Raw genomic sequence first — 57,671 nt, 5'->3', positions numbered from 1 at the left:
ACGTGCTGCGACCGCTCGTGCTCGGTACTTGTAACTGTTCGATGGCGACATGGTGAATCGGTGAGGTGAAGCGCTGATGAGCACCACCCGGCAGCATCCGCCGGGCGACCTCGGCCGCGAGCCGGAGGGCGCCGGCGTGGACGCGGACGCGGGCGCCGGAGTGGCTTCCTCCGATCCGGCCGGACGGCAGTGGCGCACGTTGTCGCTGCGGGGGGTGGCCGGCGTCGTGCCGACGGCTCGCGACTTCGCCCGCCAGGCGCTCCACGAATGGGGCTGGCTGCCCGCGTCGAGCGCGGACGGACGGGCCGCCGCCGAGGACGTCCTGCTGGTCGTCTCCGAACTCGTCACCAACGCCTGCCTGCACGCGGACGGCCCGGAGGAGATCCGTATCGCCTGCGCGGCGAAGGTGCTGCGGGTGGAGGTCGTCGACGCGGGCGCCGGACAGCCCGCGCCGCGAACTCCGCACCGGGCCGGACGGCCTGGCGGGCACGGCATGTTCATCGTTCAGCGGCTCTGTCTGGACTGGGGCGTGCTGCGGGTGCCGGGGCGGCCAGGCAAGACGGTCTGGGCGGAACTGGCCGCCCCCGCCTGAGGCCGTGACGAGGCGGAAGCCGCCGGGTCGTCAGGTCTCCGCGGCGTTACGGGCCCCGCATCCGCACGACGAGAGCGCGCCGGATCGGCGCGCTCTTTGTCTTCCCTCCACAAGGCCCCCGGCGTACCTTGAGCGCCAATCTGATGTGTCGTCAGTAACTTGCGTCGAGTCGGAGACGACGCGCGGCGACTTCCGGCATGAGGGGAAGACAAGGTGTCCTACCAGAAGCGAGCAGCTCTCGCGCTGGCGTCCGCGCTGGCGGGCACGGTGGTGCTGATGGCCGCACCCGCCGCCCACGCCACGGTCGTCGACGTCGACTACCGGTGCAAGACCCCGATCGGTGACAAGGGGGCCGTGTCTCCCATCGACATCAAGGGCGTCAGGAGCGCCGGTGGTTACCGGCTCACGATGTCCTTCCAGAAGGGCGTGTCGTCCAGCCCCGTCGAACTCGGCAAGGGCGCGATGAACCCCAGCGCGGTGATCAAGGTGAGCGGGGCCGACCAGGGAGAGGTCCAGATGTCCGGGCCGCCGAACGCCGCGGCCATCCCCGCCAACTCCCCCATCAAGATCGGCGACTTGTCGGGCACGTACACCCCGAAGAAGAGCGGCAAGGTCGACTTCACCGCCGGTGTGCTCACCATCAAGGCGCTCGGTACGACCACGACCTGCACACCTTCCAACAGCCCGGGGCCCTCGCTCAGACTCGATGTGACGGCTGCGGGAAACGCGGGGAACTCCCCTGACAACGGTGGCCAGTTGCCGAAGACCGGGCCGCTCGACTCGGCGACGGCGCTCGGCATGCTCGGCGGCACCGTGCTGCTGACCGGTGCGGCCGGGGTGCTCTGGCTGACCCGGCGCGGGCAGGGAGCCGTCGGCCGCTAGGGCCGGGAGCGGCACTAGCGCCGTGACCGGCAAGGTTTGCCTGGAAGGGGCGTCGTCCGGCAGTTCGCTCACCGGTCCTGGCGCCGTGACCAGCGAACGTGGCCGGGAAGGCACCAGCGCCTCACCCGGTCGAGCCAGTCGCCCCGAGGGCTGCTCCGTCATCCGTGGCGGGCGCCCGACGACAGCCGCGGCACTTCGCCGCGTTGTCGGAACACCCGCATACATCCAGTACGCGGGCGCCCCTTCGCCTTGCGACGCACCACGTCCGACGCCGCGCGCTGATCCGCCACGGATGACGGGACAGCCCTTCGGCACCAGGGAGCCGCCATGCCGTCGTCGACCGGCCACGCCGCCCGACTCGCCCTCGCCGTACTGCTGTTCACCCTCGCCACGGTCCCGGCGGCCGGTGCGCAACCGCGCACACCGGCCGCGCCGCCGACCACGCCGGCGGGCGCCACCGCCTGGACGGCGCGGCCCGTGGCGGGCGGGTCCGGGGCGGGCGGCACAGGGAAGGGCGCGGGCAGGTCGTACTTCTACCTGGAGGGGCAGCCCGGAGCCGTCCTCCAGGACCGGCTCTCCGTCACCAACCCCGGCACGGCCCCGGTCACGGTACGGCTGCGCGGCGTCGACACCTACCGCGCCGAGGACGGCGGCCGTGCGGTACGCGACGGGGGCAAGCCCACCGCCGGAAGCGGGACCGGGCCCGGAGGCAGGGCCGGGAACGGCGCGCACGTCGGCGTGGGCGCCTGGCTGCGGACCGCCGCCGCGAAGGTGGTCGTGCCCGCCCGCACCCGCGCCGAGGTGCCGTTCTCCGTCACGGTGCCGACGGGCTCGGCGCCCGGTGAACGCTCCGGTGCGATCGTCGCGGAGAACGGGGGCCGTTCGGTGGGCGTACCGGTGCGACTGCGCGTCGGCGGGCCGACGTTGGCGGCGCTCACCGTCGAGGACGTCACCGTGTCCGGGAAAGCCGTCCACTACACGCTGGTCAACCGCGGCAACACCCTTCTGGTCCCGCGGATCACCGTGAGCGCCGACGGGGTGTTCGGGCCGCTGCTGCGGCGCGGCACCCGCACGCTGCCGGTGGAGCTGGCGCCCGGACGGAGCGTCACGCTCACCGAACCGTGGCGGGACGCCCCGGCCCTCGACTCGGTGACGGTACGGCTGCGCGTCACGGCGGCCGGCGGCGCGCACGACGAGGCATCGGCGCGCGCCCGCTTCGTCTCCTGGGCACCGCTGACGGGCGGGGCGCTGCCGCTCCTGGCCGCCGCGGCGGCGTACACGTACCGGCGGCGACGCGGGCAACGGCGTCCGTGGGGCGGGCGGCAGCGCACAGGCGCACCGGCCCCGGCCCCGTACGAGGCCGGTTCGCCCGGACGGCCTCCGGGCGGCCGACGGGCTTGTGACACACGCCGATTGACGAAGACGGGAACGGGAGGGGAATCGTGACCGGACGGGCCGGACCGGCGACACCTGGGGATCACCGGAGGGGCGGGCACCGGTGGGGTGGCGTGGCGCTCCTCGCGCTGCTTCCCTTCCTGCTGGTGCTCCCCACGGCTTCCGCGGCGACCGGGGCGGGCGGCAGCGCGGAGGCGAAACCCGCGGTCACCCTCTCCGAGCGGCAGGCGGGCAAGGGCGGGGACATCACCGTCAAGGGCAGCGGATGGCGTCCCGGCGCACTGCTGATGATGCTGGTCTGCGGCCGGTCCGCACCGGAACGCGGCGTGATCGGCGGCACCAACTCCTGTGCCAACGCCGAGGGCCGTGCCGTCACCACCGGGGCCGACGGCGGCTTCACCAAGAAGTTGCCGGTGGCCGAGCCGCCCGTGCCGTGTCCGTGCGTGGTGCACGTCGCCACCGTGACCGGTGAACAGGAGGCCGCCGACGCCGTGTTCGTGGTGGCCGGGCATCCGGTCGCCGCGCTGCCGAAGGAGACCGGCGGCAGGCTCGCGGTGCTGGCCGCCACCCGGCTGGAGGGTGACAGCGGAATCCTCACGTGGTTCGGCGCGCCGCCCGCCCGGCGCCTGGTCTTCACCGTGGGCAACCTCGGCACCGCCCCGGTCGAGGACCCGGTCTTCCGGATCGGCACCGCACACGGCGTGTTCGCCCCCCAGTGGGAGGAACGGGAGTGGCGCGGCACCGTCGGGCCCGGCCGCAAGGCGCGGATCGAGCTGCCGGTCGAACTGGCGGCGGGTGCCCACGGCGACTACCAGATCTCGCTGGAGTACGGCGGCAAGGTGCTGGCGGAGCAGCCGTGGGGGGTCGGCCGCCCCTGGGGTGTCACCCTCTTCTGGGTCCTGCTCTGCGTGGTGGTGCCGGCCGCCGTGTTCCGGATCGGCATGGCGGTCGTCGACAAGGTACGGCCCCGCCCCTCGCGCGCCCCGGCCCGCTCCCGGCGCCGCCGCCCGGCGCGTACGACCGGCCCGGCCAAGGGCGCACGAGCGCCGCGCCGCGTGCCGGGTCCCGGGCCGGACTCCGCGGACGCGCCCGCATCCGAGCCCGCGGCGGAGCACGCGTCCGCCTCCGGGCCCTCGCCCACCACCACGGCGGCGCTGCCGTGGTTCGCACCGGATTCCGCACCGTCGGACAACACATCGACGACGAAGGGACATTCGTGAGTACGCAACGGAGAACGGTCGCGGCGGGAGTCGCGATGATGCTCGGCGGCGCGGGCATGCTGATGGCCGCGAGTCCGGCCCGGGCCGCCGACATCTCGTACCGGACGGAGTGCATGCCCCCGCCCATCTCCGGCCTGCCGCCCGTGCAGGGCACCACCGTGGTGCAACTGACGGCGCCCGCGGAGGCCAAGGTCGGGGACACCGTCGAGGTGGTGTGGAAGACGGTCCAGGCCGCCTCCAAGAACCCCGACATACTCGACCTGGACAAGGACACGGTCAAACCGACCGGCACCGTCAAGGTGGGCGGCGCGGCCACCGGCACCCTGACCATGGAGGGGCCGCGTCAGAACCCGCCGATCCCGAAGAACAGCGCCATGATCCTGCCCGACATGAAGGGCACGCTGAAGCTGGAGAAGGCCGGTGAGATCACGCTCACCCCGGACGCGTACGCCATCAACGTCTCCAAGCCGCTCTCCACGGACACCAAGTGCACCCCCGAGGAGACGGTGCGGCCGGGCGCGACCATCAAGGTCACGGACGGCGGCTCGGGCACCACGGCGGGCGGCACGACCAGCGGTTCCACGAGCGGGACCACCGGTGGCACGACGAGCGGCACGACGAGTGGTTCCACCTCCGGCTCCACCACGGCGGGCGGTACGACCTCGTCCGGGACGTCCTCCGGCACCGCCTCCGGCACCTCCGCCGGGACGTCCACCGCGGGCGGCTCCACCTCGGGCTCCGGGGGCGGCGGCGGACAGACGGACTTCCCCGGCAAGGAGGTCGCCGTCCAGTTCGCCTGTACGTCCCCCGGCCCCGCCGCCATCTCCTCCAAGGTGACGATCGACGCCAGGAAGAACGGCGGCGGCTACGCGCTGACGGTCAGGACCGCCAAGGGCGTGATGGACAGTCCGGCCGCGTTGCCCGCCGGTGCGCTCAAGCCCTCGATGGACGTCGTCGTCGCGGGCGCGGACAAGGGTTCGGTGAAGGTCACGGGACCCGCCAACGCCGAACCGCTGGAGCAGGGAAAGCCGGTCGACCTGCCGAACATGACCGGTACGTACAAGCCGGGTGCCACCGGGAAGTCCACGCTCGGCCCCGGCACCCTGACCATCGACGTCACCCTGGGAGCCTCGAAGATCAGCATCCCGTGCAAGGTCAAGGGGGCGGCGACCCCGTCGCTGGAACTCGACACCACGGCTCAGGAGGGCGGGGTCTCCGGCTCGACCACCTCGGGTTCCTCGGGGTCCGGGAGCTCCGCCGGCACCACGTCCGGCGCCGCGGGTTCCGGCGGCGGGCTGGCGGCCACCGGGGCCGAGGACCAGGGCACGCTGCGGGCGCTCGGTCTGGTCGCGGGGACGGCGATCCTGCTGGGCGGCGCCGTGTTCACCTTCACCCCGTGGCGCAGGCTGCGCGGCACCAGGTGAGCCGCCCCGCACGGCACGGGGTGTGACCGCGCGCCGGACATGACCCGGCCCGTCGGCCACGACCTTCCGGCGGGCGGACACGACCGTGTCGTACGTCGTACGCGCACCGCGGCGGCGTACGACGCGAGGGCCGTCGCACCGGCATCGGCGGTGCGACGGCCCTCGTCGTGGAGCCGTGCGGTCGTCGGACGGTGCTCACCCTCCGACGACCCGCGGTCGCGGTGTCAGCGCACGTCGCCCATGAGCTGCGAGACCTTCTTGCGGTACATCCAGATGGAGATTCCCGCGACGAGCGCGAGGGTCGCCTCCAGACCCACGATGCCGGTCTTGTTCAGGTTGACGCCCGCCAGGGACAGCAGGCTGGTGGTGCAGTCGCCCGCGGTGACGGCGAGGAACCAGACACCCATCATCTGGCTGCCGTACTTCGCCGGGGCCATCTTCGTGGTGACCGACAGGCCGACCGGGGAGAGGCAGAGCTCACCGACGGTCTGCAGGAAGTAGATCGACACCAGCCACATCGGGCTGACCTTGTCGCCGTCCGACGTCATGGTCAGCGGCAGCATGAAGACGAGGAAGGAGACGCCGACCAGGAAGAGACCCGAGCCGAACTTGACGACCGTGCTCGGCTCCTTGCCCCGCCGGTTCAGCGCCAGCCATATCCAGGCGACGACCGGGGCCAGCGCCATGATGATGACGGGGTTGATCGTCTGGTACCAGGACGTCGGGAAGTGCAGCCCCAGCACGCTGTTGGTCGTGGACGACTCACCGAAGAGCGAGAGGGTGGAACCGCCCTGGTCGTAGATCATCCAGAACACGGCCGCGGCGACGAAGAACCAGATGTACCCGGACATCTTCGACTGCTCGGTCTTCGTCAGCTCCCGGTCGCGCTTGATCCGCACCAGCACGGCGACCGGGATGATCAGACCGGCGACAGTGATCGGGACGAGCGCCCAGTTCAGCGTGTACACATCGGTGGCGACCAGCACGCCGTAGAAGACGACGGCGGCGACCAGCCACAGCAGGCCCTTGCGCAGCGTCGAGGCCCGCTCCGCGGCCGACAGCGGCTCCGGCACGACGCTGCTGCGGGGGCTCAGGTGGCGCGTACCGATGAGGAACTGGATCAGGCCCAGCCCCATGCCGGCCGCGGCGAGGGCGAACCCGAGGTGCCAGTTCACCTTCTCGCCGATCGTGCCGATGACCAGCGGCGCGGCGAAGGCACCGAGGTTGATGCCCATGTAGAAGACGGTGAAGCCGCCGTCTCGGCGCGGGTCGTCGGGGCCGTCGTAGAGGTGGCCGACCATCGTCGAGATGTTGGCCTTCAGCAGACCGGAGCCGAGCGCCACCAGCGCCAGACCGGCGAAGAACGAACCGGAACCCGGCAGGGCCAGGGTGAGATGTCCCACCATGATGACCGAGGCCGCGACGGTCACCGTCCTGCGCGGGCCCCAGACCCGGTCGCCGAACCAGCCGCCGGGCATGGCGAGCAGGTACACCATCGCCATGTAGATGGAGTAGATCGCGGTGGCCGTGGTCACGTTCATGTCCAGGCCGGAGCCGGAGACCAGATACAGCGGAAGCAGGGCCCGCATGCCGTAGAAGCTGAAGCGCTCCCACATCTCGGTCATGAAGAGAGTGGCCAGGCCGCGGGGGTGGCCGAAGAAGGTCTTCTCGGATCCAGGAGTACTGGCCGGGTCCTTCGTCAGGCTGGACGCCATGGTCGATCCTTGCGTGCTCGGGACGCGACGCCTCGTGAGCGTGACGCGCCCGGTGGGGGGAGGCCGGCACCGACCCGGCCGAGAGTCCCACCCCACGCCTGACAGGGATTCGTCCCGGCGCCGGACTCACCGAGGAGCCGACCCACGGGGACGGGGACCGACCGCATCGGGATCCACGCCCGGTGCGCATGTGTCGCTCCGGGCCCGGCCACAGGTCGTTCACTGCAGTCACGACTGGCGGGGTACCAGCCGGCAGAACAAAAGAGACCCTCGGCGCTAAAAGCTGCCCAAGGGTCCTTGAGTCGTGCAACAGGCGTCGAGCCACCATACGCCACGACAGAGTCCGAAATGAATGGACTTGAGAGATGGATCACAGGCGAAGGCGGGATTACGCTCTCACATTCGAAGGTTCGCGCTCGCTTTCCGGACCGGCCCGCAGGGCTTTTCGATCACCTCACGACAGCCGTCCCGCGCGGACTACCATCACTGCATGACCCGTGTACTGCTCGCCGAGGACGACGCGTCCATCTCGGAGCCACTGGCCCGCGCTCTGCGTCGGGAGGGTTACGAGGTCGAGGTCCGTGAGGACGGTCCGACCGCATTCGACGCCGGTCTCCAGGGCGGGATCGACCTGGTCGTACTCGACCTGGGCCTGCCCGGGATGGACGGCCTCGAAGTCGCCCGCAGACTCCGTGCCGAGGGCCACACCGTGCCGATCCTGGTGCTGACCGCACGCGCCGACGAGGTGGACACCGTCGTCGGACTGGACGCCGGCGCCGACGACTACGTGACCAAGCCCTTCCGCCTGGCCGAACTGCTCGCCCGCGTCCGGGCCCTGCTGCGCCGCGGCGCGGCCGAGTCCGCGCCGCAGCCCGCCACCCACGGCGTCCGGATCGACGTCGAGTCGCACCGGGCGTGGATGGGCGACGAGGAACTCCAGCTCACGGCCAAGGAGTTCGACCTGTTGCGGGTCCTGGTCCGCGACGCCGGCCGGGTCGTCACCCGCGACCAGCTGATGCGCGAGGTCTGGGACACCACCTGGTGGTCGTCGACCAAGACCCTCGACATGCACATCTCCTGGCTCCGCAAGAAGCTCGGCGACGACGCGGCCAACCCCCGCTACATCGCGACCGTACGGGGCGTCGGCTTCCGCTTCGAGAAGAGCTGACGCGGGGCGGGGCTGACGCGGGCCGAGCCGACCCGCGACCAGCCGACCCACGACGAGCCGAACCACAGAGGCCCCCATGCGCCGAAGACTCATCAACTCCACACTCGCCGTGGTGCTCGTGGTGATCGCCGTCTTCGGCGTCTCCCTCGTCATCGTCGAGAGCCGCACCATCAGCAACAGCGCCCAGGAGAGCGTCGACTCCGAGGCACTGCGGCTGATCAGCGTCGTCGAGAGCCGGATACTGGGGGCCGAGCGGATCAACCCCGAGCTGCTGGGCCAGCAGCTCTCCGGCAACCGCTACGCACTGGTCGACATTCCCGGCCGTGCCCCGATCGAAGTGGGCACCCGCCCGGCGGGCAGCGTGATCAGCGGCAAGGCCGAGGGGGTGCACGGCGAGCGCGTCGTCGTCGAGGAGTCCAGCTCCGCCGTCACCCGTGAGGTCGGCCGCACCCTGGTGATCATCGGGGCGGTGGCGCTGCTGGCCATCGTGTCGGCCGTGCTCCTCGCCGTACGCCAGGCCAACAGGCTGGCCTCACCGCTGACCGACCTCGCGGAGACCGCCGAGCGCCTGGGCTCCGGCGACCCGCGCCCGCGCCACAAGCGGTACGGGGTGCCGGAGCTGGACCGGGTCGCCGACGTCCTGGACGCCTCGGCCGAGCGGATCGCCCGGATGCTGACGGCGGAACGCCGGCTGGCGGCGGACGCCTCGCACCAGCTCCGTACGCCGCTGACCGCGCTCTCCATGCGGATCGAGGAGATCTCCGTCACCGACGACCCGGAGACGGTGAAGGAGGAGGCGAACATCGCCCTCACCCAGGTCGAGCGGCTCACCGACGTGGTGGAACGGCTGCTGACCAACGCCCGCGACCCGCGTACCGGCTCCGCCGTCGTCTTCGACCTCGACGAGGTCGTCAAGCAGCAGATCGAGGAGTGGCGCCCGGCCTACCGGGGCGAGGGCCGGGCCATCGTCCGGTCCGGGAAACAGGGGCTGCGGGCCGTCGGCACCCCCGGCGCGGTCGCCCAGGTGCTGGCCGCGCTGATCGAGAACTCGCTGATGCACGGCGGCGGCACGGTCGCGCTGCGCACCCGCGTCACCGGCAACCAGGTGGTCATCGAGGTCACGGACGAGGGTCCGGGCGTACCGCCCGACCTGGGCGCCCGGATCTTCGAGCGGACGATCAGCGGCCGCAACTCCACCGGGATCGGCCTCGCCGTGGCACGGGACCTCGCGGAGGCGGACGGGGGCCGGCTCGAACTGCTCCAGCAGCAGCCGCCGGTCTTCGCGCTGTTCCTCAGCCGGGTGGCCCTGAAGCGGCAGGAGCCGGAACGCCCGGTGCGCTGAACCGTACGGCGGGGCTGGACCGTACGACGGGGGCCGAGTCGTACGCGGAGGGCGGTGACGTAGGAAGAGGCCGGTGGGTACCGGCTCCGTGACGTCAGCGGCGTGCTGATTCGGCCTCGACGCGCGACGCCCGCTCGCTGCGTCGTTCCTGCTTCAGGAAACCCTCCAGGGCCTCCGCCGCCGCGGGCTCGGCGGGCCCGGCGGGCTCCGGTGCGGGGAGCGCCTTGAAGACCCACGTCCGGTAGGACCAGAAGCGGAACAGCGTCGCGATGCCGATGCCGAGGATCTTGAAGACATTGCTCTGGAGCGGGGTGTCCCAGCCGAAGCCGTACGTCGCCACGTACAGCACGCCGTTCTCGATGACCGCGCCCACGCCACTGAACAGCAGGAACAGCGTCAGCTCCCGGGTCCGGCCGGTCTTGTCGCGGTCGCGGTACGTCCAGTAGCGGAAGCCGACGTAGTTGAAGAGGATGGCGATGAACGTGGCCAGCAGTCCGGCCCGCACCACCTGGAGTTCCGTGGTGCGCCAGAGCAGGTTCGACACCGCGATGTTGACCACCAGGCCGAGTGCGCCGACCGTGCCGAACTTGGCGACTTCCCGGGCCAGCTGATCCAGCCGGGTTCGCAGTGCGCCCCGTTCGCTCATGGTGATCGCTCAGCCTGTCTGTCGGTTACGTCAACCCGGTCATGCTAGCGACCCCTTTCGCGGGGCGCCCGGGGATGTCCGGACAGAAGCGGCCGGACGGGGACGGGGGGCGACGGGCAGGAAGAGGAGTGGTGACGGACGGGCGGACGGACGGTGCCGAGCGCGGGGACGGGTGTGGGGACGGACACACCGGACGGGGACGGGGACGAGTTCGACGAGGAGCGGCTCGCCCCGGCCGACAGGGCGCGCGGAGGCCGTCGTCGGGCGACCACCGGGGCGCCGGATACCCTGGACGGGTGACGTTCCCGGTAGTCGGCATGGTCGGCGGCGGTCAGCTCGCCCGTATGACCCACGAGGCGGGCATCCCCCTCGGCATCAAGTTCAAGCTCCTCAGCGACACCCCTCAGGACTCGGCGGCCCAGGTGGTGAACGAAGTCGTCGTCGGCGACTATCGCGACCTGGACACGCTGCGTGCCTTCGCGCGCGGTTGTGACGTGATCACCTTCGATCACGAGCACGTACCGACCGAACACCTGCGGGCCCTGGAGGCGGACGGCATACCCGTGCGTCCCGGCCCCGACGCGCTGGTGCACGCCCAGGACAAGGGGGTGATGCGCGCGAAGCTCGACGCGATCGGCGCGCCCTGCCCCCGCCACCGCATCGTGACGGACCCGGCGGACGCCGCGGTGTTCGCGGCCGAGGCCGGAGGCTTCCCCATCGTCCTCAAGACCGTGCGCGGCGGCTACGACGGCAAGGGCGTCTGGGTGGTCCGCTCCGAGGCCGACGCGGCCGAGCCCTTCCGGGCCGGGGTCCCGGTCCTCGCCGAGGAGAAGGTCGACTTCGTACGGGAACTGGCGGCCAACATCGTCCGCTCGCCGCACGGCCAGGCCGTCGCCTACCCGGTCGTCGAGTCGATCCAGGTCGACGGGGTCTGTGACACGGTCATCGCCCCGGCGCCCGAGCTGGACGAGCGGCTGGCCGGCGAGGCCCAGCAGCTCGCGCTCCGGATCGCCGCCGAACTCGGCGTCGTCGGTCATCTGGCCGTCGAACTCTTCGAGACGCGCGACGGCCGCATCCTCGTCAACGAGCTCGCGATGCGCCCGCACAACTCCGGCCACTGGACCCAGGACGGCGCGATCACCTCGCAGTTCGCCAACCACGTGCGGGCCGTTCTCGACCTGCCGCTCGGCGATCCGCGCCCCCGCGCCCCCTGGACGGTCATGTGCAACGTCCTCGGCGGTGACTATCCGGACATGTACCAGGGCTACCTGCACTGCATGGCCCGCGACCCGGAGCTCAAGATCCACATGTACGGCAAGGACGTGAAGCCCGGCCGCAAGGTCGGACACGTCAACACCTACGGCGACGACCTGGCGGACGTGCGCGAGCGCGCCCGGCACGCGGCCGACTACCTGCGAGGAACGATCACCGAATGACCCCTCCCGCCACCGCCGCGCCGGTCGTCGGCATCGTCATGGGCTCGGACTCCGACTGGCCCGTCATGGAGGCCGCGGCCAAGGCCCTCGACGAGTTCGAGATCCCCTACGAGGTCGACGTCGTCTCCGCCCACCGCATGCCGCGCGAGATGGTCGCGTACGGCGAGGAGGCGGCCGACCGGGGCCTCAAGGCGATCATCGCGGGCGCGGGCGGCGCCGCCCACCTGCCCGGAATGCTCGCCTCCGTCACCCCGCTGCCGGTGATCGGGGTGCCGGTCCCGCTGAAGTACCTGGACGGCATGGACAGCCTGCTCTCCATCGTCCAGATGCCCGCCGGTGTCCCCGTCGCGACCGTCTCCGTCGGCGGCGCGCGCAACGCGGGCCTGCTCGCCGCGCGCATCCTCGCCGCCCACGACGCCGACCTGCTGGCCCGCATGCGCGAGTTCCAGCAGGAGCTGAACGACCAGGCGACGGAGAAGGGCAAGCGGCTGCGCGCCAAGGTCGAGGGCTCCGACTCCTTCGGCTTCGGGAAGTAGCCTGCCGCGGAGCGGTGGCAGGGCGTGGAGGAACCGCGGAGCACAGAGGAACCGCGGAGCACAGAGGAACAGCAGAGTGCGGAGGAGCGGCGGCTCGTGGAGCGGCGGCTCGGGGAGGAGCTGATGGTGGAGGAGCTGATCGTGGCGGAGCGTCGGTCCGACGAACGGCAGCTGGAACGAGCGAGGGAACTCCTCGCCGAGCACCCCGTCGTCGACGGACACAACGACCTGCCGTGGGCGCTGCGCGAGCAGGTCCGTTACGACCTGGATGCCCGGGATATCGCCACCGACCAGTCCGCCCACCTGCACACCGACATCCCCCGGCTGCGCGCCGGGGGCGTCGGCGCCCAGTTCTGGTCGGTCTACGTACAGTCCGACATGGCGGGCGACGAGGCCGTCAGCGCCACCCTCGAACAGATCGACGTCGTCGCCGAGCTGCTGGCCCGCCACCCCGCCGACCTGCGGCGCGCCCTGACCGCCGACGAGATGGAGGCGGCCCGGACCGAGGGCCGCATCGCCTCCCTGATGGGTGCGGAGGGCGGCCACTCCATCAACAACTCGCTCGGCACCCTGCGGGGGCTGTACGCGCTCGGCGTCCGGTACATGACGCTCACCCACAACGACAACATCGCGTGGGCGGACTCGGCGACCGACGAACCGGGCGTAGGCGGTCTCTCGCCGTTCGGCCACGAAGTCGTACGGGAGATGAACCGCACCGGCATGCTCGTCGATCTCTCGCACGTGGCGGCCACGACCATGCGCGACGCGCTCGACACCTCCGTGGCGCCGGTGATGTTCTCGCACTCCTCCTCGCGCGCGATCTGCGACCACCCGCGCAACATCCCCGACGACGTGCTCGAACGGCTCCCGGCCAACGGCGGCATCGCCATGGCCACCTTCGTGCCGAAGTTCGTCCTCCCAGAGGCCGTCGCCTGGACCGAGGCCGCGGACGCGAACCTGCGCGCCCACGGTCTGCACCACCTCGACACCAGTGCGCGGGCCATGGAGCTCCACGCCGCGTTCGAGGCGGCCAACCCGCGCCCGGTGGCCACCGCGGCGACCATCGCCGACCACCTCGACCACATGCGCGAGGTCGCCGGGATCGACCACATCGGCATCGGCGGCGACTACGACGGCACGGCCTTCCTCCCGGACGGCCTCCAGGACGTCTCCGGCTACCCGAACCTGATCGCGGAACTGCTCGGCCGCGGCTGGTCCACCGCCGACCTCGCCAAGCTCACCTGGCGGAACGCGGTGCGGGTCCTGCGCGACGCCGAGGCCGTGGCGCGCGACCTGAGCGCCCGCCGGGGCCCGTCGCACGCGACCATCGAGCAGCTGGACACACCGGCCCAGGCCGGCTGAGCGGCCGGAACCGGCGAGTGCGGGGCGCCCCGGGGGGCACCCCGCACTTCGTCGTTCAGGCCCCGGGCCGTCGTTCATGCCCAGGGCCTTCGCCCGCGTACCTCGCGCGGGCGGTGCGCCGAGCGGACGGTCAGCCCCTGCACAGACAGAACGGGTGCCCCACGGGATCCGCGTAAACGCGGAAGCTCCGATTCCGGTCCTCCGCGTCCAGCGCGGTCGCGCCCAGGGCGAGCACCTCACGCTCCGCCGCGTCCAGATCCGGCACGGTCAGGTCCAGGTGGAACTGCTGCGCACCGTCCTCGCCCGGCCACTGCGGCGGCACGTGACCCGGTGCCGCCTGGAACGCGAGCAGCGTGCCCCCGGTCCCGGTCAGCTCCACCCAGCCGTCGCCGTCGTCCTCGACCGTTCCGCCGAGCAGCCCGGCGTAGAAGCCCGCGAGTGCGGCGGGGTCGGGGCAGTCCAGAACGACGGCACCCAGAGTGGCGACAGCCATGACACTTCCTCCTCGTAAGCGGTTCGGCACCGCTGAAAGCGGCTGGTCACCATCGGTCGTTACCGCTAAAGCGGGTCAACCGGTAACCGTTACTGCATGCTGCCGCAACGGAGGTAACGTCGCAACCATGAAAGCGAAGGATTCCGCACCATGAGCGCGAGGAACGCCGCGCCCGGCGGACTCGCGCTGATCGAGGCCCTGGTCAACACTCTGGACATCGAGACCGGTGCGGACACGCTCGACACGGCGGAAGGGCGCGCCGCCTTCGGCCTCGTGGAAGCGCACGTCCCGGACGCCCGTGCCCTGCGCGAGGCGCTTCGCGCCGCCTGTCTCGCCCATGCGGGCCATCGCCCGGCCGAGGAGGCGGAAGTCCCCGGCCTCGACCACCTCCTCGCCGCCGCGCCCCTGCGCGTGACGGTGGACGCGGCGGGCACGGCGGCGCTGCGGCCCGTCGAGGAACCGGCCGGGCTGACCGCCCGGGTCGCGCGGGCCATCGCGGAGGCGGCGGCCGACGGCACCTGGGCCCGGCTCAAGGTGTGCGAGGCCGATGACTGCCGGTGGGCGTACTACGACCGCAGCCCGGCGGGGCGGCGGCGCTGGTGTTCCATGTCGGTGTGCGGCGCCCGCGCCAAGATGCGCGCCTACCGCGCCAGACAGGGCTGAGCCCGGCCCGGTCCGGCGGCCCGGACACCGTCGTCGGACGGCGGCCTGGCGTCATGCGGCACGGGGCCGTGCGGGGGAGAGGCCGTGGCCGTGAAAGGGAGAAGCCGAAAGGGAGAAGCCGTACGGGGAGAAGCCGTACGGCCCGGCGGTCAGGCCGTCGGGCGTCCCATCGCCCGGTAGGTCCAGCCCGCGTCGCGCCACAGCTCGCCGTCGAGCGCGTTGCGGCCGTCCAGGATGATCCGGCGCGACGCGACCTCGCCGAGTGCCGCCGGGTCCAGCTCGCGGAACTCCCGCCACTCCGTCAGGTGCAGCACCACGTCCGCGCCGCGCACCGCGTCCAGCGCCGAGTCCGCGTAACCGAGGGTGGGGAAGAGCCGCCGGGCGTTCTCCATGCCCTTCGGGTCGAAGACCGTGACCTGGCCGCCCTGGAGGTGGATCTGCCCGGCCACGTTCAGCGCCGGCGAGTCCCGTACGTCGTCCGAGTCCGGCTTGAACGTCGCGCCCAGCACCGCCACCCGCTTGCCGAGGAACGAGTCGCCGCCCGCCGCCTCCCGGGCCAGCTCCACCATGTGACCGCGGCGGCGCATGTTGATCGAGTCGACCTCGCGCAGGAAGGTCAGCGCCTGGTCCGCGCCCAGCTCACCGGCGCGCGCCATGAACGCGCGGATGTCCTTGGGCAGACAGCCGCCGCCGAAGCCGATGCCGGCCCGCAGGAACTTGGACCCGATCCGCTCGTCGTGCCCGATCGCCTCGGCCAGCTTCTTCACGTCGCCGTCGGCGGCCTCGCAGACCTCCGCCATGGCATTGATGAACGAGATCTTCGTGGCCAGGAAGGAGTTGGCCGCGGTCTTCACGAGCTCCGCGGTCGGGAAGTCCGTCACCACGAACGGCGAGCCCTCGGCGAGCGGCACCGCGTACACCTCGCGCAACAGCTTCTCGGACCGCTCGCTCGCCACGCCGACGACGATCCGGTCCGGGTGCAGGGTGTCCTGCACGGCGAAGCCCTCACGCAGGAACTCCGGGTTCCAGGCCAGTTCGGCGTCCGCGCCCGCCGGGGCCAGCTCCGCCAGCCGGACCGCCAGCCGGGCGGCGGAGCCCACGGGCACGGTCGACTTGCCGACGACCAGGGCGGGCCGGGTCAGATGCGGGGCCAGCGACTCGAAGGCGCTGTCCACGTAGCTCATGTCGCAGGCGTACTCGCCGTGCTTCTGCGGAGTGTTCACACAGACGAAGTGCACATCGCCGAACTCCGCCACGTCCTGCCACGAGGTGGTGAACCGCAGCCGTCCCGTGGACCCCTCGATGCCCGCGACGTGCTTGCGGAGCAGCTCCTCCAGCCCCGGCTCGTACATCGGGACCCGGCCGGCGCCCAGCATCTCGATCTTCTCGGGCACGACGTCGAGGCCGAGGACCTCGAAGCCCAGTTCCGCCATGGCCGCGGCGTGGGTGGCGCCGAGATATCCGGTGCCGATCACAGTGATCCTGAGGGCCATGCGGTGCTCCTGGGAGGTGCGGGCAGACGTGCGGTCGGGACATGCGGTGGAACGTGCGGTGAACGAGCATAGTCGTGCCCCCACAGGCCCTGATTCCGGCCATCCGCGCAGGTCCCGGGACCCCTGTCACCAAGCTCACGCACGCATTGCATAGGCCAGGGCGGGCGGCTCGCTCTAAAATTGGGTTACTTAACGGTAGTTAGCTTCTTTGGGGAGTGAGCGCTTTGGCGGGTTCGACCGATTTCGACCTGTACCGTCCGGCCGAGGAGCACGAGATGCTCCGCGAGACGGTGCGTGCGCTCGCCGAGGCGAAGATCGCCCCGCACGCGGCGGCGGTCGACGAGGAGGCGCGTTTCCCGCAGGAGGCGCTGGACGCGCTGACCGGCGCGGACCTGCACGCCGTGCACGTACCGGAGGAGTACGGCGGCGCGGGTGCCGACGCCCTCGCCACGGTCATCGTGATCGAGGAGGTGGCCCGCGTCTGCGCCTCCTCCTCCCTCATCCCGGCCGTGAACAAGCTGGGTTCGCTCCCGGTGATCCTCTCCGGCTCCGAGGACCTGAAGAAGAAGTACCTGGGCCCGCTCGCCAAGGGCGACGCGATGTTCTCGTACTGCCTCTCCGAGCCCGACGCGGGTTCGGACGCGGCCGGCATGAAGACCCGCGCCGTGCGCGACGGCGACTCCTGGGTACTCAACGGCGTGAAGCGCTGGATCACCAACGCGGGCGTCTCCGATTACTACACGGTCATGGCCGTCACCGACCCGACCAAGCGCTCCAAGGGCATCTCCGCCTTCGTCGTCGAGAAGTCGGACGAGGGCGTCTCCTTCGGCGCCCCGGAGAAGAAGCTCGGCATCAAGGGCTCCCCGACCCGCGAGGTCTACTTCGACAACGTCCGTATCCCCGCCGACCGTATGATCGGCGAGGAGGGCACGGGCTTCGCCACCGCGATGAAGACCCTGGACCACACCCGCATCACCATCGCGGCCCAGGCCCTCGGCATCGCCCAGGGCGCCCTCGACTACGCCAAGGGCTACGTCCAGGAGCGCAAGCAGTTCGGCAAGCCGATCGCCGACTTCCAGGGCGTCCAGTTCATGCTCGCCGACATGGCCATGAAGCTGGAGGCGGCCCGCCAGCTCACCTACTCGGCCGCCGCCAAGTCCGAGCGCGTCGACGGCGACCTCACCTTCTTCGGCGCCGCGGCCAAGTGCTTCGCCTCCGATGTCGCCATGGAGATCACCACGGACGCGGTCCAGCTCCTCGGCGGCTACGGCTACACGCGGGACTACCCGGTGGAGCGGATGATGCGCGACGCGAAGATCACCCAGATTTATGAAGGCACGAACCAAGTTCAGCGGATCGTGATGGCGCGGAATCTGCCGTAGCAGGATTTTCGCAGGTCAGGACAGCCCCCGGCGTGATGCCGGGGGCTGTTGCCGTCTGTGGGTCACGCGCCCCCCGACGCCTCCGCGGGGCGTCGGCACCGGGCGCCGGCCCCGCGGCCGGGCCTCGGGCGCGGGTGGCGGATCCGGGTGGTCGGTTCTTCTGTTTCGCCCACCCCACAGCGACGAACTCGGCACACTGAGTGCATGGTTGATCACTATCAGGAGCATCCGGAGCACCTCGTCATCAACGTGGAGCACCGCGACGATCCGGTGTCCCTGGTCACCGAGGCGGATGCCTTCGCCGCGTCCCGGGAGTACGCGAAGATCGTGGTCCGCGGGCCGCTTTTCGGTGTCGCCGAGCAGCGTCGCGGCGAGCGGCCGCAGTGGCGGCTGCTGACGGACATGGACACCGGCTACCCGCAGGACGCCCGTGACGAGCTGAACTCCTATCTCTGGTTCAAGGCCAAGGACGAGACGGACGATCCTCGTGAGCGGCGGCTGCTGCTGGACGCGGTGGCGCGGCTGGAGACCGAGCCGGTGAACGAACTGACCGCGGGCGACACGCGTTACCGCGTCGTGCGTGCCGATGAGTTCGCCAGGATCGGCGGCGGGCGCCTGGAGCCGCCCAGGCCCACGGACGTGGACTGCGAGGGCTGGGACTTCCGGACGCGCACCCCCTCCACCACCAAGGGCTTCGTCGTCGACCACGCGGCGGCGGTGGGGCTGACGGAGGGGCTGGACCGGATGGGGCTGTTGCCGTACCAGTACACCTCGGACCGCTTCCCGCCCGATGTGCTGGCCGATTCGCGGCGGGCGCTGCGGACCCATCCGGGGCTGGTGCTGCTGCCGGTCGCCTTCCGGGTGATGGAGAAGAAGGATCATTCCTGGTCGATGGCGTCGGGCCAGCACCCGACCCCGCAGGACGCGCGGCGCTCCTTCGCCCACTACCTCAAGGAAGTCCGGCCGCTGATCGAGGAGTCGGACGAGCGGGAGACCGCCGCGTACGCGCGGGCCGCGGAGGCGTTCATGCGGCAGGTGCGGCCCAATGAGCTGAACGTGCACGGGCGTTGCTTCCAGATCGTCCGGATCGAGCGGATGATGCGGATCGGTCCCGCGGGGCCGGAGGGGCCCCGGCGTTCGGACATCGACATCCAGGAGCCCACTCAGATCCATCCCCGCATGGATGAGTCGGGCGACATCGACTACTCGAAATAGGCCCCGGGCCGGGCGTGACGTGGCCCCCCAGGCGGGAAGACGGCCGGGCGGGAAGACGGCCGGGCCCCGGCGGCGAACCGGTGAACCGGTGTGCCGCCGGGGCCCGTTCGCGTGCCGCCCGATGGTCCCGGGGCGCCGCTCGGCCGTGACCGTTCGCCCGGTCCCGCCGGCTCCCCGCCTTCTTACTTCTCGGAGACGGTGACCTTCTCGTCGTTGTTGAGCTGGTCCACGAGCTGCTTGACCTTGGCCTTGTCCCAGACCAGGTTGCCGCCGCTGGAGCCGGAGATCGGCATGTTCATCGACGTGCCGTCGCCGCCCGTGACGCCCTTCATGGCGAAGAACATCTGTCCCAGGGACCAGATCGACATGTCCTCGTCCACGATCAGGGTGTCCAGGCCGGCGCTCATCGTCGGGTACAGCTTGAACGGGTTGAGGATCGTGGAGGGCGTGGCCGTCTGGCTGGCGAGGGCCGCGAGGAACTTCTGCTGGTTCTTCGTACGGGCCAGGTCCGACTCGGCGAACGCGTACCGGGTGCGGACGAAGGCCAGCGACTGCTCGCCGTTCAACGTCTGCTTGCCCGCCTTGAAGTCGGCGCCGGACTTCTTGTCCTTGAACGCCTTGGGGATGTCCAGTTCCACGCCGCCGATCGCGTCCACGATGTTGGCGAAGCCGCCGAAGCCGATCTCGACGTAGTGGTCGATGTGCAGGCCGGTGTTGAACTCGACGGTGCGGACGAGGAGTTCGGGGCCGTCCTCGGCGTACGCGGCGTTCAGCTTGGTGAAACGGCCGCGGGCCGGATAGAGCTTGCCGGAGTCGGAGCCCTTGTACGAGGGGATCTCGACGTTCGAGTCGCGCGGCAGCGAGATCAGTGTCGGCCCGTTGGACCCGTCGTGCAGGATCATCATCGAGTCGGTCCGCTTGCCCTCGGCGGAGCCGGTGTGGAGGCGCTTCTTGTCCTCGTCCGTCATGCCCGCGCGACTGTCGGAGCCGACGATCAGGTAGTTGGTGCCGTCGCCCTCCTTCGGCCGCTCGATGACCTTGGAGAGGTCCACCTCGCGGTTGAGCTTGGAGTCGGCCCAGAAGTACGTGCCTATGGAGACCGCGAGCACCACGACGACCAGCGACAGCGCGCCCACCTTGATGCGGCGGCCCCAGTCGGGCGCCGGGCGCCCGTAGGCCGGTCCGCCGTCGCCCCGGCCGCCACCGGGGCCGTTGCTCCCGCCGCCGCCCCGGCCGCCACCGCCGTAGACCTGGCCCGTGTTGTAACCGCTGTCGTACCCCGCGCCGTCGGCGTACTGCGGCGGTGCCTGGCGGGGCCGGGGCGGGGCCGGGCGCTGCTGCGGCGGGGCGGGGTGCCGCTGGACGTGGCGCATCACACGGGCGCCTTCGGGCTGGTCGCTTCCGCTTCCCTGCCCGTAGCGGTTGCCGCGGTCACCGCCGCGGTTGTCGTCGGTCCAGCCCTCGGGCCAATCACTCATGCGGTCCAGTGTGCAGGCCGGGTGTGCTCCTCTTACAGGGTGTACGGAAAATCGCATCGGTGCTGTTGCGAAGCTGATGCATTGCCGTCGGCCGGAAGTCCCCGCATAAGGTGGACGGTATGACAGATCAGTCCCCGCGTCCGGAGGGCGACATTCCCGGTAAGTCGACCGCCGCATCCCGGACCACCCTCAGCCACATCATGACCGGCAGCGACACCAACCTGCTGGGCACGGTGCACGGTGGCGTGATCATGAAGCTGGTCGACGACGCGGCGGGCGCCGTGGCCGGACGGCACTCCGGCGGACCCGCGGTGACGGCGTCGATGGACGAGATGGTCTTCCTGGAGCCGGTTCGCGTGGGTGACCTTGTTCACGTCCGTGCCCAGGTGAACTGGACGGGCCGTTCCTCGATGGAGGTCGGCGTCCGGGTCATGGCCGAGCGGTGGAACGAATCCACCCCCGCCCAGCAGGTCGGCAGTGCGTACCTGGTGTTCGCCGCGGTGGACGCGGACGGCAGGCCGCGCCCCGTGCCGCCGGTCATACCGGAGACCGAGCGGGACAGAAGGCGTTACCAGGAGGCGCAGATCCGGCGCACCCACCGTCTGGCACGGCGTCGCGCGATCAAGGAGCTGCGCGAGAAGCGCGCCGCGGACGGCATCGACGACTGAGCCGTCGACGGCGGGCGCCCTGTGGGCCGGGTCATCGGCGGTGCGGCCTCCTGTCGGCCGGGTCGACGGGCGGGCCCCCGGGGCGTTCTCGGTTCCCGGTGTACTCGACCCGCCCCGGGCGGCGTCGGTCCCTCGGAGCGTTCTCGTACCGGCCCCGGTGCCGACCGGCCACGGACGTCACGGGCAGGTCACCTGGTCGCCCGTGACCGTGCCGAACTCCCCCCGCTCCTTCTTTTCGGCCCGTACCGGTCGCACCGCGTCGAAGTCCGTGCCCGCCGTCACCTTCAGCGTGGGGCCCTGCCCGGTCACCTCCCGCAGTTCGGCCCCGGGCAGTGCCTCGGCCAGGGACTTCGCGGACCGGTCCCAGCGCGGGTCGTAGGTGATCAGGGTGCGCCGCAGGTCGCGCGAGTCCGCGTTCAGCGGGGTGCGCGAGGTGTCGAAACCGGTGGCGTGCAGCGCGTCGTCGACCGTTCTGCCGAGCCCGTTCTTCGTCGTCCCGTTGTAGACCTGGACCCGGATCCGCTCCGGCGCGACGTCGACCGGCACGGCCTTCGGCCGGGGCGAGTCCGGGCGCTCGGGCGCGAGCGGCTTGTCGTCGCGCAGTGCCTGGAACAGCTTGTTCGCCTTCCGCTCGTCCCACTTCACCGTGGAGCCGATCCCCTTGACCGGGTGGGCGACGTCCGCCAGCGGCACGGAGGCGAACTCGGACGAGGCGGGGGAGAAGCCGCGCATCGCGCCTCCGAGCTCCAGCATCTGCTCCGTACCGAACCCCTCGTCGGCCCGGACCGAGCCCAGCATCGTCGAGGCGGCGTCGCGGAACCTCACCGGGTTCAGCAGCACGCCGCTGCTGGTCGCCCGCTCGATCAGCGAGGCGAGGAACTTCTGCTGGCGCTGCATCCGGCCCAGATCGGAGGCGCCGTCGACATGGCGGGACCGTACGAACTGGAGCGCCTGCCCGCCGTCGAGGTCGTGGGTGCCCGCCGCGAGGTCGAGACCGGTGTACGAGTCCTTCAGTGGCCGGGGCGTGCAGATCCGTACCCCGCCCAGGGTGTCCACGGTCTTCATGAAGCTGGTGAAGTCGACCTCCAGATAGTGGTCGATCTTGACGCCCGTCATGTGCTCCACGGTCCGCACGGTCAGCCCGGGGCCTCCCTCGGCGTAGGCGGCGTTCAGCTTCATCGGATGCGGGGAGTGGGTCCGTCCCGTGGTGAGGTCCTTGTGCTCGGGGACCTCGGCGTAGCTGTCGCGGGGCAGCGAGACGACGCTCGCGCGCTTCTTGTCCGCCGAGAGGTGGACCAGCATCAGGGTGTCGGTGCAGTTGCACGGGGCGCCGCCCAGCCGGTACTTCTCCTTCTCCTCCGGGGTGATCCGGTCACGGCCGTCGGTGCCGACCAGCAGCAGGTTCGTGCCGTAGCCGGCCCGGGGCCGGTTCTTCATGTCCTTGAACGGGTCGATCCGGTCGATCCCGGTTTCCAGACCGGTCACCATCGCGTGGCCGATGCCTCCGGCGCCGAGGACGAGGACCGAGAGACCGGTCACCATCCGCATGCCCCAGCGCGGTCGCCCGGTCCGTCCTCTCGGCCTGCGTGGCGGCGGGACGGCGCGGGGGCGCGGGGAACGGCGGGGGGAGGGGTGCGGCGTGGGCACGGGGGGACCTCCGCGGTGCGAGGGGGACCGTTCGCACAGTAGGCCCATATGATCGACTGCCCGCGAAGCGACCCGGTGGCGCGCGTCCGTGTCCCCCATTAGCGGTAACGTGGCGGCCGAATACCGTTGCCTGATGGGGTGCGAACCCCTCGCGCCCCCGAGGACCACCCGCCCACCCGAGGACCACCATGTCTGCCGCGCAGCACCCCGCCGTCTCCGTGATCATGCCGGTGCTCAATGAGGAACGTCATCTCAGGAACTCCGTCCGGCACATCCTGGAGCAGGAGTACGCCGGTGAGATGGAGGTGGTGATCGCGTTGGGCCCCTCCACCGACCGGACGGACGAGATCGCCGCGGAGCTGGTGCGTGAGGACCCCCGGGTCCACACCGTTCCGAACCCGTCCGGCCGCACCCCGGCCGCCCTGAACGCCGCGATCGAGGCGTCCAGCCACCCCGTGGTCGTACGGGTCGACGGTCACGGGATGCTGTCGCCGAACTACATCGCGACGGCCGTCCGGCTGCTGGAGGAGACGGGCGCGCAGAACGTCGGCGGCATCATGCACGCCGAGGGCGAGAACGCCTGGGAGGACGCGGTCGCCGCGGCCATGACGTCGAGGATCGGCGTCGGCAACGCGGCCTTCCACACCGGGGGTCAGGCCGGCCCGGCCGAGACCGTGTACCTCGGGGTCTTCCGCCGCGAGGCGCTGGAGAAGGCGGGCGGCTACAACGTGGAGTTCATCCGCGCCCAGGACTGGGAGCTGAACTTCCGCATCCGCGAGTCGGGCGGCCTGATCTGGTTCTCGCCCGAGCTGAAGGTGCAGTACCGGCCCCGGCCCTCGGTCCGGGCGCTCGCCAAGCAGTACAAGGACTACGGCCGCTGGCGGCACGTCGTCGCCCGCTTCCACTCCGGCTCGATCAACCTGCGCTACCTGGCGCCGCCCACCGCCGTCTGCGCGATCGCCGCGGGCATCGTGGCCGGTGTGGCCGTCACCCCGTGGGCCTTCGTCGTTCCCGCCGGGTACGTCGCCGCGATCGTCGCCGGGTCCGTGCCGGCGGGCAAGGGTCTGCCGCTGAAGGCGCGGGTCCGGATCCCGGTGGCGCTGGCGACCATGCACATGTCGTGGGGGTACGGCTTCCTGACCAGCCCGCGTTCGCTGGCGAAGAAGGTCATCGCCAGCCGCCGCCCGGCCGTCGCCGCGTAGCGCCGCACAGCTCGTCGGGGCCTTGTGCCCTCCGGCTCGCCGGAGGGCACAAGGCCCCGACGGTCTTCTTCCGCTACCAGCCGAAGCCCGGCTGGATGTCCATGCAGGCCCCCTCGTCCTCGCCGTTCAGGGCGCGGGCGCTCTCCGGGGTCTTCTCCTTCGCGGCGGGCGCGGCGTACTCCTTGTCGTCGCGCCAGTCGGCCCCCACGGTCAGCGTGATGCCCGTGACATCGGTCGATCGCTTCACCGAGGCCAGTGGGATGCCGAGCGCCTTGGCGACGGCCTGGGCGTTGCCCTCCATGTCCACGCTGGGGAAGAGCACCCCGGTCCGGGCTGCGGCCTGCGTGTTCTGCGAGTCGACGGTGGTCGAGGTGAAGCCCTTGTCCGTCAGCAGCTTCTGGACCGCCGAGGCGCGGCCCCTGGCCGGGTACTGGGTGTCGGTGCGCGTCCCGTTGCGGACGGTGACCGGGATCTCGGCGACGGGCGCCGTGGGCTCCTTGGCGACCGGGGCCTTGCGCTTGGACGCCTTGCCGTCCAGCGGGACGTCGTCGCGGACCATCTGGAAGAGCTGGTCGGCGTCGCCGGGCTTCGGGAGCACCCGTTCCCGGTTCACGCCCGTGCCGTACACGTTCGGCATCGTCGTCATGGTGATCCGGTCGGTGGGTATGCTCTTGAACTCCTCCGCCAGGTCGTACAGCTTCTTGACCGTGTCGATGCCCTTGTCGACGGTCAGCGCGTCGATCGCCGCGTCGGCGAGGTCCATCAGCTTGCCGGGATCGGTGAGCTTGGTGCCCTTGCGCAGCTCACGGACCATCGAGTTCATGTACATGTGCTGGGCGTGGGTACGGCCGAGGTCCGTGCCGTCCTCGAAGCCGTAGCGGGTGCGCAGCCACTGAAGGGCCTGCTTCCCCTTGATTTTGGTGGTGCCCTTCTCCAGCTTGAGTCCGGAGCCCTTGCCGGTGCTCGTGTGGGAGTAGACGTTGCCCTTGACGCAGACCGGGACGCCGCCTATCGCGTCGGCCATCGAGACCACACCCGCGAAGTCGATCATCATGAAGTGGTCGATGGTGATGCCGGTGAGCTCGTACCAGGTGGCCACGGTGCAGCCGGGGCCACCGCGGTCGAGCGTCTCGTTGGTCATCTCCAGGCGGGTGGAGGCGGGGTAGACCTTCCCCGACTTCGGGTCGGTGCACTTCGGGATCTTCAGCAGGGTGTCGCGCGGCATGCTGATCACCGACATGTTGCTGCGGTCCGCGGAGAGATGGACCAGCATCTGCACGTCCGCGAGGGGCGGGGCGCCGAAGGTGTTCTTGGCCCCGCCGAGCTTCTGGTTCTTCTTGGAGTCCCGCGCGTCCGAGCCGATGAGCAGGATGTTCAACGGGGTCTGCCCGGCGGCGTTGGCCTTGTGGTCGGCCATCTTCTTGTCGCCGAGCGTCAGGTCCTCCTTCTTGAGGTTCCCGTTGAGATGCTCGTAGTAGAAGTATCCGGCGCCCGCGCCGCCGAGTATGAGCACCGCGAGCACCGTGGCGCTCCAGCGCAGTACCCGGCGCTTGCCCTTCTTGTTCCGGCCCTTGCCCTTGCCGCCGCGCCGCTTCGCCCCGCCGCCCCGGTGACCGGCGCCCTCGGGCGCGCGCTGCCGGGCGCCGGGGCCCTGGCCCGGCCCTTGTTTCGGCTCCTCCGGCGCGTCCTCGTAGAGGCCCTCGTTCCAGCCGAGTTGGCCCGCGTCGCGGACGCGTGGTCGCGTCTCCCCACCGGGTGTGCTGCTCCGTCCCACCGGGACCCCCCTGCTGTTCAGACTCGTGGTGTGGCGCGGTGACCCGGTGTCACTTGGCGCATTCTGCCTTGGCGGCGTTGGCCTGCTGGACACCTTCCGGCGCCTTCGCCGGTGCCGCTATGGGAATGCCCGCGCCCTTGAAATCGGCGCCCAGGGTCAGGACCATCGCCTGAAGCCCCTCGGCGTCCGTGGTGCCTTGCTTCATCGCGGAGGAGGGCAGGCCCATCATGTCGGCGAGGGCACGGGCCTGGTCCGCCTGGTTCGGCGCGTACTCCAGCGTCGTCTTCGAGGTCTTCGCCGGGGCGTTGGCCTTGTTGGTGGACTTGAGCACGCCCTTGTTGTTCTGCAGCCAGACGACGGTCTGCTGGGCGGCGCCGCCGATTTCGCCGCCGTTGTACACGTCGACGCGTACGTCGGCCGCGTTCGCCCTGGGCCCCTTGAGGAGCGCGTCCTGCTTGCTCTTCGCGGCCTTGTTCTTCGACTTCACCTCGGTCAGCGAGGTGTCGTCGCGCATCATGGCGAACAGCGGTTCGGCCTTGGCCTCGTTCAGTATGACGGTGGCCTTGATCTTCTCGGCCGGGTTGTCGAGCACCGGCACCGTGGTGAAGGTGATGTTCTTGGTGTTGACCTTGCTGAGCTCCTGGGCCAGCGAGGCCAGCTTCGTCCCCGTGCCGATGCCGGTGTCGACGGTGAGCGCCTTGGTCGCGGCGTCCGCGAGCTTGTACAGCTTGGTCGGGCTGGTCAGGGTGTCGTCCGACTGCATCTGCCGGATCATCGAGGCGATGAACTGCTGCTGGATCTTGATCCGGTCCAGGTCGCCATGGTTGCCGAAGCTGTGCCGGGTCCGTACGAACGCCAGGGCGTCCTCGCCCTGGATGCGGTGCTCACCGGCCGGCAGGTCCAGGTGCGAGTCCGGGTCCTTGACCGGCTTGGCCAGGCAGATCTCGACCCCGCCGACCGCCGTGGACAGCTCCTTCACCGCGTTGAAGTCGACCATCATGAAGTGGTCGACCTTCAGGCCGGTGATCTCCCTGACCGTCTCCATGGTGCAGCCGGGGTTGCGGCCCTCCTGGCCGAGGCTCTGGTTGAAGCGGACGTTCGGCGTGCCCGGGATGACCTTCTCCGAGCCGTCCGGCTGCTTGGTCGTGCAGTCCGGGATGTCGGTGATCATGTCGCGCGGGATGCTGAGCGCCGTCGCGTTGGTGCGGTCCTCGGAGACGTGGAAGAGGATGTTGGTGTCTGCGTGGCCCACGCTGCCCTTGTCGCCGTAGCCCTCGTTGCCCTTACCGGTGCGCTTGTCGGTACCGATGATCAGGATGTTGATCGGGGCGTCGTTGTCGAAGACGTTCTTGTTGCCGGCCCCGCCCACGTCGACCGTGTTCAGGTTGCCGTTGAAGTGCTGGTACAGCGCGTACCCGCCCACCGACAGGCCGACCAGCACGAACGCCATCGTGCCGCCCGTCCACAGCAGGGCCTTCTTGCGGCGTGCCTTGGGCGCCTTGCGGCTGCGCCGGCCCGCCGCCTCGGCTTGGCCGGAACCCCCCTTGCCACGCGCGCCGCCCGTCGAACGGCGACCACGCTGTTCGGGTACCTCGTGGCGCGTGGAGGAGCCGCGCCGCTGCCCGTCACGGACCGATTCCCCGCGCTCGCCGCCGCGCGCCGATTCCTCGCGCCGGCCGCCGGTGTCACGAACGTCTTCCGCTTCTCTGCGACGGGGGACGCGCGGTCCCGGCGCCTGGGAAGCGGCGGCCGAATCCCCTCCGGAATTGTTCAGTCGCAGTTCGTAATCGCCGGTGTTCGGGTTGAGTACCCACTGGTCTGCGGGGTCGAATTCATCCGCCCGCCCACGGCTTTGCGCATCCACGGTTGTTTGAGTCCTCCGTCGGTGCCACGCGAGGCGCCTGCCCCGGTCGGGCGCCCGATCTTTCGCTCCAGAAGTGCGCGGCCTGACGGCCGGAAGCACCGGATCGCGTCACACTATCGGCCCAGTTCGGCGTCGAGCGACGTGCGTGACAAATTCCACGGTCCTTACAACTGGTCATTCTGGTCATTACACGCCGATCACCGGCTTCTGCTTGGGAATTGCTTTACCGCCGACACGGGTCCACCGCCGCGTTGTTGCCCGAATAGGTGGGGGTGGGGTTCGGGCTCGCGGCGCCCGGAGTATCGGCAGAGGCATTGTTTTTCCCGCTGTTCTTCCGGTTGTCACCGTTGAGGTTCTTCCGGTCGTCACGCTCGATCTGGTCCGTGGGGACCACGGTGACCGGGGCGTCCGCGCGCAGCCGGTCGAAGAGCCGTTTCGCATCGGGCTGGATGAGTTCGTCCCGGTTCGGGTCGGGTCCGTACGGCTGCCGGGGCACGGTCAGGAACTGCACCCCGTCGGTCGGTACGTCGCGCAGTTCGCGCACCAGGTCGTACAGGTCTGCGAGACTGTCCAGTCCCGGGTCCGTGGTCAGCGACTTCGTGGCCGCGTCCAGCACCGGGTACAGGCGGGTCGGATTGAGCAGGACGCCGTCGCTCTGCACCTTGTTCACCAGTGCGCCCAGGAACTGCTGCTGGCGGTCCATCCGCTCGGTGTCGCTGCCGTTGCCGATGGACTTGCGGGCCCGTACGTACCCCAGCGCCTGCTCGCCGTCGAGGTTCTGGCGCCCGGCGGGGAGTTTCAGACGCGCGTCGGGGTCGTCGACCGGTTTCTTCAGGCACACCTCGACCCCGCCGACGGCGTCGACCATGTCCTTGAACCCGTTGAAGTCGACGACCATCTGGTGGTCGATCCGGATGCCGGTCAGCTTCTCGACCGTGCGGATCGTGCAGGCGGTGCCGCCGAACTGGTAGGCCCAGTTGAACTGGGCGAACTGCTTCTTCGTGGCCGCGCCGCCCGGTCTGTGACAGACCGGGATCTCCACCATCAGGTCGCGCGGCAGGGAGATCGCGGTGACACTCTCCCGGTCCGCGGCCAGATGGAGCAGGATCGTGGTGTCCGAGCGCTGGCTGCCGCCGTCGTCACGGCCGTACGCGCGGTTGTCGCCGGCCCGGGTGTCGGAGCCGATGAGCAGGATGTTCTCCGCGTCGCGCACCACGGTGGCGGGCCGCTCCCGCTCGTACACGCGCAGCTCGGCGGCGGCCGAGGTGTCCGTTTTGATGTTGGCGTCGAGCTTCCGGTACAGCCACGAGCCGACGCCCGCGGCGGCCAGGACGACGAGCGCGGCGCCGAGCGCGGCCCAGCGCGGCCAGTGGCGTCCGCGCGGCGCGTCGGGGTCTGCCACCGGTCCGCCGTCGTCCGCGCCCGCCCTGCCGCCGTCCGCCCCGGGGCCCTCGGAGTTTCGGCCCGCGGCCGGGCCGTCCTTCCGGCCTGCCCCCGGGCCGTCGGAGTCGCCCGGCGGGTCGGCGCTTTCGCTCACGTCTGCGTCCATCCTTCACGGTCGGCGGCGCGCTGGGCCGCCGGTTGCAGGAGTAGACGGCTGAACCTCACGCTTGGTTGTGTCCCGGGTGGTCGGTATCGCCGATCATGTACCGGAGTTGACGAGCAGTCCTGAGGACTCGGCCCGGTATGGGCCGGATGAGTGACTATCAGGGCTCTTGTCATACCACGGTGTTGGTGACCCGCTCGCTCTCGACGCGCTTGGCCAGGCCGTCCTCGCCCAACTGCTCCAGGTGGCGGCACAGGACCACGGAGCCACCCGCGGCCAGCGGTGCGAACAGCCCCGCGCTCAGTCCCTCCCAGCTGTCGTACGGGCGCCCGGTCAGCAGCCGCGACCCCGCGGTCAGGCCGAGCCCGGCGGCGTCCTCGCGGGCCCGCGCCACCAACTCCGACGCCGTCAGCTCGGTGCCGCCCACCGCCAGCGCGGGGGCGTCCGGGTCCACGGGCGCGAACGGGGCGAACCGGTCGCCCTGGCCCGGCACCTCGACCGCGTAGTCCGCGAACCCCTCGGGGGTCTGCGGGAACCTGCCGCCCAGCGGGCGCAGCGCCAGCGCGACCCGCTCGCCGGAGCAGGCACGCGCGGCCTCCAGCGCGTCCGGGCCGCTGACGACGAGCTCGGCGTCGGCCGGGTCGCCCTGCACGTCGGCGATGACGCCGACCGAGGAGCAGGCGAGCAGCCACACCGCCGACTGCCAGTGCGCGGGCAGCAGCAGCGCGAGCCGGTCACCGGGCTCGGCGGCGAGGTCGCCCTGCAGCAGGTTGGCGGTCTTGGCCACCCAATTGGCGAAGGTGGCCACCGACAGTTCCACCCGTTCTCCGGTGGCGTCGTCGTAGAAGGTGACCAAGGGGCGGGCCGGGTCCGTGGCGAGCGCGGAACGCAGCAGGTCGGCGGGGGTGCGGTCGGTGGCGTTCATCCGCGCAAGGGTACGCGGCCGCGGGGCGCCGAGGGCGGGCGGACGGGAAGCGGGTACACCGGTTCGGCAGACGGGCCGTCAAGTGCGGGGGAGCGCACCGGTGGACGGAGTTGTCAGATTATGCCCAGGATTGTTCGCATGCGTGCCTTTCTTGCATCCTCGATCGGCGTCACCTGTGCGGCGGTGCTCGTGCTGCCCTCGGCCGGGCCCGCGAGTGCCGCCCCCGACACCGACTCCGCCCCCGCCGAGTCCGCCGAGTCCGCCGGGCCCTTCGGGGCGCCGGGGTCGACGCAGTCCCTGGCGATGGTGCCCCTGGCGGACCCCTCCGGCCCGGCCACCGACGACCCCACCCGGTCCGTCGGGGCCGCCGGACAGGGGCTCACCGAGCGCACGGTCCGCCCGTTCTCGCTGGTCGGCGTTGTATGGGACGACCCGGACACCGAACTGCACGGGACCGTCCAGGTCCGTACCCGCGCCCGGGGCACCGGCCGCTGGTCCGACTGGCAGGACCTGGAGACGCACAACGCCGAGCACGCCGCCGATCCCGGGAGCGCCGAGCGCGGGTCCGGCGGTGTCCGCGGCTCCACCGCCCCGCTCTGGGTCGGCGACTCGGACGGTGTCGCGGTGCGCGTCCGCCCGGGGGGCCCGGACTCCCATCGGCACGGCACTCATGACGCCCATGGCACTCATGAATCGCAGGACGCCCGTGAGTCCGACGACGGCCATGAGTCCGACGGTTCTCATGACTCGCACGGCCCTCGCGACCCGCACGGTGCTCGTGACCCCCAGGGCTCCCAGGACCGGGCCGGTTCAGCCGCGTCCCTGCCCACCGGCCTGCGCCTCGAACTCGTCGACCCCGGCCGGGAGACGCGGCGGGTCCCGGCCGAGACCGGCCGGAGCACCGAAGACACCGGGACCACCGGAAGCACCGGCACCACAGGGGCCGTCGGCACGACCGGGAGCGCCGAGGACGCGGACGACACGAACTTCGCGGGTCTCACGGACCTCACGGAGTCCGTCACGGCGGCGGCCGGTGCCCAGGCCGCAGCGGGTGCCGAGGCAGTCGGGGCCGCCCGGGACGCATGGGGCATCTGGGGCTCCGGAGACGGCCGTACCCCCCTCGACGCCGCTTCGCTCGGCGGGACCGTGCTTCCCGCCCTCGACAAGGCGGAGACCGAGGCGCGGAGCGAGGCGGAGTCCGGTCGCGCGCCCGGCGCCCAGCCGTACATCGGCCCCCGCCCGCGCATCATCACCCGCAAGGGCTGGGGAGCCGACGAGAAGCTCAGGGAACGCGCCTTCGTGTACACCAAGACCGTCAAGGCCGCGTTCATCCACCACAGCGCCACGGGCAACGGCTACACGTGCTCCCAGGCGCCCGCGGTCCTGCGCGGCATCTACCGGTACCACGTCAAGAGCAACGGCTGGCGGGACTTCGGCTACAACTTCGCCGTCGACAAGTGCGGCAACATCTACGAAGGGCGGGCGGGCGGCGTGACGAAGGCGGTCCTGGGAGCACACACCCTCGGTTTCAACAGCAACAGCATGGGCATCGCGGTGCTCGGCACCTTCAGCAACACGAACCCGTCCGCCGCCGCGGTGAACGCCGTCGCCAAGCTCACCGCGTGGAAGCTCGGCCTGTTCGGCGCCGATCCGAGCGGCAGGACCACGCTCGTCTCGGGCGGCGGCAACAAGTTCAAGAAGGGCGCGAAGGTCAGACTCGACGTCATCTCGGGCCATCGGGACGGCTTCGCAACCGAATGCCCCGGAGCGCGTCTTTACAAGAAGCTCGGCTCGGCGCGCACCAGCTCCGCGCGTCTCCAGGGGCGCTGACCCCGGGCGGCACCGGACGGTTTCCGAAAACGCGCCGCGGGACGGTCTCCGGGACCCGGACGGGACGCCGCCGAAAGGCCGCCGCGGACCTCGCGGGCCGACCGGGCACGACCGGGGCGGACCGGAGCCGGATGCGTACGAACCGGTCTGCATACACTGGCCAGCCGAACGAGGCAGGGCCCCACCAGGAAGCAGAGTCAGCGCTGTGACACAGGCAAGAGAAGCGATCCTCCTGGTGGGCGGCAAGGGCACCCGGCTGCGCCCGCTCACGGTGCGCACCCCCAAGCCCATGGTCCCGGCGGCGGGCGTCCCCTTCCTGACGCACCAGTTGGCGCGCGCCCGGGCCGCCGGGGTCGAGCACATCGTGCTCGCCACCTCGTATCTGGCGGAGGTCTTCGAGCCGTACTTCGGGGACGGTTCGAAGCTCGGTCTCCACATCGAGTACGTCACCGAACGCGAACCGCTGGGCACCGGCGGCGCGATACGCAACGTCGCGTCCCGGCTCACCTCGGGACCCGACGAACCGGTGCTCATCTTCAACGGCGACATCCTGACCGGCCTCGACATCCGGGCCCTGGTCGCCACGCACACCACCTCGGGAGCGGACGTCTCGCTCCACCTCACCCGCGTCGAGGACCCGCGCGCCTTCGGCCTCGTGCCGACGGACGGCAGCGGCAGGGTCACCGCGTTCCTGGAGAAACCCGAGACGCCCGAGCAGATCGTCACCGACCAGATCAACGCCGGGGCGTACATCTTCCGCCGCTCGGTCATCGACACCATCCCGGCCGGCCGCCCGGTCTCCGTCGAACGCGAGACCTTCCCCGGACTGCTGGCCTCCGGTGCCCATCTCCAGGGCATGGTCGACTCCACCTACTGGCTGGACCTCGGCACCCCGCGCGCCTTCGTGCGCGGCTCCGCCGACCTGGTGCTCGGCCGCGCCCCTTCCCCGGCCGTCCCCGGGCGCTGTGGCGAACGGCTCGTCCTGCCGACCGCCTCCGTGGCGGCCGACGCCAAACTCACCGGCGGAACGGTCGTCGGCGAGGGCGCCCTGATCGGCGAGGGAGCCCGGATAACCGGGTCCGCGGTGCTGGCCGGAGCGGTGATCGAACCCGGAGCGGTGATCACGGACTCGCTGGTCGGAGCCGGTGCCAGGATCGGCAGCCGGACGGTGGTCGACGACGCGGTGATCGGGGACGGGGCACGGGTCGGTGCCGACAACGAACTGCTGGGCGGCATGCGCGTCTGGTGCGGGGCGGTCCTGCCGGACGCGGCGGTGCGCTTCTCGTCCGACGAATAGCGGAACAGACGAATAGCGGAAGCAGAGGGAACGGAAGAAGAGGAAGAACGGGCGGACGGTGCCCCGAGCCGGGCACCCGTTCCCGCTGCCCACGGCCTGGGGACGACGTGCCCACGGCCCGGGTACCACAGGGAGTGGCCCAGAGGAACGTCGTCGTGCGGCTTCGATCGCAGGGCGGGGAGGAGTCGATGCGACGCACCGGCGACCGACGACGGCGCCGCAGGTGGAATCGCAGGGCGGGCGCGAGCCCGCTCCCTTTCGCTGCCCGGGCCGCTACCCTCGACAGGCACCCCGACGACCGAGGACCTCATCCGTGGCAGGACGATTCGCCCCCCGCACCGCCCCTCGCGCAGCCGTCGCGCGCCAGGCGGCGGCCCCGGCGAAGGACGCGCCGACCCGTGACTGGACCCCGCCCGGCCCGCTCGACCTGCGCCTCGTCCTCGGCCCGCTGCGCCGGGGGCCCGCCGACCCCACCTTCCGGATCACCCGGGACGGAACGGTCTGGCGGACCGGCCGCACGCCGACGGGACCCGGCACCCTCCGCCTGTCCGACCGGGGCGGCCGGATCGAGGCGGCTGCCTGGGGGCCGGGCGCACCCTGGCTGCTGGACCGCCTCCCGACCCTGCTCGGCGCGGAGGACGACCCGGACGCCTTCCGTCCGTACCACCGGCTGCTCGCCATGACCCGGCACCGGCGCCCCGGACTTCGTCTGCTGCGCACCGGCCTGGTCCTGGAGTCCCTGATCCCCTCGGTGCTGGAGCAGAAGGTCACCACGGACGAGGCGTACCGGGCCTGGCGCTACCTGGTCCGCGCCCACGGCACTCCGGCGCCCGGACCGACGGACGACGCCGCGTTCGCCGCCCTCGGTCTGTACGTCATGCCGGACCCCCGCACCTGGTCGCTGGTCCCGTCCTGGGAGTGGCACCGCGCGGGCGTCGACGCGAAGCGCTCGGCCACGATCCTGCGCGCGGTGCGGGTGGCCCGCCGCCTGGAGGAGGCGGCCGGCATGGACCTCCCGGAGGCCACGGCCCGGCTGTGCCTCGTGCCCGGCATCGGACCCTGGACCGCGGCCGAGACCCTCCAGAGGTCGAACGGCGCGGCGGACGCGGTGACGGTCGGCGACCTCCACCTCCCGGGCATCGTCGGCCATGCCCTGGCGGACAACCGGCACGCGGACGACGAGGAGATGCTGGCCCTGCTCGCCCCCTACGAGGGCCAGCGGCACCGGGCCACCCGCCTCATCCTGCTCTCCGGCCGCGTCCCGCCCCGCCGGGCCCCGCGCATGACCCGGGGCGACATCGCCCGCCTGTGAAGCGGCGCGGGACCGGGGACGGCCGAGGGCTGTCCGGAACAGCCCTCGGGGACACCCTGCGCATCCGGATGCTCGGTACATCCCGGCACCCGGACAGGAGACGGCGGGGGACCGCCCGCGCGAGCCCCGAGCCGTACGACAGGAACGCCGAGCCGGTGCGGCAGGGCTCCGGGCCGGGCAGAACACCGAGCCGCGCGCAGCCCATCGCGGCCCGCTCATCGCGCTCGTCCACCGCGGCTCGCTCGTCGCGCTCGCTCACCGCACCGTGATGAACGCCTCCGGATCCCGTGCGTCCCGTGCCGTGGGCGTGACCGCCGCCCGCCCGATCGCGACCGCGCCCAGCGGATCCCACGATTCCGGCAGGTCCAGCATCTCGCGCACCACGTCACGGCAGAACATCGTCGAGGACACCCATGCCGAGCCGAGCCGTTCGCCCGCCAGCGCCACCAGGAAGTTCTGGATCCCGGCCCCCGCGGCGACCACGAACATCTCGCGCTCCGCGGTGTCCCGCCGCTCGTCCCCGTAGGTGTGGGAGCCGTCCATCACCAGGCACGGCACCGCCAGATACGGCGCCCGGCGCAGCACATCGCCCCGCCGTACCCGCTTCGCGATCGACTCCTCGCTCTTCCCGTCCCCGCGCAGGTCCGCGATCCACGCCTGCCGCATCGCGTCGAGCAGTCGGGTCCGCGACTCCCCGGACTCCAGCAGCACGAACCGCCACGGCGTCGTGTGATGCGGAGCGGGCGCCGTCACCGCCGCGGCCACGGCCCGCCGGACCGCGCCCGGGTCCACCGGTTCGTCGGTGAACTCGCGCACCGTGCGCCGCAGGGTCAAAGCCTCCCGCACCGCCTCCGAGGTGCCGAGACGGAACATGTCGTCGGCGGCGTCGCGCACCAGCGCCCGCGCCCCGCCCGCGGAGTCCGGCGAGTCCGCGGGGGCCACGACATGGCCGAGCCCGCGCACCACCGCGACCGGCAGCCCCGACGCCTTGCCCTTGACCAGGTCACCGGCGGCGGCCAGTTCGTCGGCGGTGGCGACCACGGTCGCGCTGAGCGGATTGCCGTACGTGTCCGTCCCGCCGCGCAGATCGTCCAGCACCCGGACCCCGGCCGCCCCGATCGCGACATCGGTGAGCCCGCTGCGCCAGGGGCGTCCGAAAGTGTCCGTGACGACGACCCCGACCTCGACGCCGAGGGCGTCCCGCAGCCCGTCCCGGATCGCGCGTGCCGAGCGGTCCGGGTTCTCGGGCAGCAACAGCACCGTCCCGGCGGGCGTGTTCGAGGCATCGACCCCGGCCGCCGCCATGACGAGACCCTGCCGGTTCTCGACGATCCGCAGCGTGCCCCGCCGCGCCACCACCCGTACCGTCTCGGCGTCGATCGCCGCCTCCCGGTCGGCGGCCTCGACGATCCGGCCCTCCGCCTTGGAGACGATCTTCGACGTGACCAGCAGGACGTCTCCGTCGACCAGCCCCGGACCGGTGGCGGCGATGAGCTTCGCCAGGTCGTCACCGGCCCGCACCTCGGGAATCCCGGGCAGTGCCCGGACCTGGTACGAGGGCGCCTCGTCGAAGGCCGCACCGGTCGCCTCCGCGGGGAGCGCACCGGTCGCTATTCCGGAGCCCGCACCGGTCGCCTCGCCGAAGGCCGCGCCGCGGGCCGTCCCGGCGGCGCTCATGCCCGTACCTCCTCGGCAAGCACCAGAGCCTGCCGGGCCATCTCCGCCGCCGCGTCGACGTCCGTCATCATCAGCGGCACGGAACGGCAGCGGATGCCCGCCGCCTCCACCGCGTCGACCGCCCCGGCGTCCACCGTGTCGACGAGCCAGCCGTCCAGCAGCCCGGAGCCGTAGTGCTCGGCCACGGCCGCCGCCGTCGACTCGACACCCACCGCGGCGAGCACCTTGTCCGCCATCCCGCGCACGGGCGCGCCCCCGACGATGGGGGACAGACCCACGACCGGCACCCCGGCCTCGGCGATCGCCTCCCGGATCCCGGGCACCGCCAGGATCGTCCCCACCGACACGACGGGGTTGGACGGCGGGAAGAGGATGACATCGGCCTCCGCGAGGGCTTCCAGCACCCCCGGTGCCGGCTCGGCCTGCTCGGCGCCGACCGGCACGATCGCCTGCGCCTCGACCGAGGCGCGCAGCCTCACCCAGTACTCCTGGAAATGGATCGCCTTGCGTTCGCCGTCCAGATCGACGGCCACATGCGTCTCCACCCGGTCGTCGGACATCGGCAGCAGCCGGACGCCCGGCTTCCACCGCGCGCAGAGGGCCTCGGTGACGGCGCTCAGCGGATAGCCCGCTGCGAGCATCTGCGTACGGACGATGTGGGTGGCGAAGTCGCGGTCGCCGAGGCCGAACCAGTCGGGCCCGACCCCGTACGCCGCCAGTTCCTCCTTGACGTGGAAGCTCTCGTCCGCACGTCCCCAGCCCTGCTCCTCGTCGATGCCGCCGCCGAGGGTGTACATCACGGTGTCGAGGTCGGGGCAGACCTTCAGCCCGAACAGATGGATGTCGTCGCCGGTGTTGCCGATCACCGTGATGTCCGCGTCGGGCGCGGCCCGTTTGAGGCCGCGCAGGAAACGAGCACCACCGATACCGCCGGCCAGAACCACAATGCGCATGCCCGACAGTCTGTCAGGCGGAGCCTGATCCTTGTCAGGGCGACGGGCGACGGGCGACGGGCGACGGGCAGAGGATGGCCGTCCGCGAGTGAGGGCGGACGTCAGCCGCGTACGGCGTCCGCCACCGTGGGTACGGCGCTCGCGGCCACGGGCAAGGCGTTCGCGGTCACCGGGGTGCAGTGCGCCGTGTGCATCGGCATCTCGGTCAGGCCCGGGTAGTAGATGTGCAGGCTGACGGCCGGTTCGAGGGAGTCGTTGATCACCTCGTGCACGGAGCCGGGCGCGAAGACGCGCTGTGCTCCGGGGGCCAGCGCGCGGGCGCCGCGCTCGGTGTGCTCGGTCAGCCGGCCGTCGAGGACGGTCAGCAGCCCGGAGGACGGGCCGTGGTCGTGGCGCCCGCTGCCCTGACCGGGCAGCCAGCTCAGCAGCCAGACCTCGTAACCGGCCGAGGACTCCCCGGGGCGGGAGGAGCCGGGGGCCGGGGCAACGGCGCGCAGCCGGTGGTACCAGCGGGTGGTGGCGTCGTACTGGACGAGTGGCGCCCACTGCGTGCGGTCGGAGGCGATGCGGCGGGCGAGCCCGGCGAACTCGGCCACGGTGGACGGGTGCTCGCGTGCGGGCTGGAGGAGGTGCTGGACCTCAAGGATGTCGCCGGCGATCTGGAGGTCGCTGTCGCTGTTCATGGAAGCGGTCGGTTTCCTCGGCGTGGGGTGCGTGTGCGGGTGTCGCGGAGAGGTGGGAGAGCCACCGGAGGCCGTGCGAGCGTCGGAAGGGAGCCTCTGCGGACGGCTGAGGAGCCTTCTTGGTGGACACGCTCTGCGAAGACGCTCTGCGGCGGGAACCTCGCGGGAGGAGCTGGATCGGAGCCGGAGCCCTACGGCATCAACAGCTGTGACAGCTGGAACAGCAACAGCGGGCCTGGACAGCCGTGCGGAACCCACGGACGTGGGTGGCGTACGTCGCTGCGGTCGCTGGCATGGGACCAAGGAGACCGGTTGCCGCCTTCACCTGTCAACTTGATGTCCGTTTTGTGGGTAATGATTCACCCCAACTGGTTGCTTTGAGGTGCAGAAAGGTTTATTCGGCCACGGTGGCGGAGATGTGGCGCATCAACCGCGCCGGCAAACGTCGTTGGGACCTCGTGATCTATCTGTGATCTTGATCGCTTCGGCGGCCGGCCCGAAACGTGGAGGCGGTCCCGCTCGTCTCTCTCGATGAGGGGGTGTGATGCGGTCCACGTCAGATGTCAGTTTTTTGCTGATTTGCACACTTTCCGCATACCCTTGGTTCCGCAGAGTGAATACCGGAGCCAATAGCAGATCCTCGCTTGACTGGCCTGGAGATACACACTTGTAATTTCACTCGTGTCGTTCGGCCGTAATCAGCAACGGCTGCATCACGGGGACGCAAGAGACAGACGAGGGGCGCACATGACCGAGCTGTTCCAGCAACTGCTGGTCGAGGACGCGGACGAGGAACTCGGCTGGCAGGAGCGCGCACTGTGCGCCCAGACCGATCCCGAGTCCTTCTTCCCCGAGAAGGGCGGATCCACCCGCGAGGCCAAGAAGGTCTGTCTCGCCTGCGAAGTGCGGTCCGAATGCCTTGAGTACGCCCTTTCCAACGACGAACGCTTCGGTATCTGGGGCGGACTCTCCGAGCGTGAGCGGCGGCGCCTGAAGAAGGCCGCCGTCTGACGCCATCGCGCCCACCGTCCGCCCGGCCCGCCGCGTGCGCACCCGGCGGGCGGAGCGGATCGGTGAGGATCGGCGAGGGAGCGACGGCGTCGGAGCGCCGCGAGCGCGCGTGGGGCGGAGCCCGTACGGGACCCGCATACCGCGAAGACCGAACGACGGACGACCGGCAATCGAGAGCCGGTGGCCGACGACCGGCAACCAGGAACAAGCAACCGGCAACCGACGGCCGAACAGCCGGATGCGCCGTCACGACCATGGCCCGTCGCCCGCCACCCGCCCGCGGACGACGGGCCATCACCATGTGCGGCTGCCCGTTCTCGTGGCACCCGCCCCCGCCGGGCCGCCCGCTCGCGCGTCGCCCGGGGCTTGCCCGCCGCCGCTCCCGTGCACACCCGGGGCAGCCCGCCGCCCGCTCGCGCGTCCCCCGGCACCGCCCGTCGCGGCCCCCCGTCCGAGCGCTCGGCGCCACCGGGGTGAGCCGTACCGGTTAGTGTGGGGCCCCGTCCGAGACGCGCCAACGCCCCGACGGAGCGCGCGCGTACACCGATGCAGCCCCCGGGGGAATCGCCCCCGGACCCGGCCGGAGGGCCCGTACCTCGATGTCCGTGCACAGCCAAACGACGGCGCCGTACGCGGCTGCCGTCGCCCCCGAGTTCCCCCGGCATGTCGTCACCGCCGTGCTCGTCTCCCACGACGGCGCGCGCTGGCTGCCCGACGCGCTCGCCGGACTGCTCGGGCAGGAACGCCCCGTACAGAACGCCGTCGCCGCGGACACCGGCAGCGCCGACGACTCCGCCCGGCTGGTCACCGAGGCGCTCGGCGCCGACCGCGTCCTGCACCTCGCGCGGCGCACCGGTTTCGGCGCGGCCGTCGACGAGGCGGCCCGTACGGCCGGCGTCCTCACCCCCGAGGACCTGCCCTACCTGAAGCGGCCCGGCAACTGGGACCCCGTCACCAAGACCTGGCGCGACGACACTTACGACCTCCCCGAGCTCCCGCACGGCGAACCCGTGCAGTGGCTCTGGCTGCTCCACGACGACTGCGCGCCCGCGCCCGACGCGCTCGCCGAGCTGCTGCGGGTCGTCGACAACGACCCGCACGCCGCGATCGTCGGCCCCAAGCTCCGCGGCTGGTACGACCGCAAGCAGCTCCTCGAGGTCGGCGTCTCCATCGCCAACAGCGGCCGCCGCTGGACCGGCCTCGACCGGCGCGAACAGGACCAGGGACAGCACGACCAGGTCCGTACCGTGCTCTCCGTCTCCACCGCCGGGATGCTGATCCGCCGTGACGTCTGGGAGGAGCTCGGCGGTTTCGACCGCGCGCTCCCGCTGATGCGCGACGACGTCGACCTGTGCTGGCGCGCGCACGTCGCCGGACACCGGGTCCTGGTCGCCCCCGACGCCGTCCTCCGGCACGCCGAGGCGTCCGCCCGTGAGCGCCGCCCCATCGACTGCGTGGGGCGCTCAGTCGCCTCCCCGCACCGCGTCGACAAGGCCGGTGCCGTCTACACGATGCTGGCCAACGCCCGCGGCAAGGCGCTGCCCTGGGTGCTGCTGCGGCTCGTCGTCGGCAGCCTCCTGCGCGCCCTCGCCTACCTCGTCGGCAAGGTGCCCGGCCAGGCGCTCGACGAGATCACCGGGCTGGTCGGCACCCTGCTGCGCCCCGGACGGATCCTCGCCGCCCGCCGCGCCCGCGCCGGTGGCGTCGTCGACCAGGCCGAACTGCGCGGTCTGTTCCCGCCGCCCGGCGCCACCGTCCGGGCCACCGTCGACCAGATCGCCGGGAACCTCGGCAACCGGTCCGACGCCGATTCGGGCGGCTCGCGGCACGGCGCCGTGGAGTCCGGCCCCGGCGGCGACGACGCCGACTTCCTGGAGATCGAACAGTTCGCGCGGCTGAAGCGGATCGGGCGCAAGCCCGGCCCGGTGCTCTTCGCCGTCCTCCTCCTCGTCTCGCTCGTCGCCTGCCGCGGCCTGCTCGGCGGCGGTGCGCTCGCGGGCGGCGCCCTGTTGCCCGCGCCCGCCGACGTCTCCGACCTGTGGGGCCGGTACGCGGACGGCTGGCACCCGGTCGGTACCGGCGGCACCCAGACCGCACCGCCCTACCTCGCCGTGCTCTCGGCCTTGTCCGCGCTGTTCCTCGGCTCGACCGGCTTCGCGCTCACGCTGCTGCTGGTCTGCTCGGTCCCGCTCGCCGGACTCACCGCGTACTTCGCCTCCCGCCCGCTGCTCCCGTCCCGACTGCTGCGTGCCTGGGCGAGCGTCGCGTACGCCTTCCTGCCCGCCGCGACCGGCGCGCTCGCGACCGGCCGCCTCGGCACCGCCGTACTCGCCGTCCTGCTCCCGCTGATCGCCCGCGCCGCCGTCTCCGCGCACGGCATGCGCGCCACCGGCGACGCGCGCGGCAGCTGGCGCGCCACCTGGACGTACACCCTGCTCCTCACCGTCGCGATGGCGTTCACCCCCGTCGTGTGGCCGATGGCCGTGGTCCTCGGCATCGGTGTGCTCGTCCTGCGCCGCCAGGACATCGCCGCGTACGGCCTCCGCTTCCTCGCCGCGATCGGCACGCCGCTGCTGGTCCTCGCGCCGTGGTCGCTCTCGCTCCTCGCCGCCCCGTCCGGCTTCCTGAAGGAGGCGGGCCTCGACCTCGGTACGGGCACGGCCTCCGCGCTCGACCTGCTCGGCATCAGCCCCGGCGGCCCCAAGGCCGCGGGCGGCGTGCTGCTGCTCGGCGTCGTGCTGGCGGCGCTGGCCGCGCTGCTGCGCGCGGAGCGGCAGTTCGCGGTGCGCACCGCGTGGGCGGTGGCGCTGGTGGCGCTGTTCTTCGCCGCGCTCACCAACGGCTCCGCCTGGGCGGGCCCGGCCACGCTCGTCTACGGGATCGCGCTGATCGCCGCCGCGCTGGTCGGTGCGGACGGCGCCCGGGTACGCGTCGCCGAACTCAGCTTCGGCTGGCGCCAGCCCGTCGCCGCGCTGATCGCCCTCGCCGCGGGCCTCGCTCCGGTGCTGGCCGCCGCAGGGTGGATGATCGGCGGCGCCGCGGGCCCGCTGGAGCGCCGCGACCCGGTACAGGTGCCCGCGTTCGTCGCGGAGGAGAGCACCACCCGCGACCAGCCGCGCACCCTCGTCCTCGGCGGTACCTCGCCCGCCACCGTCTCGTACACCCTGGTGCGCGGCTCCGGCGCGCGGCTCGGCGACGCCGAACTGATCGAGGCGGGCGGCAGCAACAGCCACCTCGACAAGGTCGTCGCCAACCTCGTCGCGGGCTCCGGCGCCGACCAGGGCAGCCAGCTCAGCGGGTTCGCGATCCGTTACGTCCTGGTCCGCGACGGGGCCCCGAAGGAGATGAGCCGGGTCCTGGACACGACCCCCGGTCTCAGCAGGCTCAGCCAACTGGACGGCAGCGCGCTGTGGCGGGTCGACCGGCAGGTCGCGCGCATCATGATCGTCCCGTCCGGTGCCGACGGCGAGCAGCTGCCGGTGGGCTCCCTCCCCGTCGAGGCGCACACGAAGATTCCGGCGGGCGGCCCCGGCCGTCTGCTGCGGATCGCCGACGCCGCCGACCCGAACTGGCGCGCCACGCTCGACGGACGCGCCCTGACCCCGAAGACCGTCGACGGCTGGGCCCAGGGCTTCGAACTGCCCGCCGAGGGCGGCAGCCTGGACCTGACGTACGACGCGCCGTTCACCCACACCGCCTGGATCTGGGCCCAGTGCGCGCTGGCCGTGGTGCTGGTGGTCATGGCGCTGCCGGGCCGTCGCCGGGAGATCGACGACGACCTCCCGGAGGAGGGCATGGCCGCGGCCGCGGAACCGGCCGAGGGCGAGGGGCGCCGGTCCCGCAGGCTCCGCGCCGCCGCCCGCGCGGAGGCCGAGGCCGCCTCGGCCGGAGGCGTGGGCGGGAGCGCCGAGGACGCCGCGGGGGAATACGCCCCGGCCCAGCAGAACGCCGAACCGGGAACGGGACCCGAGCCCGGCCGGCCGGACGGTCAGGAGACCTACGCGCCCCGGGCGGACGGGCAGGACGGCTTCGCCCCGGACACCGACGGGACCCGGGACGGCTTCGCCCCCGGTGCCGAAGGCGACCCGTACGCCGTTCCGCAGCAGCAGTACGGCGAATGGGACGCGGGCCGGTACCAGGACGCGGGCCACCAGCCGTACCCGAACGCCCCCTACCAGGACGCCGGATACGGCACGCCGCAGGAGCACCGGCACACCGCTGACCCGTACCCGCAGAACGGCGCCCACGACCCGAACGTCTACGACCCGAACGCCTACACCACGCACACCTACGACCCGAACGCCTACACCACGCACACCTACGACCCGAACGCCTACGACCCGTACGGATACGACCCGCAGCACCAGCAGTACGACCCGCAGCACCAGCAGTACGACCCGCAGCACCAGCAGTACGACCCCCAGGTCCCGCAGTACGACCCGCAGGCGGCCTCCTACGACACCCGCGCCGGCTACGGCGGGCAGGGCGGGTACGAACCGCAGAACCCCGACGAGAACACCGCCCCGGGCCAGAACCCGTGGCCGACCGGTAACGCATCGCGAGGCGAGTCCGAGTGAAGTCCAGCAGCCTGTCCCTCATCGCGGGCACCGTAGCCCTCGCCGCCGTCACCGGATTCGCCGCGCTGGCCGCGCCTGGTGACACGAGCGCGGCGGAACCGAAGGCGGCCACCCGGCTGCCGGTCGAACGGTCCAGCCTGCTCTGCCCGGCGCCCGGCCGCTCGGACCTCGCCGAGACGACATACACCGCCTACACCCCGGCCGCGGACGTCGGAGGCGGCGGGGCCGGTACGGCCGAACTGACGCCGTCCACGGCGGCCACGGCCGACGGCACCACGGGCGGGACCGGAAAGGGTGACGCCGGTAAGGAGGAGGACAAGAAGAAGGACGACAAGGACGACGGCAAGGGCGACAGGAAGACGGACTCCCCGAAGCCCGTCCTCTCCCTGAAGGAGCCCGGCAAGCCGGTCACCGCCGAGGTCTCCGGGGCCGACGCCCCCGCATTGGTCGGCACCGCCACCGGGCGCCTGGCCCCCGGATGGGCCGCCCAGCAGACCACCGTGGTCGAGGCGGGCGCCCGCGGCCTGCTCGGCGTCAGCTGCACCTCGCCGGGCGCCGACTTCTGGTTCCCGGCCGTGAGCACCGCGAAGTCCCGCGAGGACTATGTCCACCTCACCAACCCGGACGACACCGCGGCCGTCGCCGACATCGAGTTGTACGGCCCGGACGGCAGCCTCAAGTCGGACGTCGGCGAGGGCATCACGGTGCCCGCCCGTTCCGGCGTCCGCGTCCTGATCTCGACGCTGACCAGCGAGGCGGTCGAGGACGTGACCGCCCACGTCACCACCCGCACTGGACGTGTCGGCGCCGCCGTGAGGACCGCGGACGATACGACCGGCAGCGACTGGCTGGCCGCCTCCGTCTCCCCGAACGGCACCCTGGTGCTCCCGGGCATCCCGGCAGACGCCACATCCGTCCGTCTGGTCGCCTTCGCGCCCGGCGACGACGACGCCGACCTGAAGGTCCAGCTGCTCAGCCCGGGCGGCCCGATCTCACCGGTCGGGAACGAGAGCCTGCACGTCAAGTCGCGGATGACGGCGGGCGTCGACCTGAAGGACGTCACCAGGGGCGAACCCGGCTCACTGCTGCTGAGCCCGACGAAGGGCGGCGAGGGCACCCCGGTGGTGGCCGCGCTGCGCGTGGTCCGCGGCAAGGGCGCCGGCCGGGAGGCCGGCTACATCCCGGCGGCCGGTCCGGTGGGGGCGCAGACGACGGCGGCGGACAACCGGGCCAAGGGGTCGACCCTCTCGCTCACCGCGCCCGGTGCCACCGGCACCGTGAAGGTGATCGCCTCGGCGGGCAGCAAGGGCGGCGAACAGGTCGTCAAGACGTACACGGTCAAGGGCGGTACGACCCTCGCGGTCACCCCACCCGTGCCGTCGGGCCTCAAGGGCGGCTACGCGCTGACGGTCCGTACGGAGTCGGGCGGACCGGTCCACGCCGCCCGCACGCTCAGCCTCCCGCAGGACGGCGTCCAGATGTTCACCGTGCAGACGCTGTCGGACGACCGCGGAACGGTGGCGGTGCCCGACGCGGTCCAGGACCTGTCGGTCCTGGACGACTGAACGCAACTGGACGACCGGACGCGGCGAGCGACCGGACGTGGCGGCGCGGTGGTCGGGGTGTCCCGGTGGGGGCGGCCCGGCCGCCGCGCCGTCCCGTTCCCGCCGACCCCTCTGATTTTTCCGCCCTCTCCGGTCCCGCCGTGCCCGCCGGCTCCGCTACTCCTGGCCGTACCGCGGATCCACCGACTCCGGCGAGAGCCCGAGCAGGTCCGCGACCTGCTCCACGACGACCTCGTGCACCAGCAGGGCACGTTCGTCACGGCTCTTGGCGCGGATCTCGACGGGCCGGCGGTAGACGACGATCTGCGCGGGCCGGTTCTTCTCCGCGGACGTCGCGCGTCCCAGAGGTACGGTCTCCGCCCGCACCTCCGAGGCATCGGCCGAGGGCACGTCCAGCACCATGAAGTCGACATCGGCCAGTTGCGGCCAGCGCCGTTCCAGCCGCTCCACGGAATCCTGCACGAGATCGCGGAAGCTCTCCGCCCTGCTCACCGACAGCGGCACCTGAGGCGGTGCCAGGGGCCCGCGCATGCCGCGGCCGTGACGGTCACGACGGCGTGGGCGGGGGTCGGAGGGGTGGGGAGGCACGGGACTGTCCATCACCGACGCAGCGTAACCCCCGCCGGGGCGTACGGATCGCCGCTTGCTGACGGAGCGTCGGCCTGTCCAATCATGAACAATCCGGCCAAACAGCAGGCCGTTTCAAGCCCGGCTCGCGACCGGTGTTCTCCTGCTGAATGACAGCTTTTGTGTCGAGGGGCGACCGGAATCGTTGCCGCCGTGACCTGCGTTTCTCTGTTTCCTCGCAGGTCAGAAGGTTGTCCGAAAGACAGTTGTGCCAGAGGTCACAGGGCGACACGGTGGGGTGACCTGGGGGAGAGTCGTCGCAGCCCGCTCAAGAGTGCGGTACCGTCCAACATCGTGAGCCCTGTACGTCGCTGTTCGCGCACCGCGTGCGGCCGCCCTGCCGTCGCGACACTGACGTACGTCTATGCCGACTCGACTGCGGTCCTCGGCCCGCTCGCCACCTACGCCGAGCCCCACTGCTACGACCTCTGTGCCGAGCACAGTGAGCGGCTGACCGCACCACGCGGCTGGGAAGTCGTCCGTCTCTCCGACCCCTCCGCCCCCACACGCCCCAGCGGCGACGACCTCGAAGCGCTCGCCAACGCCGTACGGGAAGCGGCGCGTCCGCACGACCGTGGCGGTGACGGCAGGAACGGCGGCCCGCAGACCGCCGACCCGATGGAGGTCGCGCGCCGCGGCCATCTGCGGGTGCTCCGCTCCCCGGACTCCTGACCGCTCCTCACCCCGGCCGGTTCTCCTGTCGGCCGGCTCCTTCCCGCCCGACCGTCGTTCCCGGACCCGGGGTCGTCATGGTCGTCGGGAAGGCTCTCGCGAAGTCGTCGCACCCGAGCCGTTTTGAGGCGCCGGATCCCCCGGGACCTGCTGGAACGGGCGCCGGGTAGTTTGGGCGGACCGCAGAGAACTCAGGAGGACCGGCCCGTGGCTGCTGACCTGTCGCAGATCGTGAAGGCGTACGACGTGCGCGGGGTGGTGCCCGACCAGTGGGACGAATCGCTCGCCGAATACTTCGGGGCGGCGTTCGTCGAGGTGACCGGCGCGGACGCGATCGTGATCGGTCACGACATGCGGCCCTCGTCGCCGGGCCTCTCGGCGGCCTTCGCCCGCGGCGCGGCGGCACGCGGCGCGGACGTCACCCTGATCGGTCTCTGCTCGACCGACCAGCTCTACTTCGCCTCCGGCAGCTTCGGTCTCCCCGGCGCGATGTTCACCGCCTCGCACAACCCGGCCCGGTACAACGGCATCAAGCTCTGCCGGGCGGGTGCCGCACCCGTGGGCCAGGACACCGGTCTCGCCGAGATCCGGACCCTGGTCGAGAAATGGTCCGAGGCCGGGGCACCGGAACCGGTCGTCACCCCCGGCACCGTCACCGAACGCGAGACACTGACCGACTACGCCGCGTACCTGCTGTCCCTCGTCGACCTCTCGTCGATGCGCCCGCTGAAGGTCGTCGTCGACGCGGGCAACGGCATGGGCGGCCACACGGTGCCGACCGTCCTCGGCGGCCTCCCGGTCGACCTCGTACCGATGTACTTCGAGCTCGACGGCACGTTCCCCAACCACGAGGCCAACCCCCTCGACCCGAAGAACCTCGTCGACCTCCAGGCCCGCGTCGTGGCCGAGGGCGCCGACCTGGGCCTCGCCTTCGACGGCGACGCGGACCGCTGCTTCGTCGTCGACGAACGCGGCAGGGGCGTCTCGCCGTCCGCGATCACCGCCCTGGTCGCCGCCCGGGAACTCGACCGCAACGGCGGCCGGGGCACTGTCATCCACAATCTGATCACCTCGCTCTCGGTCCCCGAGGTGATCCGCGAACACGGCGGCACCCCGGTCCGCACCCGTGTGGGCCACTCCTTCATCAAGGCGGAGATGGCCGCGCACGGAGCGATCTTCGGCGGCGAGCACTCCGCGCACTACTACTTCCGCGACTTCTGGAACGCCGACACGGGCATGCTCGCCGCGCTGCACGTCCTGGCCGCGCTCGGGAGCCGGCCCGGGCCGCTGTCCGAACTGGTCGCCCAGTACGACCGCTACACCGGCTCCGGCGAGATCAACTCCACGGTCGCCGACCAGCCGGGCCGTACGGCGGCGGTACGCGCGTCCTTCGCGCCCCGCGACGGCGTCACGACCGACGAGCTGGACGGCCTGACGGTCACGGGCCCGGACTGGTGGTTCAACCTGCGGGCCTCCAACACGGAACCGCTGCTGCGCCTGAACGTCGAGGCCCGCGACGAGCGGACGATGACCGCCGTACGGGACGAGGTGCTGGCCGTTGTCCGGGCCGTCCCCGGCCCGTCCGGCGACTGACGACCAGCGCCGGGGCACCGACACGCGCACTCGTGCGCGGCACCGACGGGCGAGCCCCGGCGAGCGGGGCCGCCGGAACCGGGCGGGGCCGCGCCACCCGGGCCGCGCCCACCGCACCCCGGCGGTAGGCTGACGTCGCCCGGTCCGCGCGCGGGCGAACCGCTTGACCGAATGCCCGAAGACGCCTGAAGGGACCCCGCCCATGCCGCTCGAAGCCGGCCTTCTGGAGATCCTCGCCTGCCCGGCCTGTCACTCCCCGCTCGACGACCGGTCGGCGGCCGACAGCCCCGAGCTGGTGTGCACCGGCGAGAACTGCGGCCTGGCCTACCCGGTCCGGGACGGCATCCCGGTCCTCCTCGTCGACGAGGCCCGTCGCCCCCGATGACGGGGTCCGCCCCGGGCGGCGGCATCCGCCCGGCGGTGGTGCACGTGGCCGCCTGAGCGGTACGCGTGCCCGAGTGAACGGCATCCGCGCCCCGCGGCGTCGGTGCCTTCACGGCATCCGTGCCCTCGTGGCATCCGTGCCCGAGGCCGCGCGGTGATCAGCAGGTGATCGTGATCAGCAGGTGATCGGAGGACCGTCCCCATGCTCGACGAGTCGCTGCTCGACGCCCCGGACGCCCTGGCACGGGCCGACCGCCGGGGTCTGCTCCGCGGCGCCGCCGAGGCCGGAGCTCGGGTCCGCACCGCCGCCCGGCACGCGGCCGAGGCCGGAATCGCCGGGCTGAACCCGGAGGGCCGCCCCCGTGCCGTGCTCCTCGCGGGCTCCGGCACCGCGGCGGCGGGCGTCGCCGACCTGATCACCGCCCTCGCGGGCGCCTCCGCGCCCGTCACCCGCATCCACCCCACCGGGGTCGCCCCCGCCGCGGGTGCCCTGCGCTGGGCGCTGCCCGGCTGGGCCGGCTCGGTGGACCTGCTGCTGATCGTCACGGCCGACGGTTCCGAGCCGGGCCTCTCCCTCCTCGCCGAACAGGCGTACCGGCGCGGCTGCAGCGTCGTCGCGGTCGCTCCGCGGCAGTCACCGCTGCGCGAGGCGATCGACGGCGCGCGCGGTCTCGTCGTACCGATGGCCACCGCCCCCTACGGCGAGTACGACGCGGAGACGTCGGCGGCCGGGCCGGGCACGCTCTGGGCACTGTTCACCCCGCTGCTCGCACTGCTCGACCAAGTCGGCCTGGTCACCGCGTCCGCCCAGGAACTCCAGGGCGTCGCCGACCGCCTCGACCGCACCGCGGAACGCTGTGGCCCGGCCATCGCCACGTACAGCAACCCGGCGAAGACCCTCGCCGCCGAGCTCGCCGACAGCCTCCCCCTCGTCTGGACCGAGGGGGACACGGCGGGCCCGGTGGGCCGCCGGTTCGCCGCGGTGCTTGCCGAACTGTCCGGCCGTCCGGCCCTCGCCGCCGAACTCCCCGAGGCCCTTCCCGCCCACGGCGCGCTGCTGGCGGGTGCCTTCGCGGCCGGCGCCGACCCCGACGACTTCTTCCGTGACCGGGTCGAGGAGCCGGAACCCCTGCACACCCGCGTCGTCCTGCTCCGGGACCGCCCGGCGGGCGGCCTCAGCGCCGCCCCCGCCGCCCGCGAACTGGCCCTCGGCCACGACACGGCGATCAGCGAACTCGAACCGGAGGACGGCACCGCACTCGAAGCCCTCGCCGAACTTCTCGCGGTCACCGACTTCGCCGCCGTCTACCTGGCGCTGGCGTCGTCAGCCCGCGCCTGACCCCTCCGCACCCCTCGCCCGGAGCACCGTCCCCGGACGAGGGGTGCGTCCCGACCCGGAAAACGGTCCACCCCCAGCCCTGGCATCCTGGAAAGCGCTTCCCGGAGAGCGGGGCCCCGGGCCCGGCCACCGCACCGTCCGATCACCGCACCCGCCCGTACAGCATCCGCACACCGCCCGGCCACCACCACGACACCATCCGAGCCGCCCCGCACACCACACTGCCCCAGACACCCCTGATCCGCGCACCCACGGGGATTCATACATCCCACGAGCACGAGGACGAACCATGGACCGGCTCTCCAACACCGTCCGCCCGTACGCCTGGGGCTCCACGACCGCCATCCCGGAGCTGCTCGGCGTCGCCCCCACCGGTGAACCCCAGGCCGAGATGTGGATGGGTGCCCACCCCGGCGCCCCCTCCCGCCTCACCCGCACCACCGGCGCCGCGGCGGGCCGAGAGCAGTCCCTCGCCGAGGTCATCGCCGCCGATCCGGAGGGCGAACTGGGCCGGGCCACCGTCGACAAGTTCGGCCCCCACCTGCCCTTCCTCCTCAAGCTCCTCGCCGCGGGTGCTCCGCTCTCCCTCCAGGTCCATCCCGACCTCGACCAGGCCCGGCGCGGCTACGCGGACGAGGAGCGCCGTTCCGTCCCGGTCGATGCCCCCCACCGCACATACAAGGACGCCAGCCACAAACCCGAGCTGATCTGCGCGCTCACCCCCTTCGCCGGTCTGTGCGGCTTCCGCAGGCCCGACGAGGCCGCCGCGACGATGGCGGCCCTCGGTGTCGACTCGCTCAAGCCGTACGCCGACCTTCTCGGCGCCCACCCCGAGGAAGCGGCCCTGCGCGAGGTCCTCACCGCGGTCCTCGGCGCCGACCCCGCGGAGACCGCCGAGACCGTGAACGAGGCAGCGGCCGCGGCGCAGCGCCTCGGCGGCGCCCTCACCCCGTACGCCCGGATCGCCCACCACTTCCCCGGCGACCCCGGCGTCATCGCCGCGATGCTGCTGAACTACGTGGAGCTCCAGCCCGGCGAGGCCCTGTTCCTCGGTGCCGGCGTCCCGCACGCCTACCTCGACGGCCTCGGCGTCGAGATCATGGCGAACTCGGACAACGTGCTGCGCTGCGGACTCACGCCCAAGCACGTCGACGTGCCCGAACTCCTGCGCGTCGTCCGCTTCGAGCCGACCGAACCGGGCATCCTGCGCCCCGAGGCGTCCCCGTCCGGCGAGGAACTGTACGAGACGCCCGTGGACGAGTTCCGGCTCTCGCGCTTCGACCTGTCGCCCGGGGCCGAACCCGTCGACCTGACCCGGAGCACCCCGCAGATCCTGCTGTGCACCGCGGGCGCCCCGAAGGCGGGCACGATCGGCCTCACCCCCGGCGCCTCGGTCTTCGTGCCTGCCGGCGAGAAGACCGAAGTGTCTGGTATGGGAACTCTGTTCCGGGCCACAGTGGTGGCCTGACGAACCTTCCGCACCGGCGGCTGCAACAATGTCCGGCCGTACCGCGGCGCCCAGGGCCGCAACACCGAAGAACCGACGAAGGGACATCAGGCACCCATGAGTGCGTCAGGCGGAACCAAGGCGATCGTGGCGGCACTCGGCGCCAACCTCGCGATCGCCGCGGCCAAGTTCGTCGCGTTCCTGTTCAGCGGCTCGTCGTCGATGCTCGCGGAGAGCGTCCACTCGGTCGCCGACTCGGGGAACCAGGGACTGCTGCTGCTCGGCGGCAAGAAGGCCCGGCGCGAGGCGACCCCCCAGCACCCCTTCGGCTACGGCCGCGAGCGTTACATCTACGCCTTCCTCGTCTCCATCGTGCTGTTCTCGGTCGGTGGCATGTTCGCGCTGTACGAGGGCTACGAGAAGATCAAGCACCCGCACGAGGTCGAGTCCTGGTACTGGCCGGTGGGCGTTCTCGTCTTCGCGATCATCGCCGAGGGCTTCTCCTTCCGCACCGCCATAAAGGAGTCCAACGAGACCCGCGGCTCGCTGTCGTGGAGGGAGTTCATCCGCCGGGCGAAGGCCCCCGAACTCCCCGTCGTGCTCCTGGAGGACTTCGGCGCACTGATCGGTCTGGTGCTCGCCCTCGGTGGTGTCGGAATGGCGCTCGCGACCGGCGACGGCGTCTGGGACGGCATCGGCACCCTCTGCATCGGCGCCCTGCTGATCATCATCGCGATCGTGCTCGCCGCCGAGACCAAGTCCCTGCTGCTCGGCGAGGCCGCCGGCGCCGACCAGGTCGAGAAGATCAAGGCAGCGGCCGTCGACGGCGACACCGTCACCCGCGTCATCCACATGCGCACGCTCCACCTCGGCCCGGAGGAACTGCTGGTCGCCGCCAAGATCGCGGTGCGGCACGACGACACCGCCTCCGAGGTCGCCCATGCCATCAACGCCGCCGAGGCACGCATCCGCGAAGCCGTCCCGATCGCCCGCGTCATCTATCTGGAGCCGGACATCTACAGCGCGGCGGCCGCCGCGGCCGGCGCCAACCCTGGCAAGACCCCGGGCGGGGCACCGGAGGCCGGCCCGGGTACGCCCTCCGGGAAGACCCCGGACACCCCGGCGAATTCCGGCCACTGACCCGTCCAGCGGCCCATCCGCTGTCCCCTTCCGGCCCGTCCCGCGGTCTTCGGGCCGCATCCATGGTTCTTCGGACACACGGTCTTCGGACACACGGTCTTCGGACGCACGGTCTTCGAGCTGCCTGCCCGCTGCCTCGGCCCCTGCCGCAGCCGCAGGCGGGCCCCGCCCCGTGTTCCCGCTCCGCCCCTCTCCGGCCTCTTCTTGATCCCTCCCGGATCCCCATCCGGTCTTTCCCGGTCCCTTCCGGTCCGTTTCTTTCGGCCGTTCCCTGTCCGTTTCCGGCCTGGCCCGGCCGTGTCCACGGCCCGCTTCCGGCCACTCGCGATTTCGGGCGGGCTGGGAGCGCCCGGGGCGATCGGTGTAGATTCGACGGCAGTGTCAGACGTCGCTGCTGATGGCGGTCGATCGGTCCGCGCACGCGGGCCGGCCGAGGGAGAGAGGGCCTCCGACGGACTGCGCTGCGAATGCCCGGGCATCCGTGTGCCCGCGTGCCCGCAGAGCCAGCCGCCCACCTCGACACCCACCACGAGGAGCAGCCCGTTATGACAACGGTCGCCAACCAGCAGGACTTCAAGGTCGCCGACCTCTCCCTCGCGGCGTTCGGCCGCAAGGAGATCACCCTCGCCGAGCACGAGATGCCCGGCCTGATGTCGATCCGCAAGGAGTACGCCGCCGCCCAGCCGCTGGCCGGTGCCCGCATCACCGGTTCGCTGCACATGACCGTGCAGACGGCCGTGCTGATCGAGACCCTGGTCGCCCTCGGCGCCCAGGTCCGCTGGGCCTCCTGCAACATCTTCTCCACCCAGGACCATGCCGCCGCCGCCATCGCCGTCGGCCCGAACGGCACCCCGGACGCCCCCCAGGGCGTCCCGGTCTTCGCCTGGAAGGGCGAGACGCTCGAGGAGTACTGGTGGTGCACGGAGCAGGCTCTGACCTGGCCGAACACCGCCACCGGCGGCCCGAACATGATCCTCGACGACGGTGGTGACGCCACCCTCCTCGTCCACAAGGGCGTCGAGTTCGAGAAGGCCGGCGCGGTCCCGGACCCGTCGACGGCGGACAGCGAGGAGTACGGCCACATCCTCGCCCTGCTGACCCGCACCCTCGGTGAGTCCCCGCAGAAGTGGACCCAGCTGGCGTCCGAGATCCGCGGCGTCACCGAGGAGACCACGACCGGTGTCCACCGGCTCTACGAGATGCACCGCGACGGCACCCTCCTCTTCCCGGCGATCAACGTCAACGACGCCGTCACCAAGTCCAAGTTCGACAACAAGTACGGCTGCCGCCACTCCCTGATCGACGGCATCAACCGCGCCACGGACGTCCTCATCGGCGGCAAGACCGCGGTCGTCTGCGGCTACGGCGATGTCGGCAAGGGCTGCGCGGAGTCGCTGCGCGGCCAGGGCGCCCGCGTGATCATCACCGAGATCGACCCGATCTGCGCCCTCCAGGCGGCGATGGACGGCTACCAGGTGACCACCCTCGACGAGGTCGTCGACAAGGCCGACATCTTCGTCACCACCACGGGCAACAAGGACATCATCATGGCTACCGACATGGCCAGGATGAAGCACCAGGCCATCGTCGGGAACATCGGCCACTTCGACAACGAGATCGACATGGCCGGCCTCGCGAAGATCCCGGGCATCATCAAGGACGAGGTCAAGCCGCAGGTTCACACCTGGACGTTCCCCGACGGCAAGGTCCTCATCGTGCTGTCCGAGGGCCGCCTGCTCAACCTGGGCAACGCCACCGGCCACCCCTCGTTCGTGATGTCCAACTCGTTCGCGGACCAGACCCTGGCCCAGATCGAGCTGTACACCAAGCCGGAGGAGTACCCGACCGACGTCTACGTGCTGCCCAAGCACCTGGACGAGAAGGTCGCCCGCCTCCACCTCGACGCGCTCGGCGTCAAGCTGACGACGCTCCGTCCTGAGCAGGCCGCCTACATCGGCGTCCAGGTCGAGGGCCCGTACAAGCCGGACCACTACCGCTACTGAGCCGCCTCGCTCCGGCCGGTCGGCGACCGCGTACGCGCACACCGTCACCGGCCGGCCGCGGCACCACCGGCCGCCGATGACCTGGGCCGCCGACAGACGGAACAGCCCCAGCAGCGGTTACGAGCGCAGGCCCCCGCACCCCCGTGTCGGGGGCCTGCCCCGTACCGCGGCGGCTCAGCCCGAGGAACCCCGAAGGACCCCATGCCCCGCGGTCGATATTCGCTTCACGATCTCCACGACCACACCCTCCTCGGTGAAGAACACTTCCAGTGCGCCCCCGGCCCCTCCGGCTGGCGCTATGTCTCCCGGACCACCGCTCCTTCCGGCGACCCCCTCGGCTCCGTCGACCTGACCCTCGACGACCTGGGCCGCCCCATCCGTCTCGAACTCCATGCCGCGAGCTGGCAGGTCCGTGGCGCCGCCCTGGACGGCGTCACCTGGGTCCGTACCGACCCGACCGGCGTCCATGCCACGGAAGGCAATGTGCGCGCCCACTCCTTCACCGGCACGTCCCCCGCTTTCTACGTCGCGACATCGCGACTGCTGCGCCTCACCCCCGATTCCCCCGCGGCCCGTGTCCGCCTCGTCGCCTTCACGGATCCGGTCCTCGCCCCCCGCACCGTCGACCAGTCCTGGGCCCTGGTGAACAGTGAAGCGCACGCCACTGACAACGGCCCCCTGACCGTGGACGAATACCAGGTCAGCGCCCTGGACACGGGCGAGCGGCACACCGTTCACATCGCGGGTGACGTCGTGCTCTCGGCCCCCGGCATCGAACTCGAGGACCTCGACTCCCCACCCTCACAGCGTTAGAGCCGGAGCACATCGCGCCTCGCACGGGCTCACCGCGCGTCGGGGCACACACTCCACCACGTCAGGCAGGCGGGGCGAACCCTGTCGGGGCGGATCCCCGCCCGTCCTTCTCCATCACCGGGGCCGCGGGAGCACCCGTCTTCGCATCGCTCCCGGGCGACATCGGTCCGGGCGGCGCATGCGGTACGGCCACGCCCATCGAGCTCGCGCTCTCCGTAGGCCCCACCTGCCCCGTGTACCCGGCCACTCGCTCCGCATGTACGGCCGAACCAACCGCCGCGCTCGTCGCCCCCGACGCGCCCGGCCCACCCCGGGCCGTCCTGGGGACGGCCCGGGGCTGTGCGGTAGCGGTCACCACCCGCCGTGCGTCCCGCGCCTGCCGTTCGTTCACCACCGCCGCCAGATATGCCCCAGCGGGCACCCCCGCGGGCACGGGAACGCCGGTCCGCGTCGACAGCTCCCCGGCCAGCCGCTCCGCCATCGACTGGCCGATCTGCGCGTCGAGCTGGTGCATCCGCGTCAGGTACTGCCGTATCGCCAGCCACAGACCGTCCGGCACGGCCGACAGATCCAACGCGGAGAATCGGCCGACCAGCCACGGCGGCGGAGGCGGCACAACGGTCCCACGCCCCGCCGATATCCGCTCCCGCACGACGAGCGTGCCCGCGAACACGTCCCCCAGGCGACGCCCCCGTTCCGACACCAACGAGGCGATGCAGGCGACGACCCCGAATGTCAGCAGGATCTCGACGAACCCCATGGCCCCACGCATCAACGCGTGCCGGAAGCGAATCGGCCCCCCGTCGTCCCGGACCACTCGCAGCCCGCACGCCAGCTTTCCCAGCGAGCGACCACGGCTGAGCGTCTCCACCGCGATCGGCCCACCGATCAGCACCAGCAGGAACGCGGCGACGGATATCGCCGCGAAAGCCGCCTCGTCCAGCGTCGCCGTCGCCACGGTCAGTCCGATCGACACCAAGAAGAACGCCGCGCCCACCACGACGAGATCGATGGCCAAAGCTAGTGCCCGACTTGGCAGTCTCGCCGGCTGCAGACCCAGTACGACCGCGTCCCCGGTCACCAGTTGACTCATCCCAGCCCCATCCCTCGCCGGTCTTCCCTGCCCCTCGGGCTCTCAGTCTGCCAAGCTGACCCGCAACACGCCGCCGCGGTACGAACCCGAACACACCCTTGCCTGGAGCAGCAGCCGACCATGGACCTCGACGTCTTTGTGAACGCCCATCGCGCGGAGTGGGACCGTCTGGACCACCTCCTGCGCCGGGGACGCCGGCTCACCGGCGAGGAGGCCGACGAACTCGTCGAGCTCTATCAGCGCACGGCCACCCACCTCTCCCTCGTCCAGTCCAGCGCTCCGGACGCTGCGCTCATCGCGCGCCTCACCCAGCTCGTGGCCCGCGCCCGGTCCACGGTGACGGGCGCCCGCCGAGCCTCGTGGCGCGACGCCACCCGCTTCCTGACCGCCGGATTCCCGGCCGCGGTCCACCGCTCCCGGCACTGGTGGATACCGACGGCGGTGCTCTCCACGCTGCTGGCCGTGATCATCGGCTGGTGGATCGGCACGCACCCCGAAGTCCAGGCGGCCATCGCAGCCCCGGACGAGCTCCGCCGCCTGACCAGCCCCGGCGGGGAGTACGAGACCTACTACTCCAGCCACCCCGCTGCGTCGTTCGCGGCCCAGGTCTGGACGAACAACGCCAGAGCCGCCGCCATGTGCCTGGTCCTGGGCGCGTTCCTGGGCATCCCGGTGATCTGGATCCTCTTCGTCAACGTGCTCAACCTCGGAGTGGGCATCGGGCTGATGTCGTCGGCCGGCCGGCTGGACGTCTTCCTGGGGCTGATCCTCCCGCACGGTCTCCTCGAACTCACTGCTGTCTTCGTCGCGGCGGGCACCGGTCTCCGCCTGGGCTGGACGGTCATCGACCCGGGCCCGTACAGCCGCCGCTCGGCCCTCGCCCAGCAGGGCCGGGCGGCGATCGGCATGGCCATCGGCCTCGCCCTGATCCTGTTCGTCTCGGGTGTCATCGAAGGCTTCGTCACGCCTTCCGGCCTACCGACCTGGACCCGTATCGCCATCGGCATCGCGGCCGAGGCGGCCTTCCTCGTGTACGTCTACGTCCTGGGCGGCCGAGCATCGCGAGCAGGGGACCGGGGCGACATCGACGTCTCTGAACGCAGCGCCGAGCTGCCGGTCGCAGCCTGATGTGCATGCACCCCCGCTGACCTGCTAGTCTGCTCATCTCCCCAGGAGGCTGTTGACACGGTCGGCGTGGGGAGGTAGATTCTAACGGTTGCCACGGACTGGACAGGTCCGGGCCAGGCGGTTAGCCTCTACAATCGCATCTCTGCGGGAATGTAATTTCTGCAGGATCTTTGATTCTCTCAATTCGGATCGCATAACCGTCCAGAACGGTCGGATGCTTCTGATAAAGTCGAATCAGCCGAAAGGTGAAGGCCTTCCAGCGGCCACCGGAATTGAAATTCGGACCGGAAACGGAACGGAAAAGAATCTGGTAAGGTTGGAAAAGCCGAAAGGGAAAAGCGCGAAAGCGTGGGACCCGGAAGGTGAACCCGCTTCGACCGGGAATCGGACACGAAAGAGTCTGATAGAGTCGGAAACGCAAGACCGAAGGGAAAAGCCCGGAGGAAAGCCTGGACCGGA

Annotated in this window: 45 protein-coding genes; 30 read left to right on the top strand and 15 right to left on the bottom strand. The window is 71.6% G+C overall.

The annotated features are described in order from the left end of the window. Positions 1–76 precede the first annotated feature (76 nt). From ACFYY6_RS16380 to ACFYY6_RS16360, 5 genes are all read left to right on the top strand, one after another. Positions 77–592 carry an ATP-binding protein gene (locus ACFYY6_RS16380; RefSeq protein ID WP_351517230.1) on the top strand — a complete coding sequence of 172 codons (516 nt, stop codon included), beginning with the start codon at positions 77–79 and terminating at the stop codon, positions 590–592. A 213-nt stretch (positions 593–805) separates the two neighbouring features. Further along, complete coding sequence (locus ACFYY6_RS16375; RefSeq protein ID WP_351517231.1) at positions 806–1,474, top strand: peptidase; 669 nt, start codon at positions 806–808, stop codon at positions 1,472–1,474. A 327-nt stretch (positions 1,475–1,801) separates the two neighbouring features. Continuing rightward, positions 1,802–2,920 (top strand): hypothetical protein, encoded by a 1,119-nt coding sequence (locus ACFYY6_RS16370; RefSeq protein WP_389193671.1) that lies wholly within the window; start codon positions 1,802–1,804, stop codon positions 2,918–2,920. Positions 2,921–2,982: 62 nt separating this feature from the next. Continuing rightward, a complete protein-coding gene (locus ACFYY6_RS16365; RefSeq protein ID WP_386606929.1) occupies positions 2,983–4,089 on the top strand; it encodes a hypothetical protein in 1,107 nt (368 codons plus the stop codon). Positions 4,090–4,124: 35 nt separating this feature from the next. Then, positions 4,125–5,513 carry a hypothetical protein gene (locus ACFYY6_RS16360; protein ID WP_389193915.1) on the top strand — a complete coding sequence of 463 codons (1,389 nt, stop codon included), beginning with the start codon at positions 4,125–4,127 and terminating at the stop codon, positions 5,511–5,513. Positions 5,514–5,737: 224 nt separating this feature from the next. On the opposite strand, the gene ACFYY6_RS16355 is transcribed toward ACFYY6_RS16360, so the two are convergent. After that, a complete protein-coding gene (locus ACFYY6_RS16355) occupies positions 5,738–7,228 on the bottom strand; it encodes a peptide MFS transporter (RefSeq protein WP_386606931.1) in 1,491 nt (496 codons plus the stop codon). Between the two features lie 490 nt (positions 7,229–7,718). On the opposite strand from ACFYY6_RS16355, the gene ACFYY6_RS16350 reads away from it, so the two are divergent. Together ACFYY6_RS16350 and ACFYY6_RS16345 are read left to right on the top strand one after the other, a co-directional pair. Further along, positions 7,719–8,396: a response regulator transcription factor gene (locus ACFYY6_RS16350; RefSeq protein ID WP_351525047.1), complete on the top strand. Its 678-nt coding sequence runs from the start codon at positions 7,719–7,721 to the stop codon at positions 8,394–8,396. Positions 8,397–8,472: 76 nt separating this feature from the next. Further along, entirely contained in the window at positions 8,473–9,738 is a 1,266-nt protein-coding gene (locus ACFYY6_RS16345; RefSeq protein WP_351525048.1) for an ATP-binding protein, read from the top strand. Between the two features lie 94 nt (positions 9,739–9,832). On the opposite strand, the gene ACFYY6_RS16340 is transcribed toward ACFYY6_RS16345, so the two are convergent. Then, on the bottom strand, positions 9,833–10,384 hold the full coding sequence (locus ACFYY6_RS16340; protein WP_351624190.1) for a GtrA family protein: 552 nt from the start codon (positions 10,382–10,384) through the stop codon (positions 9,833–9,835). Positions 10,385–10,680: 296 nt separating this feature from the next. Between ACFYY6_RS16340 and ACFYY6_RS16335 the strand changes: the two genes are divergently transcribed. From ACFYY6_RS16335 to ACFYY6_RS16325, 3 genes are all read left to right on the top strand, one after another. Beyond that, positions 10,681–11,820 (top strand): 5-(carboxyamino)imidazole ribonucleotide synthase, encoded by a 1,140-nt coding sequence (locus ACFYY6_RS16335; protein ID WP_351525050.1) that lies wholly within the window; start codon positions 10,681–10,683, stop codon positions 11,818–11,820. Beyond that, on the top strand, positions 11,817–12,356 hold the full coding sequence (purE, locus tag ACFYY6_RS16330) for a 5-(carboxyamino)imidazole ribonucleotide mutase (protein WP_351525051.1): 540 nt from the start codon (positions 11,817–11,819) through the stop codon (positions 12,354–12,356). Before ACFYY6_RS16335 ends, purE begins: the two co-directional genes overlap by 4 nt. 123 nt (positions 12,357–12,479) lie before the next feature. Further along, a complete protein-coding gene (locus ACFYY6_RS16325) occupies positions 12,480–13,718 on the top strand; it encodes a dipeptidase (protein ID WP_389193912.1) in 1,239 nt (412 codons plus the stop codon). 130 nt (positions 13,719–13,848) lie between these two features. Here ACFYY6_RS16325 and ACFYY6_RS16320 read toward each other — a convergent pair whose 3' ends face one another. After that, entirely contained in the window at positions 13,849–14,211 is a 363-nt protein-coding gene (locus tag ACFYY6_RS16320) for a VOC family protein (RefSeq protein WP_351525052.1), read from the bottom strand. A 150-nt stretch (positions 14,212–14,361) separates the two neighbouring features. On the opposite strand from ACFYY6_RS16320, the gene ACFYY6_RS16315 reads away from it, so the two are divergent. Further along, on the top strand, positions 14,362–14,874 hold the full coding sequence (locus ACFYY6_RS16315; RefSeq protein ID WP_351525053.1) for a CGNR zinc finger domain-containing protein: 513 nt from the start codon (positions 14,362–14,364) through the stop codon (positions 14,872–14,874). 149 nt (positions 14,875–15,023) lie between these two features. On the opposite strand, the gene ACFYY6_RS16310 is transcribed toward ACFYY6_RS16315, so the two are convergent. Next, the gene (locus ACFYY6_RS16310) at positions 15,024–16,367 is read right to left on the bottom strand and encodes a UDP-glucose/GDP-mannose dehydrogenase family protein (RefSeq protein ID WP_351525054.1); all 1,344 of its coding nucleotides are present in this window, start codon (positions 16,365–16,367) and stop codon (positions 15,024–15,026) included. 224 nt (positions 16,368–16,591) lie between these two features. On the opposite strand from ACFYY6_RS16310, the gene ACFYY6_RS16305 reads away from it, so the two are divergent. Together ACFYY6_RS16305 and ACFYY6_RS16300 are read left to right on the top strand one after the other, a co-directional pair. Next, complete coding sequence (locus ACFYY6_RS16305; RefSeq protein WP_351624195.1) at positions 16,592–17,749, top strand: acyl-CoA dehydrogenase; 1,158 nt, start codon at positions 16,592–16,594, stop codon at positions 17,747–17,749. Between the two features lie 204 nt (positions 17,750–17,953). Beyond that, a complete protein-coding gene (locus tag ACFYY6_RS16300) occupies positions 17,954–18,964 on the top strand; it encodes a DUF5954 family protein (protein ID WP_351525056.1) in 1,011 nt (336 codons plus the stop codon). A gap of 182 nt (positions 18,965–19,146) precedes the next feature. Here the strand turns inward: ACFYY6_RS16300 and ACFYY6_RS16295 are convergent, their stop codons facing one another. After that, positions 19,147–20,442, bottom strand: a complete 1,296-nt coding sequence (locus tag ACFYY6_RS16295; protein ID WP_351525838.1) for an LCP family protein — start codon at positions 20,440–20,442, stop codon at positions 19,147–19,149. A gap of 119 nt (positions 20,443–20,561) precedes the next feature. On the opposite strand from ACFYY6_RS16295, the gene ACFYY6_RS16290 reads away from it, so the two are divergent. Continuing rightward, positions 20,562–21,110: an acyl-CoA thioesterase gene (locus ACFYY6_RS16290; protein ID WP_073791342.1), complete on the top strand. Its 549-nt coding sequence runs from the start codon at positions 20,562–20,564 to the stop codon at positions 21,108–21,110. Positions 21,111–21,287: 177 nt separating this feature from the next. Here ACFYY6_RS16290 and ACFYY6_RS16285 read toward each other — a convergent pair whose 3' ends face one another. Next, complete coding sequence (locus ACFYY6_RS16285; protein ID WP_386606941.1) at positions 21,288–22,658, bottom strand: LCP family protein; 1,371 nt, start codon at positions 22,656–22,658, stop codon at positions 21,288–21,290. Between the two features lie 287 nt (positions 22,659–22,945). Here ACFYY6_RS16285 and ACFYY6_RS16280 point away from each other — a divergent pair, with 287 nt between their 5' ends. Further along, a complete protein-coding gene (locus tag ACFYY6_RS16280; protein ID WP_351525842.1) occupies positions 22,946–23,959 on the top strand; it encodes a glycosyltransferase family 2 protein in 1,014 nt (337 codons plus the stop codon). 73 nt (positions 23,960–24,032) lie between these two features. Here ACFYY6_RS16280 and ACFYY6_RS16275 read toward each other — a convergent pair whose 3' ends face one another. The 4 genes from ACFYY6_RS16275 to ACFYY6_RS16260 all read right to left on the bottom strand — a co-directional run bounded on the left by ACFYY6_RS16275 (position 24,033) and on the right by ACFYY6_RS16260 (position 30,068). Then, positions 24,033–25,733: an LCP family protein gene (locus ACFYY6_RS16275; protein ID WP_386606945.1), complete on the bottom strand. Its 1,701-nt coding sequence runs from the start codon at positions 25,731–25,733 to the stop codon at positions 24,033–24,035. A 49-nt stretch (positions 25,734–25,782) separates the two neighbouring features. Then, positions 25,783–27,597, bottom strand: coding sequence for an LCP family protein (locus ACFYY6_RS16270; RefSeq protein ID WP_351522813.1), 1,815 nt, complete (start codon positions 27,595–27,597; stop codon positions 25,783–25,785). 223 nt (positions 27,598–27,820) lie between these two features. After that, complete coding sequence (locus tag ACFYY6_RS16265) at positions 27,821–29,146, bottom strand: LCP family protein (RefSeq protein ID WP_389193666.1); 1,326 nt, start codon at positions 29,144–29,146, stop codon at positions 27,821–27,823. Between the two features lie 169 nt (positions 29,147–29,315). Then, entirely contained in the window at positions 29,316–30,068 is a 753-nt protein-coding gene (locus tag ACFYY6_RS16260; RefSeq protein ID WP_389193663.1) for a TIGR03089 family protein, read from the bottom strand. Positions 30,069–30,206: 138 nt separating this feature from the next. On the opposite strand from ACFYY6_RS16260, the gene ACFYY6_RS16255 reads away from it, so the two are divergent. The 3 genes from ACFYY6_RS16255 to ACFYY6_RS16245 all read left to right on the top strand — a co-directional run bounded on the left by ACFYY6_RS16255 (position 30,207) and on the right by ACFYY6_RS16245 (position 34,507). Then, positions 30,207–31,898 carry an N-acetylmuramoyl-L-alanine amidase gene (locus ACFYY6_RS16255; RefSeq protein ID WP_389193660.1) on the top strand — a complete coding sequence of 564 codons (1,692 nt, stop codon included), beginning with the start codon at positions 30,207–30,209 and terminating at the stop codon, positions 31,896–31,898. A gap of 205 nt (positions 31,899–32,103) precedes the next feature. Continuing rightward, positions 32,104–33,195 (top strand): NDP-sugar synthase, encoded by a 1,092-nt coding sequence (locus ACFYY6_RS16250; protein ID WP_351522821.1) that lies wholly within the window; start codon positions 32,104–32,106, stop codon positions 33,193–33,195. 313 nt (positions 33,196–33,508) lie between these two features. After that, on the top strand, positions 33,509–34,507 hold the full coding sequence (locus ACFYY6_RS16245) for a DNA-3-methyladenine glycosylase 2 family protein (RefSeq protein ID WP_351522823.1): 999 nt from the start codon (positions 33,509–33,511) through the stop codon (positions 34,505–34,507). Between the two features lie 255 nt (positions 34,508–34,762). Here ACFYY6_RS16245 and ACFYY6_RS16240 read toward each other — a convergent pair whose 3' ends face one another. The 3 genes from ACFYY6_RS16240 to ACFYY6_RS16230 form a co-directional block, all read right to left on the bottom strand. Continuing rightward, positions 34,763–36,184 (bottom strand): coenzyme F420-0:L-glutamate ligase, encoded by a 1,422-nt coding sequence (locus ACFYY6_RS16240; RefSeq protein WP_389193657.1) that lies wholly within the window; start codon positions 36,182–36,184, stop codon positions 34,763–34,765. Then, positions 36,181–37,137 carry a 2-phospho-L-lactate transferase gene (gene cofD, locus ACFYY6_RS16235; protein WP_389193654.1) on the bottom strand — a complete coding sequence of 319 codons (957 nt, stop codon included), beginning with the start codon at positions 37,135–37,137 and terminating at the stop codon, positions 36,181–36,183. Before cofD ends, ACFYY6_RS16240 begins: the two co-directional genes overlap by 4 nt. A 101-nt stretch (positions 37,138–37,238) precedes the next feature. Then, a complete protein-coding gene (locus ACFYY6_RS16230; RefSeq protein ID WP_389193651.1) occupies positions 37,239–37,820 on the bottom strand; it encodes a cysteine dioxygenase in 582 nt (193 codons plus the stop codon). Positions 37,821–38,567: 747 nt separating this feature from the next. On the opposite strand from ACFYY6_RS16230, the gene ACFYY6_RS16225 reads away from it, so the two are divergent. The 3 genes from ACFYY6_RS16225 to ACFYY6_RS16215 all read left to right on the top strand — a co-directional run bounded on the left by ACFYY6_RS16225 (position 38,568) and on the right by ACFYY6_RS16215 (position 44,973). Then, positions 38,568–38,831, top strand: a complete 264-nt coding sequence (locus ACFYY6_RS16225) for a WhiB family transcriptional regulator (protein ID WP_030927001.1) — start codon at positions 38,568–38,570, stop codon at positions 38,829–38,831. Between the two features lie 599 nt (positions 38,832–39,430). Further along, the gene (locus tag ACFYY6_RS16220; RefSeq protein ID WP_389193648.1) at positions 39,431–43,408 is read left to right on the top strand and encodes a glycosyltransferase; all 3,978 of its coding nucleotides are present in this window, start codon (positions 39,431–39,433) and stop codon (positions 43,406–43,408) included. After that, a complete protein-coding gene (locus ACFYY6_RS16215) occupies positions 43,405–44,973 on the top strand; it encodes a DUF5719 family protein (protein ID WP_389193645.1) in 1,569 nt (522 codons plus the stop codon). The genes ACFYY6_RS16220 and ACFYY6_RS16215 overlap by 4 nt, the downstream gene beginning before the upstream one ends. A 156-nt stretch (positions 44,974–45,129) precedes the next feature. On the opposite strand, the gene ACFYY6_RS16210 is transcribed toward ACFYY6_RS16215, so the two are convergent. After that, on the bottom strand, positions 45,130–45,573 hold the full coding sequence (locus ACFYY6_RS16210) for a metallopeptidase family protein (RefSeq protein ID WP_073791377.1): 444 nt from the start codon (positions 45,571–45,573) through the stop codon (positions 45,130–45,132). A 321-nt stretch (positions 45,574–45,894) separates the two neighbouring features. On the opposite strand from ACFYY6_RS16210, the gene ACFYY6_RS16205 reads away from it, so the two are divergent. The 8 genes from ACFYY6_RS16205 (at position 45,895) to ACFYY6_RS16170 (ending at position 54,991) form a co-directional block, all read left to right on the top strand. Further along, a complete protein-coding gene (locus ACFYY6_RS16205) occupies positions 45,895–46,272 on the top strand; it encodes a DUF3499 domain-containing protein (RefSeq protein ID WP_351522831.1) in 378 nt (125 codons plus the stop codon). Between the two features lie 207 nt (positions 46,273–46,479). Continuing rightward, complete coding sequence (locus ACFYY6_RS16200; protein ID WP_351624213.1) at positions 46,480–47,865, top strand: phosphomannomutase/phosphoglucomutase; 1,386 nt, start codon at positions 46,480–46,482, stop codon at positions 47,863–47,865. Positions 47,866–48,067: 202 nt separating this feature from the next. After that, a complete protein-coding gene (locus ACFYY6_RS16195) occupies positions 48,068–48,250 on the top strand; it encodes a Trm112 family protein (RefSeq protein WP_073791360.1) in 183 nt (60 codons plus the stop codon). A gap of 201 nt (positions 48,251–48,451) precedes the next feature. Further along, positions 48,452–49,588 carry an SIS domain-containing protein gene (locus ACFYY6_RS16190; protein ID WP_351624215.1) on the top strand — a complete coding sequence of 379 codons (1,137 nt, stop codon included), beginning with the start codon at positions 48,452–48,454 and terminating at the stop codon, positions 49,586–49,588. A 289-nt stretch (positions 49,589–49,877) separates the two neighbouring features. Then, positions 49,878–51,056: a mannose-6-phosphate isomerase, class I gene (manA, locus tag ACFYY6_RS16185; RefSeq protein ID WP_351522834.1), complete on the top strand. Its 1,179-nt coding sequence runs from the start codon at positions 49,878–49,880 to the stop codon at positions 51,054–51,056. 96 nt (positions 51,057–51,152) lie between these two features. Continuing rightward, on the top strand, positions 51,153–52,175 hold the full coding sequence (locus ACFYY6_RS16180) for a cation diffusion facilitator family transporter (RefSeq protein WP_351522836.1): 1,023 nt from the start codon (positions 51,153–51,155) through the stop codon (positions 52,173–52,175). 545 nt (positions 52,176–52,720) lie between these two features. Continuing rightward, positions 52,721–54,178: an adenosylhomocysteinase gene (gene ahcY / locus ACFYY6_RS16175; RefSeq protein WP_351522841.1), complete on the top strand. Its 1,458-nt coding sequence runs from the start codon at positions 52,721–52,723 to the stop codon at positions 54,176–54,178. A gap of 201 nt (positions 54,179–54,379) precedes the next feature. Continuing rightward, a complete protein-coding gene (locus tag ACFYY6_RS16170) occupies positions 54,380–54,991 on the top strand; it encodes a hypothetical protein (protein WP_351624219.1) in 612 nt (203 codons plus the stop codon). 61 nt (positions 54,992–55,052) lie between these two features. Here ACFYY6_RS16170 and ACFYY6_RS16165 read toward each other — a convergent pair whose 3' ends face one another. Next, entirely contained in the window at positions 55,053–56,084 is a 1,032-nt protein-coding gene (locus ACFYY6_RS16165; protein ID WP_351624221.1) for an RDD family protein, read from the bottom strand. Between the two features lie 120 nt (positions 56,085–56,204). Here ACFYY6_RS16165 and ACFYY6_RS16160 point away from each other — a divergent pair, with 120 nt between their 5' ends. Continuing rightward, positions 56,205–57,212 carry a stage II sporulation protein M gene (locus tag ACFYY6_RS16160; RefSeq protein WP_351522840.1) on the top strand — a complete coding sequence of 336 codons (1,008 nt, stop codon included), beginning with the start codon at positions 56,205–56,207 and terminating at the stop codon, positions 57,210–57,212. The last annotated feature ends 459 nt before the right edge of the window (positions 57,213–57,671 follow it).

Origin of the sequence: Streptomyces sp. NPDC001750 (assembly GCF_042892615.1) — a bacterium.
Lineage (GTDB): Bacteria > Actinomycetota > Actinomycetes > Streptomycetales > Streptomycetaceae > Streptomyces.
The sequence above is the reverse complement of the archived record's forward strand: the minus strand, read 5'-3'. Positions and strand labels throughout refer to the sequence as shown.

Coding starts and splice junctions, on each gene's coding strand:
- ACFYY6_RS16180 (WP_351522836.1), top strand. CDS start 51,153: ATGAGTGCGTCAGGCGGAACCAAGGCGATCGTGGCGGCACTCGGCGCC.
- ACFYY6_RS16360 (WP_389193915.1), top strand. CDS start 4,125: ATGATGCTCGGCGGCGCGGGCATGCTGATGGCCGCGAGTCCGGCCCGG.
- ACFYY6_RS16340 (WP_351624190.1), bottom strand. CDS start 10,384: ATGAGCGAACGGGGCGCACTGCGAACCCGGCTGGATCAGCTGGCCCGG.
- ACFYY6_RS16325 (WP_389193912.1), top strand. CDS start 12,480: ATGGTGGAGGAGCTGATCGTGGCGGAGCGTCGGTCCGACGAACGGCAG.
- ACFYY6_RS16240 (WP_389193657.1), bottom strand. CDS start 36,184: ATGAGCGCCGCCGGGACGGCCCGCGGCGCGGCCTTCGGCGAGGCGACC.
- ACFYY6_RS16260 (WP_389193663.1), bottom strand. CDS start 30,068: ATGAACGCCACCGACCGCACCCCCGCCGACCTGCTGCGTTCCGCGCTC.
- ACFYY6_RS16290 (WP_073791342.1), top strand. CDS start 20,562: ATGACAGATCAGTCCCCGCGTCCGGAGGGCGACATTCCCGGTAAGTCG.
- ACFYY6_RS16300 (WP_351525056.1), top strand. CDS start 17,954: ATGGTTGATCACTATCAGGAGCATCCGGAGCACCTCGTCATCAACGTG.
- manA (WP_351522834.1), top strand. CDS start 49,878: ATGGACCGGCTCTCCAACACCGTCCGCCCGTACGCCTGGGGCTCCACG.
- ACFYY6_RS16295 (WP_351525838.1), bottom strand. CDS start 20,442: ATGAGTGATTGGCCCGAGGGCTGGACCGACGACAACCGCGGCGGTGAC.
- cofD (WP_389193654.1), bottom strand. CDS start 37,137: ATGCGCATTGTGGTTCTGGCCGGCGGTATCGGTGGTGCTCGTTTCCTG.
- ACFYY6_RS16280 (WP_351525842.1), top strand. CDS start 22,946: ATGTCTGCCGCGCAGCACCCCGCCGTCTCCGTGATCATGCCGGTGCTC.
- ACFYY6_RS16350 (WP_351525047.1), top strand. CDS start 7,719: ATGACCCGTGTACTGCTCGCCGAGGACGACGCGTCCATCTCGGAGCCA.
- ACFYY6_RS16165 (WP_351624221.1), bottom strand. CDS start 56,084: ATGAGTCAACTGGTGACCGGGGACGCGGTCGTACTGGGTCTGCAGCCG.
- ACFYY6_RS16190 (WP_351624215.1), top strand. CDS start 48,452: ATGCTCGACGAGTCGCTGCTCGACGCCCCGGACGCCCTGGCACGGGCC.
- ACFYY6_RS16370 (WP_389193671.1), top strand. CDS start 1,802: ATGCCGTCGTCGACCGGCCACGCCGCCCGACTCGCCCTCGCCGTACTG.
- ACFYY6_RS16265 (WP_389193666.1), bottom strand. CDS start 29,146: ATGGACGCAGACGTGAGCGAAAGCGCCGACCCGCCGGGCGACTCCGAC.
- purE (WP_351525051.1), top strand. CDS start 11,817: ATGACCCCTCCCGCCACCGCCGCGCCGGTCGTCGGCATCGTCATGGGC.
- ACFYY6_RS16380 (WP_351517230.1), top strand. CDS start 77: ATGAGCACCACCCGGCAGCATCCGCCGGGCGACCTCGGCCGCGAGCCG.
- ACFYY6_RS16255 (WP_389193660.1), top strand. CDS start 30,207: ATGCGTGCCTTTCTTGCATCCTCGATCGGCGTCACCTGTGCGGCGGTG.
- ACFYY6_RS16195 (WP_073791360.1), top strand. CDS start 48,068: ATGCCGCTCGAAGCCGGCCTTCTGGAGATCCTCGCCTGCCCGGCCTGT.
- ACFYY6_RS16355 (WP_386606931.1), bottom strand. CDS start 7,228: ATGGCGTCCAGCCTGACGAAGGACCCGGCCAGTACTCCTGGATCCGAG.
- ACFYY6_RS16320 (WP_351525052.1), bottom strand. CDS start 14,211: ATGGCTGTCGCCACTCTGGGTGCCGTCGTTCTGGACTGCCCCGACCCC.
- ahcY (WP_351522841.1), top strand. CDS start 52,721: ATGACAACGGTCGCCAACCAGCAGGACTTCAAGGTCGCCGACCTCTCC.
- ACFYY6_RS16170 (WP_351624219.1), top strand. CDS start 54,380: ATGCCCCGCGGTCGATATTCGCTTCACGATCTCCACGACCACACCCTC.
- ACFYY6_RS16315 (WP_351525053.1), top strand. CDS start 14,362: ATGAGCGCGAGGAACGCCGCGCCCGGCGGACTCGCGCTGATCGAGGCC.
- ACFYY6_RS16230 (WP_389193651.1), bottom strand. CDS start 37,820: ATGAACAGCGACAGCGACCTCCAGATCGCCGGCGACATCCTTGAGGTC.
- ACFYY6_RS16285 (WP_386606941.1), bottom strand. CDS start 22,658: ATGCGGATGGTGACCGGTCTCTCGGTCCTCGTCCTCGGCGCCGGAGGC.
- ACFYY6_RS16160 (WP_351522840.1), top strand. CDS start 56,205: ATGGACCTCGACGTCTTTGTGAACGCCCATCGCGCGGAGTGGGACCGT.
- ACFYY6_RS16210 (WP_073791377.1), bottom strand. CDS start 45,573: ATGGACAGTCCCGTGCCTCCCCACCCCTCCGACCCCCGCCCACGCCGT.
- ACFYY6_RS16225 (WP_030927001.1), top strand. CDS start 38,568: ATGACCGAGCTGTTCCAGCAACTGCTGGTCGAGGACGCGGACGAGGAA.
- ACFYY6_RS16310 (WP_351525054.1), bottom strand. CDS start 16,367: ATGGCCCTCAGGATCACTGTGATCGGCACCGGATATCTCGGCGCCACC.
- ACFYY6_RS16220 (WP_389193648.1), top strand. CDS start 39,431: ATGTCCGTGCACAGCCAAACGACGGCGCCGTACGCGGCTGCCGTCGCC.
- ACFYY6_RS16345 (WP_351525048.1), top strand. CDS start 8,473: ATGCGCCGAAGACTCATCAACTCCACACTCGCCGTGGTGCTCGTGGTG.